Origin of the sequence: Stutzerimonas kunmingensis, from assembly GCF_900114065.1 — a bacterium.
In the GTDB taxonomy this organism is placed as follows: Bacteria; Pseudomonadota; Gammaproteobacteria; order Pseudomonadales; family Pseudomonadaceae; genus Stutzerimonas; species Stutzerimonas kunmingensis.
The window spans coordinates 1-50,954 of the sequence record NZ_FORS01000014.1 but is presented as its reverse complement, the minus strand read 5'-3'; the positions used below and the strand labels follow the sequence as shown (position 1 = coordinate 50,954).

Here is a 50,954-nt window from a genome sequence, read left to right as displayed (position 1 = left end):
AGCCCCTGCCTGGCCGCGCACCTTTTGGTACAAGCCTGTCAGCATCTTTGGCTTGGCTACTATGACGACGTTTATATGAGGTTCACTTGTGTTAGCCGTACCTGTTCATCCCTAGCGCCTCTCCGCCTTGATGCTGGCAGATTCAGTCTGGCCTCGCGGTTCGACCTACCGAAATATCGGCGGTTACATTGTCCCCAGAGCTTCAGACCCGGCTGTTACCGGCCACGCCTGTCTGGGTAGGGAACGAGTGGTGGAACAGTCGGTTCCGTCGGGCGTTAACCTGCGGAACAGAAACCCATGCGACTTTCAGGTCGCACTGCCGAAGTAGTACTGGTTACCCTTCTTGGCCTGGTGCATCTCCGGGTCGCGCTTGCCGTCTTTGTTCTTGGTCGAACTTGGCGCATTGATCAACGTGGCATCGACGATAGTGCCCTGACGCAGCGACAGACCGCGGTCACCGAGATAGCCATTGATCACAGCCAGGATGCCGGCAGCCAGTTCGTGTTTCTCCAGCAGCCGGCGGAAGTTGAGGATGGTGGTTTCGTCGGGAATGCGCTCCAAGCTCAACCCGGTGAACTGGCGCAGGATGGTCGTCTCGTACAGCGCTTCCTCCATCGCCGGATCGCTGTAGCCAAACCAGTTCTGCATCAAATGTACGCGCAGCATCGCCATCAGCGGATACGCCGGACGACCACCTTCACCCTTGGGATAGTGCGGCTCGATCAAGGCAATCAAACCCTTCCACGGCACCACCTGATCCATCTCGATCAGGAACAGCTCTTTGCGGGTCTGTTTGCGCTTGCCGGCGTACTCGGCGTCGGCAAAGGTCATCTGCTTCATCGGAAAACTCGGCGGGTGGAGTCCGGACATTTTGCCAAAATCAGGAGGTCTTCTTCAGAGTTTCCCTAGTAGTGGGCGGTAGCTGTTCTGTCGACGATTCATAGCGAAAGGCCTGCGGCAGCCGCGTCGTACAGCTGGGTTGACTGATCGGATTCATCTTCAATCAACGAACCGCTGTCCGCTCAGGACAAGGCTGTCTGCCTTGACGTTCATTCAATCTTCGTTATACAAAAATAATTGATTTTCCTGTTGCAATAGCTTTTGCTCATTAAGCATGCTGGTTATGTGCGAGATCGTTCGTACACATAAAAAGAAGAATCAGCATGAACACCGATACTCAAACTGCTTACCGCTCACTAGCTACCCACTTTTATACGACACGCTTTCCAGAAATCCCTGTCTCTGCGCTGGATGAGTTGGATGAGTTCCGCATCATCGGCGCGCTGCTGCGTGCTGCCCCCGAGTACCGGCCTGACTACTTCAGGCGGTTGCGTAATGCATTGGCCTTGGACCAGAAGCTCAGGGGGCATTTCTGGATTGCGCAGGAGATCAATCGGACGCTCAACCCGGTTACCGTTCTGGGCTTGCCTCGCAAGCGCAAGCAGGCGCGGCGGCAGAGAATTTCTGATGACGATTTCGCCAAATGGGTGAGGGCGCTTTTAGCCAAGGGACTGGGGGTTGAGGCTGGGGCGCTAATGCTGATCTGTATGACTGGGGCCCGTCCATGCGAGCTGAGTGACATCAGTATTGAAGGTACGAGGATCCACGTTCTTGGTGCCAAACATAGCCATGGTGGACTACGTGGCGCTGATCGGGTGCTGGAGGCTGATCAAGACTTCTGCCTGCTTGTGCGTAACGCGCTAGAGGCGTTTCGCTCTGACGTCCGGAGTCTGGACTCTATCCGAATGGCGATCCATGAAGCCGCAAAAGAGGTTTTCTCGCGGGGCAAACCTCCCAGCATGTACACGCTGCGCCACCAGTTTGGTGCGAATATGAAGGCCTCAGGTATGTCCAGAGTCGAGATGGCATATGTGATAGGGCACCAGGCAACGGACTCTATTGGACGCTACGGTGACAAGCGTTATGGGCGGGCCGAGGCCGTGAAGGTCAGGCCGGCAACGGACGCAGATCTATCGAAGATTCGAGCAACACATGCGGGTTATGTGAGATCTCGCTCAACGGCTCTGCATGCGGCCTGCTGATAAGTGAGTTTATCGGGCGCTAACCCTCAGCAGCTCTGCCCAGCGCGTGGTGTAGGCGGGTGACAGAAACTCTCTGCGCATTGACCACTCCGCAGGCTTGGCAGTTCTTCCTGGCTGCAATGTGCCCCGCCCCCAGCGGCTGTTGATCGCATCCAGGGTGCTCATCAGTCGCTCGGTTCTGATGGGCTGCTCTGGGGCGAGCAGATCCGGTGTGTACTCATTCTTTCGGCAGAGATCCAATAGCAGCACCTGCGTCTTGGTGTAGCTGAAACCTTCGCGGTACACCGGCTTCAGCCCAGTCTGAACGGCCTAGATGATCAGTCGTCTGTCATCGGTTGGGTATACGGGGTCTGCAGATCCAGCGATGCATCGAGCGACAGCTTGTGCTCCATGTGATCAAGCGCAGGGCTGGGAAAGTCGACCGGGATGCGTGCATCGAAGAGAGGGAGGGCGGTGCCGCTGCGCTGCACTGCAGTGGTCCGAGGATAAGGGCGTTACTCATAACGGTCTGACCGATAACTGTATTTGTGTACAGTTTTCGAGCCTCCGTCATTCCGGCAAGGCGCGCTCGTCGCCAGGGGGGGGGGACGGGGTCTGCACGGATTGTTTACAGGCGAAAAGTAGACAGATCGCCCCGGCGGGTGGTTCTCGCTAGGTTGGGGCAACCGACCAGGAGGACCTCCTATGATCTTGCTGCCCACCCTTAGCGATCTTTTACCCCTGGCGCTGGTGCTGCCCGCACTGCTCGGGCTTGCCCGGCTGGCCTATGGCGGTGCTGCGGATTAAGCGGTAGCGCCTCTTGGTGGCACTGGCTTCAGCCCCAGAAGTTGTTGCAGATCCGCTGCACCGCCGCGTTGGCGGCGCGTCGGTCAAACAGCTCGGGATCAAAGCTGCCACCTGAAGCCAAGAAGTCTAGGTAACCCGGCACGCCGCCCACATCTTCCGGCGGGCAGGCACGCGCACCATCGAGTACTTCACACCAGGTGCCAGTGAAGTCGCAGGGCTCGATGCTTTCCACGGCAATCACATGCTGCCAATTATCGCCGAAGTCGTAGAGATAGCGCAGACGGTCCGCCTCTTTGAATACTCGGCGCAGTTTGGTTTTGCGGTCATCCAGCACGTCGTCGTACTGGTACATCAGCTCGGCATCCAGTGGCATATAACAGTTCACGCCATTGCTGAACTCATGCAGGTGGCAGCTGTGCCAGCCGAAGGCCGCCTGGATGAAGTGATGCAGCTTGCGCAAGGTACAGTCGCCGCTCACCCGGATGCGCCGCCAGATCGGTGGATCGAGCTGCAGCGGCTCTAGCTGGATATGCAGGGTATAGAGCAGGGGTTGAGCGGCCATGCGGGCTCCTAAGGTCAGTGATACAGCCAGGGTTGCAGTTCATCGAGGTTGGCAACCACGATCTGCTGTGCCGTGGCTTTGGCGTGCACCTTGGTCGGGTCGATCTGATAGCGCTGCAACACGTACTGCACCAGAGCACCGCGGGTCTCGATCAGCAGTTGACCGTCCTGCATGCCGTAGTCGGCCTCGATAATGGCGCGCTGCTCGGGTTTCAATCGCGAGTCGGGCTCGATGACCACCGCGAGCTCGGTATTCCAGCCGCTATCCAGGTCCCGGCCGTGTTCAGACTGGTCATCCATCAGTCCCGGCTCACCGCGGAACCGGCTTAGCACGAAGTCTCGGTAATCTCCGTTCTTCTCGCAGTACGCGCGCACATGCCAGCGCATGCCGGTGTAGATCAGGGTATGTGGGGCAATCAACCGGGTCTCAACGTCCGGGGTGCTGAAGGACACATACTCGCACTCCAGTCGCAGCCCCTCGCGGCAAGCTTTGAGCAGGGGGCGCAAAACCTCCGGGCGGACTGATCGATCCGGTACGTCCAGCACTTCGGTGTGCGCGTAGGCCAAGGCCAGCCCGTCGATATGAGGCGCCCGCTCGTAGTTTTGATTCAGCAGATGCAGGTAGGCGCTGGCGCTGTCGTCAATGAACAGTGGCTTGAAGTAGCGGCTCGGCACATATCCCTTCAAATGCTTGTCGTATTCCAGGTTCTTCGGCGCGTAGTCGGAGATGTAGGAGTTGATGTCCTTCGACGCCTGCTGTCGGCTGATGCCGAAACTCTGCATCAAGTGGCCAGTGGTCAAGCGGCCTTCCCACCAGACCACCGTCTCGATCAGGCGGTAGCGCAACGCCAGGTCCCAGCGTGCCGATTCGATTGCTTGCTTGCGTTTCATGGCCTCTCCATCTGCTCGAAAACTTTACCTGTACGAGTAAACACCGTGGATGCGTCGCCTGAGGCTACATATCCTGTGGCTGTCATTCAAGTTGCATCACTGATGTACTCAGTGGAAGGAGAACACCATGAGCGATATCGGAATAGCCTGGGGAATGGTGGCGGCTGCCCTGGTGCTGGCCGCAGGTCTTGGCCTGGCGCTGTTCTGGCAGAGCATGCGGCGCAACGAGGCGCACACCAATCTGCAGGCCTGCAAAGACCAGCTGGAGCAGCTTCAGGCACTGAGCCAGTCGCGCGAACTGGAGTTGCGCGAGCTGACCGCCGCGGTGCGTGCCGAGAAGGCGCATGTCGAGCAACTGCAGCGCCAGCTGAGCTTTGCCCATGATGAGTCTGCCGGCTTGCGCGATGAGCAGAAGCAACTACTCACCCAGTTGGCCGATGCGCAAAGCCAGGCCAGCGCGGCGCGTGCTCAGCACGGCCAGCTGCTGCAGCAGCACGCCGAGCTCAAGCAGGCCCATGAGCGCCTGCAAAACAGCCACGAGGTGATGCAGGACAAGTTCGCCAACCTGTCCAAGGAGCACGCCACTCTCAGCAGCAGCCTGGAGCAAAAGCAGCAGCACTTTGCCGAGCAACAGCAGCTGCTCAAGGAGAGCCGTGACCAGCTCAAGCTGGAGTTCGAGCAGCTCGCCGGGCAGATCTTCGAAGCCAAGGGCCAGGCCTTCTCGCAGCACAGCCAGCAGTCGCTGGATGCGCTGCTCAAGCCCTTCCGCGAGCAGATCGACGGCTTCCGCGCCAAGGTCGAAGACATCCACCACAAGGATGTCCAGCAGCAGGCCGCGCTGACCCAGGAGCTGCTGCACCTCAAGGCGCTCAACCAGCAGATCACCCAGGAGGCCCATGACCTGGCCACCGCACTCAAGGGCCAGAAGAAGGCCCAGGGCAACTGGGGCGAGCTGGTGCTGGAAAACGTCCTGGAGCGCTCCGGTCTGGTCTACGGGCGCGACTTCAAGCGCGAGGTCAGCATCAATGGCGAGGAGAATCGCCAGCGCCCGGACGTGATCGTCTACCTGCCGCAGGGCAAGCACCTGATCATCGATGCCAAGGTCTCGCTCAATGCCTACACCCGCTACATCAATGCCGAGGATGATGCCGAGCGGCGCCTGGCTCTCAACGAGCACGTCACGGCCATCGGCCAGCGCATCAAGGAGCTGGCCAACCGGCACTACTTCGAGCTGCCTGGGCTGAATGCGCCGGAGATGGTGTTCATGTTTGTGCCCATCGAGTCGGCCTTCGTCGAGGCGCTCAAGGCGGACGAAACCCTGTTCCAGAAAGCCATCGAGCAGAACGTGCTGGTCGCTACCCCGACCACCTTGCTCACCAGCCTCAACATCGTCCGTCAGCTCTGGCGTTTCGAGGACCAGAACAAGCACACCGCCGAGCTGGCCGAGCGCGCTGGGAAGGTCTACGACAAGCTGCGCACCTTCCTCGGCAGCATGGACGCGATCGGCAACAGCCTGGACAAAGCCCAGGACGCCTACCGTAAGGCGCGTGATCAACTGGTCAGTGGCAAGGCCAACCTGGTCAAGCAGGTCAGCGACTTCCGCCAACTGGGGGTGGCCGTCAAAGGTGAGCTGGACGAAACCTGGGTAGACCGTGCCGAGCTTGAGCTGGGCCTGGTCGAACAGGAAGCCTTCGCGGCGCAGGAGCAAGCATGAACGCGTTCGTGCGACTGGCCATGGTGCTGCTGCTCGGCATGAGCAGCACGGCTTTCGCCCAGGACCGCGACCTGGACAACGATGGCCGCTGGGACTTCGGCGCAGGTGGCAGCGATCGCGACATGGATAACGACGGGCGTTGGGATTTCAATGCCGGCGGCTCGGATCGGGATATCGACAACGATGGTCGTTGGGACTACGACAAGGGCGGCAGCGACCGTGACCTGGACAACGACAAACGCCGCGATTGACGAACGGTCGCCTGCACACGCAGGCTCGGCCACGACTTTATTCCATCAACCACGCTCAGCAGGAAGCAACCTCCATGAATAAACCCACCACCGTGCAGGCACTGGAAGATCTGGGGCGTGTCAGGCTCTCCAAGAGCTTCTTCATGCGCGATTTTCTCTATTCGGAAATCAGCCAGATCGACGGCATCGCGAATATCCCCGACTTCCCCGACCGTGCCATCGAGGCAGGCCGCCAGCTCTGCGAGCAGTTGCTTGAGCCACTGCAAGAGCGCTTCGGCCGTATCGCCATTCGCTCGGCGTATCGCGCCCCGGCGGTGAATGCCAAGGGGGCAGAAGACGGCAACAACTGCGCGAAGAATGAAAGCAACTACGCCGCGCATATCTGGGACTACCCGGATGCCGACGGCCACCTGGGCGCCACCGCGTGCATCGTGGTGCCGGCCCTGCTGCCCTGGTACGACCAGACCGGCGACTGGACGCCGCTGGCCTGGTGGATGCACGACAACCTGCCCTACGCCAACCAGTACTGGTTCCCCAAGCTTGCAGCCTTCAACCTGCGTTGGAGCGCCAACCCGCAGGTGCTGCCGAGCATAAATACCTATGCCACCAACCCGCACACCGGTGACAAGAAGGCGCTGGTGCACAAGGGCGTGGCCACGCTGGGCGCTGAGGAGCGCAAGCACGTCGTCGAGCCCTGGCTGGCTAGCCTGGCGTGATGAGCTTCGCCTGTGCCGGGCATTGCGGCGGGTGCTGGCTGGTTGATGGGGGCTGACCAGTGAGCCAAGGAAACGTCCGGCTTTACCCATGCGCCGGCAGTGGATAAGGTGACTGCCATCGCAAAATGGCAGGTCACGGTATCCCAGGGACGGCTCTCCACATGCGCTTCGGCGTGCGCGGTACTCAGCTTCTCTCCGGTTTCCGTTGTTTCGTTGCCACCTGTGTCTGAATTGGGCTGGCCCGCGCTGCGGCGGGCGGCTGTGGAGAGTTGTGAATGAATGAATTGCAGCAGGCCCTGCTGGCCGCCGTACCTGCCGATGGATCGAGCATTGGCAATCAGTCGCTATTGGAGCGTCTGAAAGGGCAGTTTCCGCAGATCAGCGAAGACGCCTTCTGGGCGGCGCGTGATGGGCTGATCGAACAGGGCGTGCTGCAAAAGGGCCGTGGTCGCGGCGGCTCGGTGTTGCGGGCTCAAGCATCGGGCAGCAGCCTGGCCGATCAGGTGTTGAGCAAGGCGCGTGAGCGTTTCGAGCCGGCCGCAGTGGAAGAAGTCAGTGCCGCCTATGTGGCCGACGCCGCAGCGGCGCTGAGCAAGGGCAAGGCGGCCAAGCTGCAGCAAGCCACCAGTATCGAGGCCATGGAGAAAACCCTCTGGGCCACCGCCGACAAGCTGCGCGCCAATATGGACGCCGCCGAGTACAAGCACATCGTGCTCGGGCTGATCTTTCTCAAGTACATCTCCGACAGCTTCGCCGGCCGCCGCGCCGAGCTTACGCACAAGCTGCTGGATGAAAACGACGACTACTATCTGGGCGACGATGATCCGGAGGCGCTTAACGCCGAGCTGGAAGACCGCGACTACTACCGCGAGGTCAACGTCTTCTGGGTGCCGGAAGTAGCGCGCTGGGAGTCGATTCGCGCCGCCGCCAAACAGGTGGATATCGGCAAGCGCATCGACGATGCCCTGGCCGCCATCGAGGCGGAAAACCCTCGGCTGAAAAACATCCTCGACAAGCGCTACGCCCGCGCCCAGTTGCCGGACGGCAAGCTCGGTGAGCTGGTGGACCTGATCTCGACCATCGGCTTTGGTGACGACACCAACAAGGCCCGCGACCTACTCGGCCAGGTCTACGAATACTTCCTCGGCCAGTTCGCCAGCGCCGAAGGCAAGCGCGGCGGGCAGTTCTATACGCCGGCCAGCATCGTGAAAACCCTGGTAGCCGTGCTTAACCCGCACCATGGCAAGGTGTACGACCCGTGCTGTGGTTCGGGCGGCATGTTTGTGCAGTCCGAGAAATTTATCGAAGCCCACGGCGGCAAGCTGGGCGATGTGTCCATCTACGGCCAGGAAGCCAACCCCACCACCTGGCGCCTGGCGGCGATGAACCTGGCCATTCGCGGTATCGACTTCAACCTGGGCAAAGAGCCGGCCGACACCTTTGTCCGCAACCAGCACTCAGACCTGCGCGCTGACTTTGTGCTGGCCAACCCACCGTTCAATATCAGCGACTGGTGGCACGGCAGCCTGGAAGGCGACCCGCGCTGGGTGTATGGCACGCCGCCGCAGGGCAACGCCAACTACGCCTGGCTGCAACATATGCTTTACCACCTCAAGCCCAATGGTCGTGCCGGTATCGTGCTGGCCAACGGCTCGATGAGCTCCAGCCAGAACAGCGAAGGCGATATCCGCAAAGCCATGGTTGAGGCCGACGTGGTGGAAGTGATGATCGCGCTGCCCGGCCAGCTGTTCTTCAACACACAGATTCCCGCTTGCCTGTGGTTTCTCGCCAAACAGAAAACCGCCCGGCCCGGCGAAGTGCTGTTTATCGACGCACGCAAACTCGGCACCAGCGTCAGCCGCGTGCAGATCGAACTGACCGATGCCGATATCGAACGCATCGCACAAACCGTCGCCAACTGGCGCGGTGAGCCGCTGGATGTGGGTGGTGAGATTGCCGAATACCAGGATATCCCCGGCTTCTGCCGCAGCGTCAAACTGGCGGAAATTGCCGAACACGGCCATGTGCTCACGCCGGGCCGCTATGTCGGTGCCGAAGAGATGGAAGACAACGACGAAGCCTTTGCCGAGAAAATGCAGCGGCTGACCAAACAGCTCGGCGAGCAGATGCAGAAGGGCGCGGAACTCGATCAGTTGATCCGGCAGAAGCTGGGGGGGCTGGGGTATGAGTTCTAATGTGCGTCGAACCGTTACTTTGGCTGAGTGCGCAGCTTTCCAAGAAGGGTACGTTAATCCGTCTCAGCGCGATCTGAATCGCCCCGGGTTTCGTGGAGGCCTCAACTCTTGAGAAGATGAGGCCATGAGAAAGACTACGACCTACTCCCCCGAAGTCCGTGAACGTGCTGTGCGCATGGTTCTGGAACACCTGAACGACTATCCATCCGAGTGGGCGGCCATTGAGGCCATTGCTCCGAAGATTGGCTGTGTCCCGCAAACGCTGCATGGCTGGATTCGTCGCCAGCAGACCAACGCTGGACAGCACCCCGGCCAAACGACCGAAGAGCGCGACCGCATCAAGGCCCTGGAGCGCGAGAACCGCGAGCTGCGCAAAGCCAACGAGATTCTGCGCCTGGCCAGCGCATATTTTGCCCAGGCGGAGCTCGACCGCCGCACCAAGTCCTGAGGGGATTTGTCGATCAGCATCGTGACCGTCTCGGGGTCGAGTCGATCTGCCGTGTCTTGCAGATTGCCCCGTCCGGTTACCGCAGGCACGCGGCGCAGCAGCGCAACCCGGCACTGCGCTGTTGCCGTGCTCGGCGCGATGATGCGTTGATCCCGGAAATCCAGCGCGTGTGGGATGCCAACATGCAGTGCTATGGCGCGATGAAAGTCTGGAAGCAGCTCAGGCGAGAAGGCATCGCAGCGGCCAGATGCACGGTGGAGCGGTTGATGCGTCAGGTTGGGTTGCAGGGCATAAGGCGCGGCCAGATCGTGCGGACAACGGTGGCCGGTGATAAGGCCATCTGCCCGCTGGATCGTGTCCAGCGGCAGTTCCATGCCGAGCGTCCCAATCAGCTGTGGGTATCGGACTTCACGTACGTATCGACCTGGCAAGGCTGGCTGTACGTGGCCTTCGTGATCGACGTGTTTGCGCGGCGGATCGTCGGCTGGCGAGTCAGTACCAGCATGAAGACCGACTTCGTGCTGGATGCCCTGGAGCAGGCGCTGTATGCCCGTCAGCCATATCGTACGGGTGGTCTGATCCATCACAGCGACCGCGGCAGCCAGTACGTCTCGATTCGCTATACCGAGCGACTGGCAGAGGCCGGCATTGAGCCTTCGGTTGGCAGCAAGGGCGACAGCTACGACAACGCATTGGCCGAAACCATCAACGGTCTGTACAAGGCCGAACTGATTTACCGCCAGTCGTGGAAGAGCCGCGAAGCTGTTGAGATGGCGACCTTGAAATGGGTGCACTGGTACAACCACCAGCGGCTGTTGAGCTCAATCGGCTATATCCCGCCTGCGGAGGCTGAGGCAAACTTCTACCAGCAACAAGCAGGTCAGGCCATGGCTGCCTGACTTAAACGAAACGGCCTCCACAAAAGCCGGGGCGATTCAGTTTGCGAATGCTTGAATCTTAGCGGTCTCCATTGGGCATCTCGATTTGTCTGCAAAAACGGAAAGTTTAGTCCAGTGCCGAGCAACGGCGACGTGCGCTTCAATAGAGGAAAATGGTCGTTTTAGAGCTGTTGCATCAGCCTCGAACGCGGTACCGCCCGTCAGGCTTTGACCAGTTTTCCTGAACAACGCGCGTTGTATGGGAGACTAACCAAGGTAGGAGCGAAAGCGCAATCGGCGCTCCTTTGAACTGACTTGGAGAACCCAGATGAAAGCAATCGTCTACAACGGCCCGCGTGACGTCAGCGTCCAGAACGTCCCAGATGCGAAGATCGAGAGACCAACGGATGCTCTCGTTCGAGTCACATCCACGAATATTTGTGGTTCCGATCTGCACATGTACGAAGGCAGAACCACCTTCGAGACGGGTCGAGTCTTCGGTCACGAGAACCTCGGTGAGGTGGTCGAGGTAGGTGCAGGAGTTGAGCGCGTTAAGGTTGGAGACATGGTCTGCTTGCCCTTCAACATCGGCTGTGGTTTTTGTGAAAACTGCGAGAAAGGACTTACCGGCTATTGCTTGACCGCCAATCCAGGCAGCGCTGGTGCCGCCTACGGCTTTGCAGAGATGGGCACTTATGACGGTGGCCAGGCCGAGCTGCTGCGAGTTCCCTTCGCGGACTTCAACTGTCTCGTGCTGCCTGAGGATGCGAAGGAGCGCGAGGACGACTACGTCATGCTCTCCGACATTTTCCCCACGGGATGGCACGCAACAAGGCTGGCGGGGCTGCAACCAGGCGAGTCCATTGCCATCTACGGCGCAGGCCCGGTCGGCTTGATGGCGGCGCACTCCGCGCTTATCCAAGGCGCTTCGCAGGTCTTCGTAATAGACGATCAACCAGACCGCTTGAAACTGGCTGCCCAGATGGGGGCCACGCCAATCAATTCCGTCGAGCAGAAGGCTGTCGATGAAATCCTGAATTACACCGATGGTAAAGGCACGGATCGTGGGTGCGAATGCGTGGGCTACCAGTGCTGCGACAAACATGGCCACGAGGTGAATCACCTGACCATGAACAACCTCGTCGCCTCGACCAAGGCAACCGGTGGTATCGGAGTAGTCGGGCTATTCGTTCCCCAAGATCCGGGTGCCAAGAACGAGTTAGCCAAAGAAGGGAAGATGGCTTTCGACTTCGGTTCCTTCTGGTTCAAAGGGCAGAAAATCGGCACCGGGCAAGCCAACGTCAAGGCGTACAACCGCCAGTTGGCTGAGCTAATTCATCACGGGCGTGCCGCACCCTCGCAGATCGTTTCCCATCGATTGAAGCTGGATGATGGCCCAAGTGCTTATAAGCACTTCGATGCACGAGACAAGGGGTGGACGAAGGTTGTGATGAAGCCTGCGGCTTAGTGTTTTGAGTAGCCGTCTCCTGCTCGGGGCGGCTACTCGGATGCTGTATCGTTCGAATCCATGCGAGCATCAATGATGCTCAGGCAGGATCCAAGTTTCGCCGGTCATGAAACATCGTTCTGAGCGACTCATGGCGACTTTGGAAATCTGCCAATCGCCATGCTGTTCCTAAGCTTGAGTACCGACGGCTTGTGATCCTGATGAGAGAACGAATCGAATCTGCCAACCAGCAGCATCTTGTATTAGTCAGTTAGCAATGGATCTAAGGATTATTGCTGCGTGAGCTCCAGTCGCTGCCTTATGGTGAATCATCTCTATGGTATCGCGACTGACCGCTATTGGCCCAGAGTGTGTAAAAACGCTTCGTCAAAATTGAAGTACTCGCGTCTACGTGAAATCTGGAGTTTATCGGCACGTCAGCAAATGTGGATTTCTCCCAGATGCACGATTTCTAGCTTGTGTTTGAGTACCTGCCGCACTTGAAAACGTTTTTACACAGTCTCGGCCGGTACCTGCTTAACGCGACAGGCAGATACCGGCCGGGAGTCGCCAGTAGCATCGGGCTGGAGTTGGCCACTTTCACCTGCTGATACCGTCAGCTTCTGCGCCAGTTGATCCTCGGCACCGCAACACGGACAATCCTGTACAAGAATACAGTGATCACTACCATGTCCGTCTCGTTAGCCCCTGAGCTTTACTACCTCAGCAATTTCCGTACGGCACTCGCCTGGGTGGCTGAGCGCTATGCAGATCTACTGGCGGATGAAGAACGTGCCTTTCTCGACACCTTCAATACCCTGCCCTGGCCATCCCAGGCCTTGCTGGTGCGCATGATTAGCGCAAGGGCTGTCATTTTCGTCTGAGCAAGCTCGTTTACCCGGAAATCGGCGACTGCCTGGCTGCTGCCGATCCACTGCTTGAACAGGGATGGATCACCGAGCAGGCGCTGCTCACAGCCGATGAGATTGCCGAGCTGCTGCGCAAGGATGAGGTGCTGACTCATATGCCGCTCACAGACCGCCGCGCGGCGCAGAAAAAGGCCGAGCTGCTCGAACAACTGCGCGCAATGGAGCTACCTGCCCAGACCTTCACGGACTGGTGCCCTATGTTGGATGATCAGTTACTCAGCCTGATGGTGGGCGAGTTGTGTGATCGTTTGCGCCTGATGTTCTTTGGCAATCTGGCTCAGGACTGGTCCGAGTTCGTGCTGACGGATCTGGGCATCTACCGTTACGAATCGGTGGATATAGGCCCGGAGTCACGTGGTTTTCAGTGCCGCCAGGATCTTGAGGATTACCTGCACCTGCGCCAGTTACGCGTCAGCGTTGAGCAAGGCGCAGACCTGGCGGACATTGTACCGCCGTTGCTGGCGTTCAGTTCAAGCAACCCATACCTTTGCAGCCGCCAATCGTGCCTGCTGTTTCAGATCGCCCAGCAACTGGAGAGGAGCGGTGAGCTGGAGCAGGCCCTGCTGCTTTATCAGCAAAGCGCGCATGGCGAAGCCCGCTGGCGACAGATTCGCGTACTGGAACAACTGGGGCGCGATGCCGAGGCCTATGATCAGGCCCTGGCCTTTAGCCAAACCCCAGGCAGCGATGAAGAAAGCCAGCGCCTGGAACGAGCCCTCACCCGCCTGCAGCGCAAGCTCGGCCTGCAGATGGTGAAAAAGCCCAAGGCTGCGAGCGAAACCCGCATCGACTTGGTATTGCCGGCGCCGACACATGGCAGTGTGGAGATAGCTGTGCGTGATCACCTGCAGCAGGATGATGCTCCGGTGCACTATGTGGAAAATACCCTGCTCTGCAGCCTGTTCGGCTTGCTGTGCTGGGAGGCGATCTTCGCACCGCTGCCGGGGTCATTTTTTCACCCGTTCCACAGTGGCCCGGTGGACCTGCACAGCCCGGACTTTTATGCGCGCCGCCAACACCTGTTCAAACGCTGTCTACTGCAACTTGAACAACCCGACTACAGGCAATTGATCAAGGCTCGGTATCAGGAAAAGTTCGGCCTGCAATCACCCTTCGTCTTTTGGGGCATGCTCGATGAGGCGCGCCTGGAACTAGCCCTGCAGTGCATTCCCGCTGCACACCTGCACGCCTGTTTTACCCGCCTGCTGCGAGATCTGAAAGCCAACCGCGCCGGCATGCCCGATCTGATCCAGTTTTATCCGCAGGAACATCGCTACCGGATGATTGAGGTCAAAGGCCCCGGCGACCGCCTGCAGGACAACCAGAAACGCTGGCTCAGTTTCGCGGCTGAGCACGGTATCGCCGTTGTAGTTTGCTACGTGCGCTGGGCTGAGGCATGAGCTATCGGGTAGCGGTGCGGGCACTGTGCGAGTTCACCGCCAAGGAAGGTGACCTGGATCTGCGCTTCACCCCTTCCCCCACCGCTCAGGAAGGCATGGCTGGGCACCAGACAGTGGTTGATCGGCGGGGAGACGGCTATATCGCCGAGTTACCTCTAAGTGGCAGCTACCCCGGCCTGCTGGTCGGCGGCAGGGCCGACGGGTACGATCCGTAAGAGCGGCGCCTAGAAGAGATCAAAACCCACCGTGGCGATATCAGCCGCATTCCGGCCAACCACCGGCTGCTGCATTGGGCGCAGGTCAAGGTCTACGGCTGGCTGCTCTGCCAGCAGCTTGAGCTGGAAGAGTTGGAATTGGCTGTGGTGTATTTCGACGTGATGAGTCACGCCGAGCATGCCTTCAGCGACCACTTCACAGCCGCTGAACTGGAAGACTTCTTCAATCAGCAGTGCCAATTGTTTCTGAGCGGGGCTGAACAGGAAGAAGCACCGCATCAAGCGTGACGAGCATCTGCAGAGCATCAGTTTTCCCTACCACTCAGGAAGTCCCGTCCTGAGCGGGGCGAACTACAGGATAAGAACATGCCAAACAATACTTTCGGTGAATCCTCTTGTACCGCTGCGGCCAGCGGCCTCGTGCAGGTGCGTGGCGCGCGTGAGAACAACCTCAAAGAGGTGGACGTCTCTATCCCGCGGAATGCGCTGGTGGTGTTCTCGGGTGTCTCCGGCTCCGGGAAGTCCTCGCTGGCCTTCGGCACCATCTATGCCGAGGCGCAGCGACGCTACTTTGAGTCGGTGGCCCCCTATGCACGGCGCCTGATCGACCAGGCGGGCGTGCCGGACGTAGATGCGATCGACGGCCTGCCACCAGCGGTGGCGCTGCAGCAGCAGCGGGGGTCCAGCAATGCGCGTTCCTCCGTGGGCAGTGTGACCACCCTGTCCAGCCTGGTGCGGATGATGTATTCGCGCGCCGGCGCCTATCCCGCCAATCAGCCGATGCTGTACGCCGAGGATTTTTCGCCGAACACGCCGCAGGGGGCGTGCCCGACCTGCCACGGCTTGGGTCATGTGTACGAGGTGTCCGAGGCGATCATGGTGCCCGACCCCTCCCTGAGCATCCGTGAGCGGGCGATTGCTTCCTGGCCACCCGCCTGGCAGGGCCAGAACCTGCGCGACATCCTGGTCAGCATGGGCTACGACGTTGACCGGCCGTGGAAGGACCTGCCGAAAAAGGATCGCGACTGGATTCTGTTCACCGAGGAAACACCAACGGTGCCGGTGTACGCCGGTTTCACGCCTGCCGAAACCCGTACCGCGCTCAAACGCAAGATGGAGCCGAGCTACATGGGCACCTTCACCGGCGCCCGGCGGTATGTGTTGCACACCTTCGCCAATACCCAGAGCGCGCTGATGAGAAAGCGCGTATCCCGGTTCATGGAGGGCAAGCCGTGCCCCACCTGCCACGGCAAGAGGCTCAAGCCCGAAGCGCTGTCGGTCACCTTCGCTGGGGTGGACATCGGCGCGTTTATGCAGATGCCGCTGGACCACTTGGCGGCATTGCTCGAACCCATCGCACAGGGCGATTTCCGCGCCCATGCAGCGGGTGCGGCTACGGACAAGGAAGCGACCCGGCGCGAGCGTGCCGAACGCGCTGCCACCGGCCATGCGGTCCATGCGGTATCGCCCGACGTGCGCCGTACCTCCGCGCTGTCGGAAGAAAAGCGCCTCGCCGCACAGCGCCTGGCTGGAGGCGTGATGGCGCGCCTGCGCCAACTGCGCGAGCTAGGCCTGGGCTACCTGACGCTGGACCGGGCCACGCCGACGCTTTCGGCCGGCGAGTTGCAACGCTTGCGGTTGGCCACGCAATTAAGTTCCCTGCTGTTCGGCGTCGTGTACGTACTTGACGAACCCTCGGCGGGCCTGCATCCCTCCGACAGCCAGGCCCTGTACGATGCACTCGACCGGCTGCGCGACGCGGGCAACTCGGTGTTTGTGGTGGAGCACGACCTGGACCTGATGCGCCGCGCGCAATGGCTCGTGGATGTCGGGCCGGAGGCCGGGGAGCGTGGCGGCCGCGTGCTCTACAGCGGCGAGCCGGATGGCCTGCGCAAGATTGCCGAATCGCGTACTGCACGTTACCTGTTTGACGAAATTCCCGCACCCGGAAGCCGAGCACGCGAAGCGACCGGCTGGTTGGAGCTGCAGGGCATCCACCGCCATAACCTGCATGGCGTGGATGCGCGCATTCCGCTGGGCGTGCTGACAGCCGTTACCGGCATCTCTGGCTCCGGCAAATCCAGCCTCATCGCGCAGGCCCTGCCGGAATTGGTGCTGCTGCACCTGGGCCACGAGCCTGAAGACGATGCCGCCGAAAGCGCCACCAGCGAAGGGCCGGCAGTGGTCGAAGCGACCGGCGGCCATCTGGCGGGCGACGTGGACGCCATACAGCGCCTGGTGCAGGTGGACCAGAAGCCGATCGGGCGCACGCCGCGGTCGAACCTGGCTACCTACACGGGTCTGTTCGACCATGTGCGCAAGCTGTTCGCCGCCACGCCCGATGCTCGACGCCGCCGCTATGATGCCGGACGGTTCTCGTTCAACGTCGCCAAGGGGCGCTGCGAGACTTGCGAGGGCGAAGGTTTCGTTAGCGTGGAACTGCTGTTCATGCCTAGCGTGTACGCGCCGTGCCCGACCTGCCATGGCGCGCGCTACAACGAGGCCACGCTGAAGGTGCAGTGGAACGGGCGCAACATCGCCGAGGTGCTGCAGATGACCGTGGACGAGGCCAGCGAATTCTTCGCGGGTGAAGACGCGGTGGCAAGGCCCCTGCAACTGCTGCGCGACATCGGACTGGGCTATCTGCGCCTGGGGCAACCGGCCACTGAGCTTTCCGGTGGCGAGGCGCAGCGCATCAAGCTGGCGACCGAGCTTCAGCGCAGCCAGCGCGGCCGAAGCCTGTACGTGCTCGACGAGCCGACCACCGGGCTGCACGCGTCGGATGCCGACCGGCTGCTGGTGCAGTTGCAGCGCCTGGTCGATGCCGGCAATACCGTAGTGATGATCGAGCACGACATGCGTGCGGTGGCCCAAGCCGACTGGGTGATCGACGTAGGGCCAGGCGCGGGCGCTGCCGGCGGCAGCATCGTGGTGGCGGGTTCCCCTCAGCAGGTGGCCCGAAAGTCTGGCAGCCGAACCGCTCCGTTCCTTGCACGGGAGTTGGCGCGGGCCGAGTAGCTTAGTTCGCCAAATGTTGCCAGCTTCGCGGGGCATTGATCGTCGCCACACGGTGGTGACGGTCGCTGCCCGAGTCGCGTCATCCTTCCTGAGTCAGAGCAAGATAGGGATTGTTGGGCGGTATTTCGGCGAATACCAAGGACCCATTTTCGAGGAGGTAGCCATGCAGTCGGCGGGACTTCCTCGGGCCCGTGACTTCACAGGTCCAAATGTTCAGGCCATTTGGGTGCTTGCGGTATAGCTGCAGTTTCTAAAAGCGCTTTTGCACCCACTGCCAATCCGGTTGCTTGTCCTGCCTGACCAGCGCATCCACCTGGGATGTTCCTACGCATAGCGCTGGAACACGCTGGGACTGACCAGGTAGGCGGTGTCGCTCACCGTATGCACGAGCGCCTTGGCGTCGTTGATGATGAGTCGCCGCGCGGCGACTCCCTGTTGCAGCCACGTCATGAAATGCTCCCCGGATGGTATCGCGACTGTTGGAGTTGATGCAGGTCCAGGCGCAGGGGTAAGTGGCAAGGGAGACGCTGCGGCTGTGGTTGGGGCAGGGACTTTCTCCACTGGATCTTCACCCTTCCCCATGTCGGCCGTGCGATCCAATCCAACCATCGCCAGCATGTCCTCCATGACGTCAGGCACGGGCGGGGCCGCAGTCGGCAAGGCGGTATCGCTGCGAGGGCATTCCCAAGGGGGAGTCTCCAGACCTTCGGGGGTTGGCTGCCCCACGACCGCGGGCGGTGTGCCTGGTGCACTGCCGTTGGTTTCCGCTGGCGTCGTGTCGATCGCCACCGTGCCTGCGAAAAGCGCTGGCCGCTCGCCGGATTCCCAGATCAGCGCGGGCGCGAGGCGCAACAGGGTGAACGAGTAGGACCAGCCGGTCGCACTGGTCACGGTCGCGCGCCAGACCGCCTTGCCGTCTGAGGTGGGCTGGAGCATGCCGTGGTTCTGCAGCACTTTGAAGACGGCGGTGTTGTTCACAGGAATGCCGTCGATCCCCTGAGACAGCAGGTGCGCGCGCAGCTTGTCCGAGACAGTCTTGCTCACCAGCCACAGCCCATCCTCAGTGAGCCAGCCATCGGAGGCTTCCGGCTGATTCAGCTTCAACTGTTCCTTGAGCAGGAAGCGCAGCCCGTCCAGCAGCTTGCGTTGCAGCGCGTGCCTGGGCGCGGCCATGGCGCGCGCGGGATCGCCGCCCAGTTCCTGTGCCACAGAAGCGCGATCAGCCTGCACGACCAGTTCACTCAGCACGCCGGCGTGCTCGTACTGCCCGGCCAAGACGTAGAGCAATGGTGCCCACAGAGACGGATAGCCGCTGAGCCAGTCTAGGAGCGGACCATCGAGCAATTGGCGGTAGAGCAGCCCTGTTGCGGCGCTGTGCAACCGGTACTCGCGGTCTTCGCGGTAGCGGAAGCGGTACGACTGGTGCAGCGGGCCGTGCCTGGGATGCCACAGCGAGCCGTCTGCCAGCTCGACCAGCAGATCGACGGCCACCTTGCCGATGTCGTGCAGCAGCGCGGCGTAAGCAACGGCGGCGGTCCAGGCTTCCGACTGCGCCGCCTGGTCTTCGGGGCTGGCGCCGATGGGCAACAGATGGGACTGCCGCAGCTTGAGCGCATAGGCGACGATCTCCAACCCGTGATCCAGCATGCCGCCGGGGTAAGCGTGATGATGGCTCTCGGAAGCGGGGAATTGCTGGACCAGCTCGGCGTAGCGCTCCAGCGGCGTGCGGTACAGCGTGGCGAACTGCCGGCGCGACAGCGACGTGCGCTGCCAGATGTGTTCCAGCAGCTTCTGTCGGCGCGGTGTCGCCAGCAGCGATGCGGCCGATTCGGGCCGTAGCAGCCCTTTGGGGAGGTCGGTGGCGGGCGCTGGTGATGGGGCAGTGACCGGAGGCCGTTTTCGCTGGAACAGGGAGAGCATGTGGGTGTCCTCTGGGGGGGGCCGGCCGGGATGCCTTTTCGCCTTTTCGAGGTAGGGCCTTTCCCCTTGCACCCCCATTCCCTTGCCGTTTCGGCCCTTTGGCCTTTAACCGCTTCGGTATAGCGGGAAATGGGATGCGGCTCCAGCGTCAATGGGGAACCCGCTGGAATGGAATGGTCAGCGTCCTTCAGGTCACGCTCGATGCCGTAGAGCTTGTTGATCAGGCTCAGCGCCACGTCGGCACGCCCAGTCTTGCCCTTGGGCTGCACCTTTTGGGCTTCGACGAACTTGCGTCGCGCATGCGCCCAGCAGCCCAGGCGTTCGATGCCGTCGCGTGTAGCCACGGCGTTGTAACCGGCGTAGTCGTCGGTCATCAGGTAGCCGCGGTAGCCATCGAGCAGGCGTAGCGGCACCTCCTGCGCGCGGCTGGCTGTGTAGTCGAAAAGGATCACCGGCTTGTCCGGCGGCCCACCGCTTTGCACCCACATCCAGGATTGTGCCGAGGGGTCTCGTCCCGGTTCATGCAGCACCTGCAAGCGCGTTTCGTCGCAGTGCAACACGGGGTAGTCCAGCAGCTTGTCGCGCATCAGGTTGAGCAACGGTTGCAGTTGCTCGCCACTTTGGATCACCCAACGCGCCAGGGGCTGGCGTGGGATGTCGACGCCGTGGCGGCTGCCCCCTAAAGAAGGTTGGCCGTAGAAGAGCACTTGAAGGGCTTCGCGTCCCTCTCTGGAGTGTGCTGTCTTTTGCGTGTACAGCCCCTGGTTTCAGCGTTGTCAAGTGGCAGTTTTGCTATAGGAGCGTTTTTTCCGCGCACCGCATCACTGGTAATGCTGTTCGATCACTCGAAGCTTCGGATGATCTGATCGTTATTTGGTCAGATTGCTGTTTTTGACATCGGCAAAGACTGAAATCAGTCAGAAATACAAGGGTGTGCAGCCCTAGATTCTTTCTTGCAGCGCCTTGAAGAAGGCATCGATATTCTCATCGTGGCGTTTGTAGTAGGTCCAGGGGCCGATCCGCTGCGATGTCACCAATTGCGCGCGCTGTAGAGCTGCGAGATAAAGCGATGTCGTTGACTGCGAGAGGCCCGTGCGCTCTTGGATGATACTGACGCACACGCCTACCGTTTCTGGGTCGACTTCCTGCTCGGGAAAGACTGTCCTGGGATCCTTGAGCCAATTGAGGATGGCAAGGCGCATCGGGTTCGCCAATGCTTTCAGGGCTTCGTTGACGTCAATAGTCATGAATTTTTTGAGACCTGTTTTTTTCGATATCTAGATATCTTCCTGATTCGCGCATCAAATTGGAAGGCTTCGCCATGATCTCTGCGCGCCTGCCCGTCGCAATGACGGGCTGGTTTGGACTGGAATCCTATTGTCCTGTCAGGTAGGACTATCGGGCACCTGTGCGCCGAATTGCGGGACGATATGTTTGCCAAGTTCCTCGATAACCTCTGCTGCGGGGCGTTTACTATACTTGAGGTTCAGGATGACGTGATCTACACCGATTTCCTGAAGTGTATCCAGCAAGGCCCGCAGGTGGTTACGTCCCAGTCGGAATCCTAGATGGATAGGCGAGGGTGGCGTGGATGGGTGTTCGTCCAGGTCGATATACAGCGATTGCAAGAACGGCTTGTAGATAGTGCCACATTGTTTAGCCGTTTCCTGTCGCCAATCTTCCACGATGAGTCGCTGCATTTTTGGCGGACGTGGATAGTTGATCCATCCATGGCTTTCACGCGCGATCCAATCGAGCGGCTGGCGGCTGTGTCCGGTTACGAATAGCGGTATTTCCCGAGTCGTAGGTTTGGGAACGAGATCGGCCCCCAGTAACTCGCCGTGACTCCAGCGAATGGGCTCGAAGTGTGTTCGATGGGCTTGGCGTATCACATTGAGGTTTTCTTGAAAGGTCTCGCCACGCTGTTCTGGATCAACGCTGAATGCGGGAAACTCCACGGGACGATCGCCAGAGGCTACTCCCAGGAGCAAGCGACCTCCGCTCAATTGATCAATGCTCGCTGCGGCCTTTGCCGTGTGCAAGGGATTACGCAAAGTAAGGGCGATGGAGGCGGTGCCTAGTGCGATTTTTGTTGTATGGGCTGCGATGTAGCCCAGATACACCCAAGGGTCGAAAACCTGGCCGACATCACCGAAGCTTGGGTCCCTGAGCGGGACGTCGCGAAACCAGAGCGCCGAAAAACCAAGTGCCTCTGCACGTTTGGCCAGCGCGACCTGATCTAGCATGCTCGGTGTATCACCTTCGAAAGCCTCCAGGGGAAAGAACAGCCCAAGGCTTAGATGACCCTGCCTGAAGGTTCGTTTGAATCCCCTATGCTCTTGGTAGGGGATCGTGCTCGGTTGGTACATGCTTAACTTCCTCGGTCAGCAAACGCTGAGCCACGCCCCTGAGTTATGGGGCGTGGCTCTGAGCGTTTAGGATTTGTAAGTCGGGTAGTCGGTGTAGCCCTTATCGGTACCGCCGTACATGCTGCTTGGATCAACTGGGTTAAGCGGCCAGTTGTTGGCGATACGAGCGGGCAGGTCGGGGTTCGCAATGAAGGGGCGGCCAAAAGCGATCAGGTCGCCCCAGCCAGCTTTTATCACGCGATTTCCTCGTTCAGCGGTGTACTTGCCGGCATAGATAATCTTGCCGCTGAAGGTCTTACGAACAGCTTCCCGGAACGTCTCAGGCAGCTCGGGTGCGTTTTCCCAATCGGCTTCGGCGAGCGACAGGTAGGCAATGCCTACTTCCTCGAGGATCTTCACTGCCTCGATGTAGGTTTGGTGAGGATCTTCTTCGACCAGGCCAAGGTAGACGCGGTCTTCGTCTGTGGTCGCGAACAGCGGGGCGAAGCGAACGCCAACGCGCTCCTTGCCGACGACACCAGCAACGGCGAGGGTGATTTCGCGCAGGAAGCGAAGACGGTTCTGCAGCGAACCGCCATATTCATCATCACGCTGGTTGGTATGCGCCGAAATGAACTGGTTTACCAGGTACCCATTCGCGCAGTGAAGCTCCACCCCGTCAAAACCTGCGTCCAAAGCATTTCGGGCTGCTTGGGCGTAGAGCTCAACCAGTTCCTTTACCTCCTTGGTGGACAGGGCTCGTGGGGTCGAAGGGTCGGCCAGTGTACCCGTGCCGGGGCCAGTTTCGATGAACACCTTGACGTTGTCCGCGCGGATGGCTGATGGCGCGACGGGCGCTTCACCACCGGGTTGCAGCGACGTGTGCGACACGCGGCCCACATGCCAAAGTTGAGCAAAGATCACCCCCCCTTCGGCGTGAACAGCGTCGGTGACCTTACGCCAGCCTTGTATCTGTTCCGGGCTATGAATGCCAGGTGTCCAGGCATAACCCTGTCCTCGGGGTTCGATCTGTGTGCCCTCGGTCACCATGAAGCCAGCACCGCTGCGCTGACGGTAATATGTGGCCATTAGGTCGTTCGCAATATTGCCGGGTTGAGAGCTGCGTGAACGCGTCAGTGGCGGCAGAACGATACGGTTCTTGAGGGTGTATGGGCCCAGCTGAGTGGTTTTAAAAAGTTCTGAGTGTGTCATTTTGCTTACCTGCATATCTAAGATATTCGATGTTATAAGTCAAAAAAATATGGTTCAAGGAGGTCAGAAGAGCCCGAGCGGTGCTTCGTTGAGGCTGACGTAGATGTTCTTCTTCTGGCTGTAGGCTTCCAGCATTGACTTGTGAGTTTCCCGTCCTAGGCCAGATTTCTTATAGCCACCAAAGGGGGCATGGGCAGGGATCTCATGGTAGGTATTTACCCACATACGTCCGGTTTCCACCGCGCGTGCCACACGTAACGCCCGGTTGATGTCTTGGGTCCAGACTGCACCGGCTAGGCCGTACTCGGAGTCGTTGGCCATGGCGATGACCTCCGCTTCATCCTTGAAAGGAATGACGCACAGAACAGGGCCGAAAATTTCCTCGTAGGCGACGCGCATATCGTTGCGAACACCGACCAGAATCGTTGGCTGGATGAAGAAGCCGGCATCGTAATTGGCACCTGTGAGACGACCGCCGCCGATCAGTACCTCAGCGCCTTCCTGTTTGGCGATATCGACGTAGCCGAGGATCCGTTCCATCTGGGACTTGCTGACCTGTGCACCCATCATGGTGTCCGGGTTCAGTGGGTCACCCACACGTACAGCTTCGAACTTATGCTTGAGCTCAGCTAGGAATCGTTCGTAGATGGATTCGTGAACGAACAGCCGTGCGCCGGATTCGCAGACTTGGCCTTGGTTCCACAGGATGGCGAGGACTGCGCCTTCCACGGCCTTGTCCCAGTTCGCATCGGGGAAAACGATGTTGGCCGACTTGCCGCCCAGTTCAAGGGTGGCGGGAATGATTTTCTTCGCTGCCGCATTGGCGACGAGTTCGCCGACACGCGTCGAGCCGGTAAAGGCAAGCTTGCGCAGGTCCGGATGATCCAGTAACGCCTGCCCAACTGTGGTGCCTAAGCCTGTGACGATGTTGACCACGCCGGCTGGAAGTACCTTAGCGAAGATCTTCGCCAGTTCGAGGATGGTTACCGGGGTCAGCTCGGAAGGTTTGATGACTACGGTGTTACCCGCTGCGATGGCCGGAGCGATCTTCCAGGCGGCCATAAGCAGCGGGAAGTTCCACGGAATCACTTGGCCCACAACTCCGAGGGGTTCACTGAGAGCGATGCTGAGTGTTTGCTCATCCAGCATGACCGCCTCATCCGATTGGCTGCGGATTACGCCGGCGAAGTAGCGGAAGTGATCAATTGCCAGCGGGATGTCGACGGAGCGACTTTCACGAATGGGTTTACCTACATCAAGGGTTTCCAGAACGGCGAACCGATCGGCATCGGCTTCCAGCAGGTCGGCGATCTTCAACAACGCATTGGCGCGTTCCGCAGGTGAGGTGGTACGCCAGGTCATGAAGGCGCGCTGTGCGGCCTGCACCGCGCGGTCGACGTCGGCAGCTGTGGCGTTTGGGATGTTGGTGAGAATTTTTCCGTTGGCGGGGTTGATAATGTCGAGGGTTTCACCGTATTCGTCCGAAACCCACTGGTTGTCAATAAACAGGCCGTAGCTGCTGTCGGGAAGGTGATTCGGATGGGTATCGCTGGAATCTTTCATGGGGGGTGCCTCCTGAGGTTTCTAGCGCGGGTTACGAGTCCAGGCTATTCGCAATATTCATATATGTCAATATAACGCTATTGGTTCCGGCACGTGTGCATATTTCCACGCCCTTGCAGCTCACTTCTGGATCAGCTGGGAACGCGCCGTGCTTCGCGCCAGGGTTGCCTATGCAGCCAGCTCCCTTGAGCTTTTCATCATGGAGGCTGGCTGCATCAGGTATTGATGTTTGCGTTGATGTGCAGATGAAGTTAGAACGGCGCGTCAATATCGATGACGCTAATCAGCTTGTGATTGACGAATTCCTTGATGCCCAAGCCGATTAGCTCGCGCCCGTAGCCGGAGCGTTTGATTGCGGATTCCACGCTGACTCGGACACCCATTCCACGCACATCCGGACAGTGATTCCACGCTGACCCGGACACTCATTCCACGAGCATCCGGACACCGATTCCACGGCCATCCGGACACTTTTCAGGCAGGCAGACGGCTTGTATGGTCATTAGACATCCCGTTACGACAGGGTATCGAAGGCTGGCGCATTCAACCGACGTGCTTGATTGGCCCCGAATACTTCGCTATAGCATGATTATTGGTTACTAGGATGAAGCCTTCCGAAGCGGCTTGTCCGATGAGCATCCGATCAAATGGGCGCTGTGAAGGAGAGGCGAGGCCGCAGCCGTAATGGCGTGTCGGCTGGTCATGGACATCTCCTTGTAGTCGCCGTCCAGAAGAGACCTTCTTAGTACTCCTGTATCGAACTGAAAGCTGGCTTTGCCCATCGCGTTTTGGCCGATTTCCCAGATGCTAGCGGCGCTGATGAACAGCTCATTGGCGCGATCCTCGATCATCTCCACAGCCCCGAGTTAGCTAACCTACTTAGTCTATCCCCTCGTTGGAGGGGCAGCTGTCATGGTCAATTGCAGGCTGTAAATAATTGCGGTTTTTCCGTGACGCTGCGGTTATATGGAATTATGGCTCAGCCATAATTATTGCTGAGCCATAATTTCCATCATTTTGTGGCCCCGCCGTACAGCTCGACGCGTGACGCGCTTCGTGCGTGCACTAGATAGGCAGCTAGATGTTAGTGAGCAGATCTCAGCGTACGCAGACTTTCTCGAACCTGCCCCTCGCTACAAATTACTCAGGTCATCCGCTTTCGTTTGCAATTTAAGCAGTCGCGAGGAGTCGCGGTACCCTTCCGCGTCACAGACGCGCCTCGCTTGTGGTGATTACCAACGGTGCGAAATTTCAAAATTCGAAAAGACGACTCCGAGCCGGTTGGATCAGCCTCGCATCGTCCGTGGAGATATGTCTTGATCTCAAATAGTCATTGGCCGCGCCTAGGGTAAGTCCGATAAGGATTATCTTTCTTGCTCTTCTGGTGCGTGAGTTCTGGCAATCCTTGTCAATATATACGTATTACAAATACCGATGGTCAGTGGTTGGCTTTTTCTTTTCTAAAAGTGCTTGACGAGCAGTGGTTGGAGCTGGATTATTTTATTGCATTGGTTTCAGGTTGCTGTTTTTTGTCCAATACTGAGCGTAGTGGGGCGATGCCATAGGCTTGCATCGATGAATAAGGTACTTAGTTTAATAATGGAGGTTGATGGGGTTGCGCTGCTCGCCTTTTAGACTCAGGCCATATATTAATAGTCAGAACTGACGCTCATTGGGAAACAAGCTTTTCATACTTGGTAGGTTTGTCAAGGTAGGGACGTTTTGCCCAGATTCTGCCTCTAGACATCTATGGCTCAGATAGAGAGATGGTATGGACGATTTAAAGAAAGTATCTCATTTGTTATACGCCCCGGGTGAGGTAATGCCTGGTATCGAGATGTCGTTAGCAGAGGCGTGCGCGCGTGGTTCAGCGGCTGCGTTGCTTGACGAGGTGCCTTTCTGTGTTGTGCGTGACTGGATCTGGATCGATCTCATCGTGCCTGACGCGATACGAGAAACGTTACAGGCGGCCGGGCAACAGCCCGCGATGGTGTATGCCGGCCGCGTGTTGTACGACAGTGCCAACCGTTTCCAAGAGGGTGACTGGGTGCGTACAACACAACTGATTGAGTTTGCCGATGGGTGCATTTTCAGAACGCGCAATACGCGATATGTGCTTGCTGGCCCAGGGGCTCGCAAAAGCGCCGAGCTCACTACTGTGTTGAAGATTTTTTGATGCGTCGTCAGATATTGGCGGGCATGGACGTACCAGACAACCGACACCCCGATGTGCCTTGCGACGTCTGTGGTACCTCCATGCGAGTGCCTGGGTACGGCGAACAGTTCGGTGTGCTGCAAGCGCACTGGGGATACGGCGCGCGACATGACGGTGAGCGTTATCGCGTACGGATGTGTGAAACCTGCTTCTTCATGACCTTGGCGTACCTGCGACAGGAGCGACGCATACATCATTTGTTTGGCGACGCCCCGCAGCATGAAGACTACAAGTTTGGGCGTATTGCTCGAGACGATTATTGGTTGGACAGCTAGCCGTTAGTGGGGGGGCGCAACGAGTTTTGATCCGAATTTGGGTGCTGACGTGATGAGTTCAACTAAACGAAGTATCGACCAAACACGTGATGTATCTGACGCGTTGTCGCGAGCAATGGATATGTGTTTTGGTAGGGAAGTTACGGCGTATCTCACGGACGCTTATTTAATCGCAGGCTGTTGTATCGGCGTGGTTCATCGTCACGTACGGGCGGATGTGTATGGAAGGTTCCAGGACGGTCACCGGGTTCGGACCTCAGATGTACTGAAAGCTCATGAGCAAGGCGGTTTTTGGGCGCTGTTTACCGCCACGGGCAGCTTGTACGTTATTGTGACTTTCAAAGAAGACGGGCGCCTGTCACTGGATTGGCTGTTGGCACAGAGGGCAAAAGGCATACACGCAACCCCGGTAACGATTCAGTGATCCGTTTCTCGTGTCACTACTATAAAACTGAGCCCACGGTCCGTGCTGATGCTCGTAAGTTTATATCCTCTGAGGAAAAGAAGGGCGGGGTGTCATGCAGGTAAAGCGTTGGGGGCAGCTTGATGCGCTTCGTCAACAAATTGGAGAAAGTCGCTGGTTACTTTGCGTGGATCTGGAAGCGACTTGCGATGAATACCCTGCCGGCCTAAACGAGGCGGCCCGGAACGCTCACGTATTGAAGGTCCAGCGCGACGAGATGGAGACGATCGAAATTGGCATCGCGCTGTTGGATGTTCAGTTGGAGTACAGGATTGTCGATCATTTCGGACAGTTTGTCCGACCGCTACTTCGCCCCACGCTAACTGAGTTTTGCACGGGGCTGACCGGCATATCTCAATCTGACGTCGATACTGCAAAGCGTTTCGCGGAGGTACAAGATCAGCTTGGTGACTGGCTGAGGCCGCGAAATACAGAAGGCTGGCGCTGGTGCTCTTGGGGCGATTACGACCGAAACCAGCTGAAGGAGGACGCTTTCAGAGCAGGGGTAGATGTATTGCTGGATCCGGCGCGTCATATCAATCTAAAGAAGTGCTTTTGGAAGATTTTCGCTTGCCGTGCGCTAGGGCTGAAGTGTGCAGTGGAAAACATAGGCCTTTCCTGGGAGGGTGAGCATCACAGGGCCATCGACGATGCGCGTAATCTGGCACGGTTAGCGCAGTTACTGCTCAGCGCGAGGCAACCGACGTAGTAGGGCGGACGGCGCTGTGCCTGCTCATCAATTCTACCCCGTGGCCGCCCGGCTCGCATCGAGCCGCCATCTCACCAGTGCATACGGAACACATCTGGATAACATCATAAAGAGATTCAACATGTAGCTTGGCGTGAGGTATTGGCTGATGCACCCGAATTGCCGATACTGCTAAATGGCCAGCATGCTTGTATAGGGAGTCGAAGCGATGGCAGGGAAGCGTAAGCGCAGCAGCAAGTCTGGCGTATCTGGAGCGATGGTTCTGTGTGCCCTAGTGATTGGGGGGCTAGCTTCCGTTCCCAAGGGTGTTTGGGTTTTCTTGGGCGGAGCACTCATTGTCGGCATAGGCGGGTGGCTAGTAATAAAGGCCTTCAGCAAACCGTCAGTCATGTCTTCGGCAACAACTATGCGGCCACCTCAAGGGGGAACTCGTTCAAGTTCCTCGGACCTCGGCATAAGCACCGGCCTGACGTTTTCATTGGATGAGGTCTCGCCACTAAATGAGCCCTCTGCTCCTGCGCAAGTCTCGGCGTCGCCCCGGCAGGTTTCGGCAAAGCGAGACGACTCTGGCTTTTTTACCGTAACTTTGGAGGCCACTGAGCGGTCTTCCCACCGAATTCCGAGCGCGCCGGCGAACCTGAATAGTGCCAACGTGCGGTGGCTTTCTGCTGGCGAAAGCATCGAAGTGGCGGGCGAAAATATCCCAATTGGTCTGATCTACGTCGGCGAAGATAAAAACAGGCGCAATGGACCTTCGGAACCGTCACTGATCAACCCGAAACTGAAGGTCGCACGGGGCATCGTCGATATATCTGAGCGTCTCACCTCTTACTGGCCCAGTTACGACAGCATCTCTCCTGAGGCCCGCCGCGCATATTTGCAATGGCTATCCAGTGGTCGTAAGGCTCCGCATGCCAACATCGGCTACGTGTTCCTATTCTTCTACGGTCTTGAGCGTAGGGTTTTTGTCGACGCCAAGACGGATCAGGCTGCGGCGGGCGACATACCTATCATAATTGCCGAGGTAGAGCGGCTGCTCTCGATCTATGGCAAGAATAACTCCTTCAATAACTACGCCAGTCGCTTCGTAGACTTCCTCCGCCAAGGCCAAATACTCGCCAGGCGCTATCAAAAGGCGCCGCCGGCACCATTACCTTACGGCTACGAAATGCCTGTAGAGCTGCGTATTGGCCTGGGTCAGTTGGCGGCTGACAAGCAACCAATGCCGGCTGACTGGGCGTTGGCCTGGGTGCTGTCTGATCACAACGTCGGGAAGCGAACACCCGTAACCCGTTGTAAAGAAGCGTTCGCCCAGTTGTTCTGCATGCGCTACGAGGAACGTTATGGCGCCGGTATGGTGCTCCCTCAGAACAAGACCCGTCTGAGACTCCAATACAACACCGCTTCTGCGGGTCTACCACCCCAAGAACTGGATGGCCTATCCGGTATTCCTGACGTCACGGCGACTAGCGCAGCTCGGAAGAAGCTGCAGCAGTTGGTTGACGAATGCACGGTGCAGTTGGAGCCCTACAGTCGTTATCTCGGCCGCAACCCCGACACTCCTGATGCACTAGAAGGGCTGTTACAGCTGCCTGTAAACCTGTGGCCGCCAACAGCTCGAACAGCGCTCGCCGAGCTAAAGCAACGCATCGGCGACGGCATGGTGGTCATGAGCTTCGGTGAGCTGGCAGGACGACTGCAGAGTGCAGGTAGCCTGTCGCGAGAAAAGGTTCTGACGCTCGCCCGCGCGCTGGAGTCTTTACACATCGGTATCGAGCCGGATGTGCTGACAGGCAGCCGAACACCCAAGTCTGAGGACAATGTGGCGCTCTTTGCGACCCAGGCTGACGATGGTGATCTGCGGTCTTCGCCGGCTTATAGCGCCGCCTCTGTTACGTTGGACCTTGCTTGTGCTGTGGCTGCGGCCGATGGTGACACGTCGCCGCAGGAAATTATGCTGCTATCCCAGCATATAGACTCTTGGAGTCACCTGAGCGGTGCTCATCGGAAGCGCCTGAAGGCCCACCTGCGCCTGCAGCTTAACCAGCCACCAACCCTGCAGAGCCTGAAGAAGAAACTGGAGCCCCTGGCCGAGCCGGCGAAGAGGGTTGTGGCGGCTTTTCTCGCTCACTTGGCGCAGGTCGACGGCGAGGTCAGTCCCGCAGAGGTGAAGTTGCTGGAGCGCGTCTACAAGACCCTGCAGCTGGATCCGCAATCGCTGTACAGCGACCTTCATGTGGCCTCCAGTGGCAGCTCCGTTGGCTCATCGCAGACAACGCCTTCCATACCCGGAGCAAGTCCGTCCAAGCCCGTTGGCGGATTTGCTCTGGACCAGGAGCGCATCGCTCAGCTGCAGCGTGAAACGGAACAGGTATCTGCGCTGCTGGCTCAGGTTTTCGTTGACGACAAGCCTGCTGAGCCAGATGACGTAGTTGTGGAAGAGACTGTTGAGGATACTTCCTCCATTTGTGGCTTAGACGCCGATCACTCAGCCTTCCTGCGTGTACTCGTATCCCGTACCGAGTGGTCTCATGACGAGTTGGAGGCCGTTGCAAGCGATATGGAGCTCATGCTCGACGGAGCATTGGAGCAGATCAACGACATGGCATTTGAGCATTTCGATATGCCAGTCACCGAGGGGGAAGACCCCTTCGAAGTCAACCCTGACATTATGGACAAATTACCGCTATGAGCAGCATCAGAGCCAAGGACCGCGATGCGGTCATCCAGTCCCTGCGCGCCGGCGTCGTTCCCCGTGCAGGCCAGCACCTGATTCAAGTGGGGCGTGTCGGGGAGCTGGAAGCACTCATCCGTGATGTGGAGCGCCTCGCGGAAAGCGGTTCCGCGTTCCGCGTAGTGATCGGTGAGTATGGTGCAGGCAAGACATTCTTCCTCAACCTGGTTCGTTCTATCGCGATGGAGCGCAAGCTCGTCACCATGCATGCCGATCTGAACCCAGATCGTCGTCTCCATGCTACTGGTGGCCAGGCTCGCTCGCTGTATGCCGAATTGGCCAAGAATATGTCCACCCGAACTAAGCCTGATGGCGGCGCTCTGCAAGGAATAGTCGAGAAATTCGTGGCACAGGCCAAGACGGAAGCCAAAGCGTCCGGCAAAGACAGTGAGGCTGTGATTCGCGAGCACCTAGACCAACTGACAGAGATGGTCAACGGCTATGACTTTGCTGATGTAATCGCGGCCTATTGCAAAGGCTTCGAAGAGGGTAACGAGCAGCTCAAGGCCGATGCTATCCGCTGGTTGCGTGGCGAGTTCACTACCAAGACAGATGCCCGCACCGCACTGGGGGTGCGAACCATCGTCGACGATGCGTCGGTCTACGATCAGCTCAAGCTGCTTGCTCGATTTGTTCGGTTGGCCGGCTTTAGCGGGTTGATGGTATGTCTCGATGAGCTGGTGAACCTGTACAAACTTTCCAACACCCAAGCTCGTAACGCTAACTACGAGCAGATTCTTCGTATCCTCAATGACTCCCTGCAGGGCTCTGCTGAGGGGCTTGGTTTTGTGTTGGGCGGTACACCCGAATTTCTCATGGATACTCGCCGCGGCCTCTACAGCTATCCGGCGCTGCAGTCGCGTCTGGCTGAAAATAACTTCGCCAAGTCCGGGCTGGTAGATCTGTCCGGCCCTGTCATACGCCTCACTAGTCTGACACCTGAGGATTTCTACGTGCTGCTGCAGAAACTGCGTCATGTATACGCGGCAGGCGTGAACGAGCGCTATTTGCTACCCGACGAAGCATTGCCGCTGTTTATGGCCCACTGCAACCAGCGGATGGGTGAGGCCTACTTCCGTACCCCGCGGACGACCATTACCGCATTCATCAGCCTGCTAGCGGTGTTGGAGCAGAATCCTGACGCTGATTGGCGGACCCTGTTGGGTGCCGTGGAGATTGCACCGGATCGAGGCGGTGAGGCCGATATCCAAGTGGATGCGGACGATGAGCTTGCCACCTTCCAGCTCTGAATCGGTTGGCTTCGAACTCCTTGAACCGCGAATCCAGCGCTGGATATGGACCGAGGGCTGGACCTCCCTACGCGATGCCCAGGAGCGTGCTATCCCTGCGCTCTTGGGGGCCGACCAGGATGTCATCATCGCGGCGGCTACAGCTGCAGGCAAAACCGAAGCCGCGTTTCTGCCCATCCTTACCAATCTCCTGCAGGACACGGAAAAGCCTGGGGCGGTGCTTTACATCAGCCCGCTGAAGGCTCTCATCAATGACCAGTGGGATCGTTTGGCGAGGCTTTGCGATGAGCTTGAGCTTCCTGTCATTGCTTGGCATGGGGATATCTCAGCGAGCCGCAAACATCGCTTCCTCAAGTCCCCGGAAGGCATTCTGTTGATCACGCCGGAGTCGCTCGAAGCTCTGTTCGTGAACAAGGGAACCAGCCTAGCGGGATTGTTTGCCAACCTGCGGTACCTGGTGGTGGATGAGCTCCATGCCTTTATCGGCAGTGAGCGAGGCAAGCAGCTGCAGTCACTCATGCATCGTGTTGAAACAATCATTGATCGCCCCCTGCCCAGGGTTGGTCTTTCCGCCACGTTGGGCGACATGACGCTGGCTGCTGCCTTCTTGCGTCCCAATGCCCCTCATCATGTGTCGGTGATCGAATCCAAGGGTAGCGGCCAGATACTTAAGGCTCAGATCAGAGGGTATGTGGAGTCCAAGAAAGCGCTCCCGGTACAGCCTGAAGGTGACGATGTTTTTTCTCCGGACCATGCCATCGCAGAGCATCTCTTTCAGGTCCTACGCGGCAGCAATAACCTGATCTTCCCCAACAGTCGAACTCAGGTTGAGTGGTTCGCTGACAATCTGCGGCGCCGTTGCGAGCAGAATGGTGTACCGAACGAGTTCTGGCCGCATCACGGCAGTTTGGCGAAGGACATTCGAGAGGAAACCGAGAAAGCGCTGAAAGCCGGTGACCGGCCTGCCACCGCAGTCTGCACTACCACGCTGGAGCTTGGGGTCGATATCGGCAGCATCAAGACGGTAGTGCAGATCGGGGCTCCGCCATCGGTAGCTAGCTTGCGTCAACGCTTGGGGCGATCCGGACGCCGTCCGGGAGAGGCAGCCATTCTCCGAAGTTACTGTAAGGAGCGTCAGCTAGACGATGGCTCGCCCCTGTCGGATCGACTTCGCCAGGGTTTGCTGCAAAGCATCGCGATGATCCGGTTGTTGATGCAGGGCTGGTTCGAGCCTCCTCGTGTTCATGGTCTTCATTTATCGACGCTGGTACAGCAGTGCCTCTCGGTGATAGCCCAGCGGGGTGGAGCTACAGCTGCAGAGCTGTGGAGCACCTTGATACGCAGTGGTCCGTTCACTGGGGTGGAGCAGGGCAGCTTCCTCAGTTTGCTTCGTGCCCTCGGTGAGCGCGATTTGATAACCCAGGAAACATCGGGGCTCCTGCTGCCCGGCGTAGTGGGGGAACGCCTGATCAACCACTACGACTTCTACAGTGCATTTGTCAGTAATGAAGAGTTCCGCCTGGTATGCGATGGGAAACCACTTGGCGCATTGCCCGTCTCCAGGCCATTGACCGTCGATCAGCGGATCATCTTTGCTGGGCGCCGCTGGCGGGTGACGAGCGTGGACACTGAGGCCAAGGTCGTTGTCGTGAGATCCGATCCCGGTGGTGCTCCCCCGTCCTTTGACGGGCTTGGAGCCCGTGTACATGATCGGGTTCGGCAAGAGATGAGGAGCGTCTTGTTGGAGGCGGACGTCTACCCCTATCTTGATACTACGGCACAAGAGCTACTAGCTCAGGCACGTAGCGCTTTTTCGGACCTTGGACTGGCACATTCGAGCATGACCGAAAGCGGAGGTAAGACTTACCTTTTCAGCTGGCGAGGCGATTGGACAAACGATGCCCTAGCCATCTTGTTGACGCACACCGGACTAGCCAGTGAGAACAGCGGGTTTGTCATCGAGGTTGAGGGAGATCGGACGTCGCTTGAAAGCAAGCTGCGTGAGATCGCCGAGTGGGACGGTATTGATGAATCCGCTGTTCTGGCGGACGTACAGAACATGGCTCAAGAAAAATGGGATTGGGTGCTTCCGCCAGCATTACTCATGCAGTCTTACGCCACGATGCATTTGGACTTGGGTGGAGCAAAGGCCTTGGCATTGGCTCTAGTGAGCCAGCCTGCGGAGACGGCCTGAATCTAGCTTATTTGTGTGGTGCCTGCTTTGTTGAAAGCCGACTTTGGTTCATCTGCTGTAGATGAACCGTAATCCGATTGTTCGGGTACTTTAGTTGCGGGTAGTAGAGCGTCCTGCTGCTTGTAAAGTGATTCTGAACCGCCCCGGTTTCGTATACGCGTTCTAGGCTCAATATCGGGCCTCAGTTCACCTCCGCTTCTGGCCGAAAGCGGCCGTAGTCACGACAGCCAGTAACTGACGAATTCCTTGGCGCGGCCGGGCGGGGCCTTGTTGAACTGGCGGCTCAGCGGCGCCTTCAGTCTTCGCCTTAAGGCTAGTGCTCAACAAAAGTGACGCCTCAGAAATGAGAGCAAGGCTGGAAAATAAGCCACCGGCTCTTCATAAAATGGCATATGACTGCTATTGAGGAATACATGCACTTCCGCATGGGGCGCGGCCAGTTTCATGCGCAGGGCGCAGGCGGGGGTGAGTTCGTCGTGCTGGCCGGTGGTGATGAGGATGGGCATGCGGAACTCCCCCATTTCCTTCAGTCGGTTCCAGTCGCGCAGGTTGCCGATGTAAAGGAACTCGTTCGGTCCCTGCATGGTTTGGTAAGGTCCCATGTTCCAGTCGTCCAGCGAACGTTTCACCGGGGCCGGCCATTCCTCGAGGCGGCACACGTGACGGTAGTTCAGCAGGGTGACCGCGGCCTGGTACTCGGGGTGATCGGTGGTCCCCTTCGCTTCGTGGCGCTGCATCATCGCCACGGTTTCGCTGCCCAGTGCCGCGCGCAGCCGGCCGAGCTCCTGGGACAGGTGCGGAATGTCCGCCACGGTGTTTTCCAGAATCAGCGTCTTCACCGCCTGCGGGTAATGGATGCTGTATTCGATGGAGAGCCAGCCACCCCAGGAATGCCCGAGCAGGTGCACCCGGCCGAGGCCGAGGGCCTTGCGTACGGTTTCCACTTCCTCTACGTAGCGGGCAATGGTCCACAGCGCCGGGTCTTCCGGGCGGTCCGCCTTGCCGGTACCGAGCTGATCGAAGGCGACGATGCGCAGGCCCTCTTCCTTCAGCCAGGCGTGGGCGTCGCGCAGGTAGTCGCAGGGCAGGCCTGGCCCGCCGTTGAGGCACAGCAGGACCTCGTCGCCACTGCCGTAGCTGTAGGCCGCCACCTCGTGGCCATCCACCTGAACCCGCTGTACGAAGTCAGGTTGCAGTTCTGGTATCTCGAATTTCTCCAGCATGGTCGTCTCCGTACGGAGGCCGCGACTCATCGAGCACTTCCCCGGACGGGGGCTCGAGCGGCCTGCGAAGGGAGCAAAGCAAGTTCCGCACCCGCTTCCATGCCCCAGCGGCTAATGGCGTCGAACGATGACCTTGTGCTGGCTCAGGGCGCTGGCGAGCTTGCCGGTCGGCTGCTCGTCGGTGACCAGGTAATCCACCTGCTGCCAGCTGGCATAACGAGCCGGGAAGGTCGCGTCGAACTTCGAATGATCGGCCACCACCAGCGTGCTACCCGAGCGCTGCAGCATGGTGCTGTAGACCACCCCGCAGTCGATCAGCGCGTCGGTCGGACCTTCGGCGGACAGGCCGCTGGCGCCGAGCACGGCGAAATCGGCAGTCAGGCCGTTGAGAAAGGCCACCGTGTGGGCGCCGACCATGGCGCCTTCGGTTGCGTGATAGTCCCCTGGCACAACGATGACCCGAATGGTCGGGTTGATCGACAGTACCGTGGCAACCCCGAAGGAATGGGTGATCACGGTAATGTCCTTCATCGCCGTCGCGATGCGGCGAGCCACATGCAAGGTGGTTGAGCCGGAGCCGATCATCAGAATGCGCGCGTCCTTCATCAGCTCCACCGCCACCCGGGCGATCTGTTCGCGCTCGGGGCCGAACAGTCGGTGACGTTCAGTGACCGAGGGCTCACTGGTGATGGCTCGCACCGCGCCGCCATAGGTACGGTTCAGGTGGCCGCAACGGGTTAGCTCGTCGAGGTCTCGGCGTATGGTTTCACTGGATACGCCATGCAGCCTAGCCAGGTCGGCGATACGCAGGCTGGGGGTGTTGTTGAGCTCGGCGAGAATCTCAGCCTGGCGGGCGGTCTTGGCTCTGGACATTACGCGCGTGGTTCCTTGTCGACATCGGCCGGGATGTGGTGAATGCCACAAAATGGTGAAGCGGACATGGTAATGCAGTCTTTTGGCGCAGACCACGCTAACTCCTAAAGGGCTGGAGCAATTGAAGGTAGTGCGACATTTTAATGTGGTGACCGCTAAATTAAATTTGTGGTTATCTATTCAAAATGTTGTACTTCTCGCATCACTCCAAGGGGGCGACAATGCTTTATCAATCGGATTTTCTCGAAAGACTGGAGGCCGGGCTGCGCGTCCTGCTTCCTGAGTGGGAGATGGCACCGGACGCTGCGCTGAAGCTTCTGACCATTTCCGAGAATGCCACCTACCTTGCCGAGGATGTGGCCGGTCGGCGACTGGTACTGCGGGTGCAGCGCCCGGAGTACCACAGTCTCGCCGAAATCGAATCGGAATTGGCCTGGATCCGGGCGCTGCGGGAGTCGGGGCTGGTCAGCACATCGGCGCCGGTAGCCACGGTTGATGGACGGGCCCTGAGCTGTTTCGTCGATGGCCAGACCCTTCGGCATGTCACGGCCTTCGAGTGGGTGCCGGGCAGTGAGCCGGAGCCAGGATCGCGGCTGATCAGCTGGTACCGGGTCCTCGGCCAGACCAATGCGCGCCTGCACCAGCACAGCCTGAGCTGGCCTCAGCCCCAAGGCTTTACGCGCAAGGTCTGGAACTTCGACACCATCATTGGCGAGCAGGCGTACTGGGGCGATTGGCGCAATGCGTTGGGACTGACAGCGGAAGGGCGGGAGGTACTCGAGCGCACCCAGGCGCTGTTGCGCGAGCAGACTGAAGCTTATGGCATGGCGCCGGAGCGGTTTGGGCTGGTGCACTGCGACATGCGCCTGGCCAACCTGCTGGTGGATGGTGAGCGGCTCACGGTGATCGATTTCGACGACTGTGGCTTTAGCTGGTTTGTCTACGACTTTGCCGCCTGCCTCAGTTTTCTCGAGGAAGACCCGCGGGTAGGCGAGTTTCTCGCTGCCTGGCTCGAAGGCTATCGCAGCGTGACGCCTCTCTCCGAGGAGGACGAGCGAGCCATTCCGATGTTTCTCATGTTGCGCCGCATGCAGCTGACCGCCTGGGTCGCCAGCCATTCGGAAACGCCTACCGCGCAGTCCATGGGCGAGGACTACACCCGGGGCACGGTGGCCCTGGCTCAACGCTATCTTGACACCCACAGCGGGGACATCCCATGACCGAACCCAAACAGATCCTTGCCCTGAACCGCTTCGACGCTGGACGCGCCACCGCGCTGGGCGGCCGGCTGGGTACGCTGCTTGAGAAGCGCCGGCGTTGTTTTGGCGCCTCCTCGGTGCTGTTCTACGAGCAGCCTTTGGAGATCGCCCGGGCCGAGGGGGTGTTCATGTACGACACCGCCGGCAGGCCCTATCTGGATGTTTACAACAATGTCCCGGTGCTCGGGCATTGCCATCCGGCGGTGGTGGAGGCCATCAGCGAGCAGGCTGCCCGGCTGAATACCAACACGCGCTATCTCTACGAGAGCCTGACGGACTACGCCGAAACCCTGCTCGGCACCTTTCCCCCGGCGCTATCGAACCTGCTGCTGACCTGCACCGGCAGCGAGGCCAACGACATCGCCATGCGCATTGCCCGCTCTGCGACAGGCGGCAGTGGTTTCGTGGTGACCGAGACGGCCTACCACGGCAACACAAGCGCGGTGATGGAAATTTCCCCCTCGTCTTACCGCAAGGGGCGCGAGCTGCCCCCGCATATCCGCACAATTCCGGCACCAGACAGCTTCCGCCTGGCGCCGGGGGAGGAAGTTGGCGAGGTATTCGCTTCGCATCTGGAGCAGGCCATTGCCGACCTCCAGCGCAATGACATCCGCTTCGCCGGGTTGGTGGTCGACACCATCTTCTCCAGCGATGGCGTGTTTGCCGATCCACCGGGCTTTCTGGCCAAGGCGGTGGAGGCGGTGCATCGCGCCGGCGGGCTGTTTATCGCCGACGAGGTGCAGCCGGGCTTCGGCCGGACCGGCCAGGGGCACTGGTGCTTCCAGCGCCACGGCGTCGATCCGGATGTGGTGACCCTCGGCAAGCCTATGGGTAACGGCTTTCCCATGGGCGGCGTGGTGACCCGGCCGGAGCTGCTCGATGGCTTCTGCGCCGAGACCGGCTACTTCAACACCTTCGCCGGCAACCCGGTGGCGGCGGCGGCCGGCCAGGCGGTGCTGGACACCCTGGAACGGGAGGGGCTGATCGCCAATGCCGACAGGGTCGGTCGCTACCTGCGCGACGGCCTGAAGCGGATGGGGCAGAGCGATGCGCGGATTGGCGACGTGCGTGGAGCCGGGCTGTTCATCGGGCTGGAGTTCGTCAGCAAAAACGCCACGCCGGATGCCGCCCTGGCGGGGTTCGTCATCAATGCGATGAAGGAGCGGGGCGTGCTGATCGGTGCCGCCGGCGCCTATGGCAACGTACTGAAGATCCGCCCGGCGCTATGCTTCAGCGAGGCCAATGCCGATCAGTTCCTGACCACCCTGCAGGAGGTGCTGCGCCAGGGGTGACCCGCGCCGGCGCGCTCCTAGGGGACGGGCTTGGCCGTGAACCGGACTCCGGCTCCGACTGTGGAGTCCAGGGCATGAAAAAGGCGGACCGGGTCCGCCTTTTTCAGTTTCAGCTGCCTCGTTTCAGCCCAGCGCCTCGGAGGATTCCGGCAGGACTTGGCCGCCGTCGACGACAATGGTCTGCCCGGTGATAAAGCCGGCCTCGCGGCTGGCGAAAAAGAGCACGGCGTTGGCGATGTCCTCGACCTTGCCCAGCCGGCCGGAGGGGATCGAGGCGGCCATTTTTGCAGCGTATTCCTCGCCCATGCCTTCCAGCCCCTCGGTGGCGATGTTGCCCGGCATCACCGCGTTAACGGTGATGCTGGCGTGGGCCAGTTCGATCGCCGCGGTGCGCATGAAGCCCAGCTGGCCGGCCTTGCTGGCGCCGTAGTGGGACCAGCCTGGGAAGCCGGTGATCGGTCCGGTGATCGAGGAGGTGAGGATGATCCTGCCAAAGCCCTGCTTTTCCATCACCGGTGTGACCGCGCGGGTGCAGAGAAAGGCGCTGCGCAGGTTGGTGTGGATCACATGGTCGAAATCCTCCACCGTCATCTCGGCAATGCGGGCGGAGGGGAAGATCCCTGCGTTGGCGGCCAGCACGTCCACCGATCCGTAGCGCTCGACGGCCGCATCGACCATCGCCTGGCAGTCGGCCTGCTGGCTGACGTCAGCGGCGAAGCCCGAGGCCAGCGGGCCAATTTCCTCGGCCACCTTGCGGGCGTCTTCCAGCGAGCGTGACACCACCAGCACATTCAGTCCGGCCTCGCCGAAGCGACGGGCGATGCCGCGGCCGATGCCCCGGCTGGCGCCTGTGACGATTACCGTCTTTTTTTGTAGTGATTCAAACATTTCTATCTCCTGTTACGGACGGCCTGCAATGCCTCCTGTGGTCCAGTTAGCAATATGCGGACCAGGCATTCACCTTAGTAAAGATGGGTATTCCAGCCGGGTTTAGCCCAGCGGGAGGGCGCTAAGACCCCCATTTTGGGGCGCCTCGCGTCATGTTGGTGCTTGCCAAAAAAAATGTTGAACTCGCCTCGTATCTGGTTTTAACTCGCCCTCGTTGTCTTTCACTTCAAGACAGGCGAGGACGAATCATGAAGGGCGTATCGAGAAGGGAACTGTTGAAGCTGATGGGGATGGGCGCCGGTGCGGCAGCCCTCGGTGGCGGCTCGTTGCTGATGAGCTCCAGTGCCTTTGCTGCGCGGGAGAAGGAGCTGAACATCCTTTGCTGGGAGGGTTACAACTCGGCACAGGTGCTCGATCCGTTCCGCCGTTCGACCGGTGCCAATGTGCGCGCCGAGTCCCTGACCAACGACCCGACCATGATCAACCGGCTGCGCGCCGGTGAGACCAACGTCTGGGACCTGATCAACGTGAACAACCCCTGGGCGCGCAAGGTGATGTTGCCCGAGGGCCTGATCAAGCCGCTGCCGCGGGCCGAGTTCGAGCCCTATTTCGAGGACATGCTGCCCCAGTTCAAGTCGCCGTATCAGTGGGCGATGAGCGCCGACGGCAACGAGCTGCTGGGTATGGCACAGCGTTTCGGTCCGTTCAACTACGTGGTCAATACCGACCGGATCAGCCGCGCGACGGCCGAAGACACCGGCTGGGACCTGTTCAACGATAAGGCCCTGAGCGGCAAGTACGGCATCCAGGAGTCGGATGACTGGAACGTCTTCGATATATTCCTGGTGGCCGGGATCAACCCCTTCATCGAGCACACGCCGGCGCAGATGGCGAAGTTCCAGGAAACCGCCAATGCGGTGTTCAAGGGCGCGAAGATGATCGGCGACGCTTCCAGCCTCAATCAGGCAATGATCTCCGGCGAAATTGACCTGTACATGACCGGCGGCACCTACAGCTGCTCGCCGGCGCGGGCCGACGGCTTCCCGGAAATCCGCGGCATCACCCCGCTGCGCGGTCCGGTGGATGGCAAGGGGGGCGTGTCCTGGGTGGAGATCACCTCGCTGGTGAACAACCCCAACCTCTCGCCGCTGGCCAACGACTTCCTCAAGTACGTGCAGGACCCGGAGATCGCCCATCGCGTGGCTTTCGCCGAGGGCACCTTCAACCCGGTCAGCCAGATGGGCAATCCCGAGTGCTTCAAGCTGTTCACCAAGGACGAGCTCGCCGCCATCCAGTGGGACAGCCTGGGCGAGGAAATGAAGCGCTGCGTGGCCTACGACATCGTGCCGGAGTTCGACGAGGCTCTGGGAATGATCTCCGCGGCCAAGCGGATGCGTTGATATGGTTCAGTCAGGGCAGGCATCAATGAACAGCTCGACGATCGACAACGTCGCGAAACAGCCACTACCCGTGCTGCAACTGGTGGATGTGCAGAAGAAGTTCGGTGATTTCACGGCGGTGAAGAACATCTCGCTGGATGTACTGGAAGGTGAGTTCCTGACGATCGTCGGGCCGTCCGGTTCCGGCAAGACCACGATGCTGCGTATGCTGGCGGGCATGGAGGCCCCCAGCAGCGGCAACATCACCCTGCGCGGGGAGGCGATCAACAACCTGCCCGCCCAGCGCCGGCCAACCTGTCTGGTGTTCCAGTCCCTTGCGCTGTTTCCCCACAAGACGGTGGGGGAAAACATCGAGTTTCCATTGAAGGTGAAGAAGGTGCCGAAGGCTGAGCGCAGGGCCCGGGCGCTGGGACTGCTGCGGATGCTGCGGCTGCCGGAGAACTACTACGACAAGAACGTCACGAAGTGCTCCGGCGGCGAGCGTCAGCGGGTGGCGCTGGCCCGCGCCTTTGCCTACGACCCGGACGTACTGCTGTTCGACGAGCCGCTCTCGGCGCTGGACTACAAGCTGAAGAAGGTGCTGGAGAAGGAGCTGAAGGATCTGCACCGGGAAAGCGGTAAGACCTTCATCTACATTACCCACTCGCTGGAGGAGGCGATGGTGATGTCCGATCGCATCGCCGTGATGCGATCGGGGCAGATCATTCAGGTAGGGTCGCCGGAGGAGATCTACGCGCACCCGGCCGACGAGTTCGTCGCCGAATTCTTTGGCGAGGTCAACAAATTCCCGGTCAGCCTGGAAGCCGAGCGGGGCTGGTACAGCGCCGGCCTCGATCGTCCGCTCCGCCTCGATCTGCCGGCCGAACTGCAGGGCGCGACGGCCGCCACCGTGGTGGTGCGCCCGGAATACATGCAGTTCGCCGGTTCGGAGGACGAATTCGACAACGTAATCCGCGGCACGGTGTTTAACGAGTACTCGCTCGGCTCGCGCGTGCAATACCAGATCCGCTGCGGCGACCGCAGCGTGCTGCTGGAAAACCCGCGCACCTTTACCCGCGACCGGGCCCGTGACGAGCAGGTGCTCATCGGCTGGAACGCGGCGGACGCCATCGTTGCAGGAGCCTGACTATGGATGCTGTTTCGGGGCGCGGCCTCTCCATTGGCGCCCGCTACGCCAGTCCGCTGGTGATCTTTCTGCTGCTGGGCTTTCTCGCCCCGCTGGTGACGGTGGTGGCCTTCGCCTTCGCCGAGCCGAAAAGCTTCGAGGTGTTCCGCACCTTCACCTTGGAAAACTTCGCCGCCGTGCTGGATCCGTCCAACACGGTGTGGCGCTCGTTCGTCTGGTCGCTGGTGCTGGCCGCGCTCTGCGTGGCTGTGCTAGCGGTCATCGCCTATCCTATCGCCTACGGGCTCAACCGGGTGTTTGGCCGCTTCGCCCCGCTGATCAGCGTGCTATTCGTGTTCCCCCTGTTCGTCTCGGAGAACGTGCGGCTCTACGGCTGGGTGCAGTTCTTCATTAAGAACGGCGTGCTCGACGGCGTGCTTAAGGCGTTCGATCTGGGCCGCGCGCCCGATGTGCTCTACAGCCCGGGACTGACCCTGTTCGGCATGGTCTATGTGTATCTGCCCTTCATGCTGTTCCCCATCACCCTGGGGCTGGCCATGGTGCCGCGGGATCTGGTGGATGCGGCGAAGGATCTGGGCGCCGGCCGGCTGATGGTCTGGCGCGAGGTCGAGCTGCCGCTGGCGATGCCGGGCATCCTCATCGGCATGTTGCTGACCTTCGTGCTCGCCGTGGGCGCGGTGGCCGAGGCAAGAATTCTCGGCGGGCAGTCGGTGATCACTGTGGTTCACGACATCGAGGTGGCCTTCACCTACGCGCAGAACTGGCCGCTGGGCGCCGCGCTGGCGGTACTGCTGGTGCTGATTATCGGCAGTCTGACGCTCTTCGTGCTGACGCGCCTGGACCTTGATCGAGTGTTAGGGAAACGTTGAGATGAGAAATCAGGCACAAATCCGTTCCGACTTTCTGGTGTGCTGCTGGACGGGCTTCGTACTCGTGGCCATTTACCTGCCGATCATCTGCAGCGCGCTGGCCGGGCTGTCGACGAGTCGCTACTTCCTGTTCCCAGTACGGGAATACTCGCTGAGCTGGTGGCAGCGCACGGTCGATTCGTTTGAGGTACAGATCCTCGTGCAGAACTCGCTGAAGATCGCCCTGCTGGTGACGCTGATTTCGGTAGTGCTGGCCTTCTTCGGCGCGCTGGCCTTCGCCCGCTACGACTGGAAGGGCCGCAAGCTGTACCAGAAGCTGCTGCTACTGCCGATCTTCTTTCCGCAGACTGTGCTGGGCCTGGCCCTGCTGCTGTGGATGAACGCGCTGGGCCTCAGTCCGAGCTGGAAGACCGCGGTGATCGCCCATCTAGTGTGGATCGTGCCGGTGGTGACCTTGGTCATCGCCATCCAAGTCTACAACTATGACCCGAGCCTGGAGGAGGCCGCCAGCGATCTGGGCGCCGGCAAGCTGTTCATCTTCCGCGAAATCACCCTGCCGCTGCTGTGGCCGGGGATCTGGTCGGGGGCGTTGTTCGCCTTCCTGCTGTCCTGGGGTAACTTCCCGCTGTCGCTGTACACCTCCGGGGCCGACTCGACCGTGCCCAAGTGGTTGTACTCGAAGATGGTCGCCGGCTATACACCGATGGTGCCTGCGCTAGGCACTATGAGCACCCTGGCTGCGGCGGCGCTATTGCTGCTCGGCGGGGTAATCATCGCGACGCTTCGCCGACGCAAGTAGAGATCGCCTTAGCTTATCGGAGCAAATGGGCTGCGGAGCATTGGTGCAGTCTTGAACCTACCTCAAGCTTGCGCCGTTTTCACCGGGGCGCAGGCGCTGTTTTCTGACCGATGCGGCACGTTTATCGGCGCATCATTGGCCGCTCTCGGCTATATGAGAGCAAGCGCCAAGGAAAGGTTAATCTCCAAACTGCTGAGGATGCTGCTTTAGATCAAAAGCCGTCATTGTTGAATATCTACTTTGGTTGAGAGCTTTCCGGTCGGCAATGTCTGCTTTTTTGGCCGATATCGAACCGTGGTTTGTCCGATCTAGATGAACCCTAGTCATGGGTTGTTCGGCGCAAGCGGCCGGTCGTACCCCTTCCCGAGATAGTGCTTCCTTTGCTCCCGATCCTTGCATCGCCATACTAGGGCCCACTTGAAGGGCCCGCCATCTTCATTGACGGTCTCTGGAGCATTCAAACGTTTACCAAGGACGAATCGCATGTACGACCTGATCGGGGACATTCATGGTTACGCGTCGGCGCTCAAACGCCTCCTACGCAAATTGGGGTATCAGGAGCGGGAAGGCACCTGGCAGCATGTTGAGCGCAAGGTGATTTTCCTCGGCGACTTCGTTGATCGCGGCCCCGAGCAAGTTGAAACCGTCCAGATCGCTCGTCGCATGGTCGAGGCGGGCCACGCGCTGGCCGTCATGGGCAACCATGAATTCAATGCGGTTGCCTGGGCTACGCCTTGCGCTGAACGAACTGGGGAGTTCCTACGTGTTCACTCGGATAAGAACCGCGAGCAGCACGACGCCTTCCTTGTCCAGATCGGCGAGGGCTCCCATCAGCACCTGGACACGATCGAGTGGTTCAAAACGCTGCCCCTCTATTTGGATCTCGGCGGCCTGCGCGTCATTCATGCCTGCTGGCATCCCCGACAGATTGAGGCGCTGGCATCTCACCTGGATGTGCACGCACGGATTCGCTCAGGCTCCTGGTCGGCTGTATGCACCGAGGGCAGTGAAGCCTTTGATGCCGTGGAAATCCTCCTGAAGGGAATGGAGATTCCCTTACCGTCGGGTTTGCATTTCAAGGACAAGTACGGGCATCGGCGCTCCCGTACTCGCACGCGCTGGTGGCAGGAGGGTGAGCAGCTGACCTATCGTGATCTGGCGATGGTCCCGCCTTCCATTATCGATCAGATCCCCCACGAGCCGGTGCCTGCCGATCTGCAGCCCGGCTACGACGGCAGCAAGCCGCTGTTCATCGGCCATTACTGGATGACTGGCACGCCCACCCTGATAACCGATCAGATTGCTTGTCTGGATTACAGCATCGCAGGCGAAGATCCCGGCCGCGCCAAACTCTGTGCCTACCGCTGGAGTGGTGAAGGCAAACTGTCGGAGAAGAACTTCGTTTGGGTCGGACGCGAAACCTGACAAGGCCTCGTCTTGTTTCGCAGGGAGCACATCAGCGGCGGCTTAGCCTACCGTCGAGTTTTCCGTGGGCGGCCTCGCGTGAATGGTAAGCGTCTTTCTGGTCAGTGATAGATCAATCCGGGTCAGCTCGAACGGATTGCCGTCAAAAGTCATAACTGTAAGAAAGTCGCCCGTCGTGGGGTCAATTAGCGAGCTGATCTCCTGCGGCTGCATCCTTCGTTCGGCGATCCAGGGATCGCTCTGTTCAAACTTCACCCGAACCTTGATCGTGCCCGTCTCGGAAAAGGTGAGCAGATATTCTTTGCACCAATGAGCACCAATCTCGTTGTGGTATTGGTCCACAATCTCTGCGGCACGGTGATCGGTGGGAATCTCTACTAGGGCTAGGACGTGCGACAGATCGCGGCCGGCCGTCAGCTCTATGCCGAACCAGTCTTGCAACGCTTTATGCAGTGCCTGAGCAAGTGTGTATCCATTCTCCATATACGACACTGCACCCGCTGCGACCCGGCCATACTCGTCAAAGCAAGCGTTCTCCGCGCAACAGGTGTGCATTGGATCGGTTTCGAACAAAGCCCTTGAAATCGTATTAGGCGTAGGCAATGGGTGCATGAGCATTCCGTCCGGTGATGTCTGTCCGCCATTACAACCGAGCTGCCATAGAAGTGAAAACGCTTTTTCGCAGCATCATCGAACTCCCGTCAAGTTCATTGACGTGTTCAGAAGTGATTCAGATTGCAGCCGCCCCGGCTGCGGCGGAGAGTTGCTAACCACGTGCGATGGCACTCGGCTGAGCTTGGTTATGACGGAAACAGCTTACGATATCGAGGGAAGGCGGCGGATACAGCAATAGGTACCGGAAGCGACCATGCCAGCCGCAAAACGGATCCCGGATCACCCAATCGATACGAACCAAACCGTTGCCCATCCAACCTAGAGCAATCGCATCAATCTTGCCTGGGCATCCCATCTGTTGCGGAGTCTGGGCTAGGCTATCTTCAGCTTTTTCAATAACGCAATGGTCGCCCGCGTAGCCGCCGTTCCGTCGACTGCAGTATCTTGGACGCGGAGCACCATTTTCACTGGTGGTTTGTCATCGGTCTGTATTACGGCCATGGCCGCGAACCCGCACATACCGAGTGGATAGTGTGACCCTTTATCGCATCGCAACAGATCTATCGGTCCCTAAGATCGCGGCGATGGGCAAACGGTTATGTGCTGTCTGCGAAAAGCCGAAGGCTTTGGTCAAGAGCCTACAGCAGCGAATTGATTCAGGACGATGATGATAATGTCAGGGATGCCGTGTGCTCAGGGATAAGCCTGTTGAGCATCCGCCCGCACAGGCGCACTCAGTTAAATCATCGCGTAGCACCAGCAGAAAAAGCTGCAGCATTGGCCATCAGCCAATAGCCTCCTTGCCCTAAGCATCGGAGGCGTTCCGCTCAATGTAGACCGCATGAATGCTCGACCAAATAGTCGGTGAAAGTTTAAAACCACCGCAAGCGAGCCTACTTCGGTTCATCCTTGGCCAACGAACCAAAGTCCGGAATGCGATATAGAAAGAATAGAGTTTTTGCACCTTTGCAAAATTTGGCTTTGGGGTTATATAAAAATAATGTTCTGGTTGTTGTTTTTTTGTTTTCGTATTTGCAATAATTGATTGTGTGACATGTGTCGCGTAAATAATAAGAAGAAGAATAGCATGAATGCAGAGACTCAAAGAGCCTACATCAGTTTGGCCAGTAACTTCTATGCGACTCGAATGCAGGGCGTTGAGCTTGATGAGCTCAATATTATTGGTGCTTTGCTACGAGCTGCCCCCGATTACCGTCCCGATTATTACCGGCGCTTACGTAACGCTTTGGCGTTTGATCAAAAGCATCGAGGCAATTTCTGGGCTGCCCAAGAAATCAATCGGACGCTCAATCCGGTCACTGTGTTGAATCTGCCGCGAAAGAAAAAGCAGCGACGTCCGCAAAAGCTTTCTACCCCTGATTTTGAGGCCTGGCTGCGATGTCTAGCTGAACGAGATATGCCTGTCGAAGCGGGAGCTTTAATGGTGATATCTCTTACCGGAGCGCGCCCTTGCGAGCTTAATGGCATTTTTATCGATGGTCGGCGCATCCATATATCCGGTGCAAAGCTTAGTCACGACGGTTTACGCGGCGCTAGCCGAACGCTTGAGGCTGACGATGGCGTCTGTAAAATCTTGAGAAATGCTCTCGCTGCTTTTAAATGTCAGCCCCGCAGTATGGATTCAATACGCGTTGCACTTAATCAAGTGGCCACTGAGCTATTCGGTAGTCGAAAAGTGCCGAGCATGTACACGCTTCGTCATCAATTTGGAGCGAATTTGAAAGCCTCAGGTTTTTCTGAGATTGAGATGGCATACGTCATGGGGCACCAAGCTACCGATTCGATTAGCCGGTACGGAGATAAAAGACTTGGACGAGCAGAAGCGGTTAAGGTTAAGCCCGCAAGTGATGCTGATCTATCCAAGGTGAGAAAAACGGTGCCTGCGCGAATGCGTGGGGTCGCTCTAGCTCTCAGCGATAAGCGAGACTTGGGTCGTAGGTCTGAGGTCGCTGACGGCTGAGGTGATGTGATTCGTCTATTGGTTTGGTCATTTGTAAGCGCTCCATAAACCCCGCCTTCAACTGAGCTAGCCGTTTCCGGATGCTGGGCTCCCTGTTTTACCCAGTGGAGCTCATTCCATGATGCGTCCCGACGCCAAGGTGCAGAAGGTCTACCTCTATCCCAAGCCCGTCGGCTTTCGCAAATCCATCAACGGTCTGGCCGCCCTGGTCGAGCTGAATATCAAGGTGGAGCGCTTACGGTCATTTCAGCGGACAACCCGGCTAAAGTCCTCTAGCGCTCATGCAGCTCCAGAGCAGCCCGCGACCGCTGAGTGATCTCATCTCGCAGCCCTTGTGGCTTATGAACCTGAATAGCCCCTGCGTGAGATAACACCCACCACTTCAGCTCCCAGCTGTCATTCACCGTAGCGGTCAGTTTTGAGCCGTCATCCTCTGCAACCAGCAGCATGTCATGTGAAATGGGGGCTTCTTGCAGAAGGCGGGCAAGGCTTTCGCTCACCCAGGCTTCAAGCTGAATCTTCTCGTGTGTACCAAACTGCATGGCGCCGCTATCGACATAGTCCTGCAAATTAAATCCGTCGGGTTTGCAGCTGGCACTTGCGAGCAGGCGCGCTTCTTCGAAACGGTGAACAACGAATTGGCGGATGTCGTCGAAGGGTTCGGCGGTGGCAATGAGGTAGGTGGTGTGTGCTCGCTGTACAAGACCCAAGGGGTTAAGTGTGAAGTTGTGGAACTGATTTTTGTGGGCTGAGTAGTAGCGGCAGCTGAGCTGGATGTCGTTCATCAATGCTTGCTGAATAATTTCCAAGAGGTCGGCTTTGATATCGGGAGGGGTCTGGGAGAGTTCTGGCTGTACGCTTGCCACCTTGTCCAGCCAACGAGCTGAAGGATTTTCTTCGCTCATGGCTTCCAGCTTTTGCCGGGCCAGGTTGAAGCGCGGCTCTAGTGTTTTAAGCATAAAGGTCGGAATCAATGGCCTGATGCTGTCTTCCACCAGTCGCAAGGTAAGAGCTTCGCTAAGTGAGATGCCAGGAAGCTCGGCACTTTTGCCGGGCATCCAGTGCCAGCCGTAGGGCATGCCTTTGCTGTTGCATTGCAGTGGGAAAAGCCTGGAAAGCTCGACGAGGTCACGTTCGATGGTGCGCTTGGTGGTCGGGTGCCCTGCGTCACTGAGTAGGCTTTGCAACTCAAGCGTTGTGATACCCGGACCCTTGGGTGGCAGCAGCTTGAGCAGTTCCCATTGGCGGGTCAGTGTGCTGCGACTGGTGGCTGATGGCACGGCGTTCATCCATAAAATCGGCTGCATGCCAGCATCATGATGTGCCCAATCGCTTCAATCAACGTTGGGGCGGTGGGCCCACACAAAAATCAGCGCGATCTGGAGGGGTGTCACTGCGCAGCAAATCAGCCAGCTCTAATTTAGGTCGCGGCATCGTCTGCGGCTGTGAATCCGAGATGAGCTGCTGGCCGGCCCCTAGGAAAAATTCTGTTGAGGCCGTCAGCATCAAGCTGATGTCGTTTTGGTTTTCGTCGTTCTCGCCCAGCTCCCCGCTAAAAAACGCTTCACTAAATGCGCTGCAGATTTGCGTAGTTGTCGCCTCCAGCTCTTTTAAAATTTGATATACTTCCCCAGCAACCGCTCTGCAGCGCCTTCGAAATCATCGGCGTTATAGGCTTGGCATGTTCCCGCCGCTGCATCAACCATTTCGCACTCCTGCCTTGCCGCTTAACTGATCTGCTTTGTTGGGTGTTTGAAGATGACCTTGGGGCAACGTTCTACCACTCAGCAAAACCAATCGCTCTCATGGTCGTGGCGGTTTTTAAGCTGCTTTCGGCCAGTAACGCATCAACCACCTGATTGGCATTGGTGAATGGTTGGAAGCGTGCACGTCGTGCGACTAGTGCAAAGTCACCTGGGGTCAGGCAGCTTTGCCGAAGTAGTCTGGCGAGCTTAAGGCTATCTGGCTTTTTCAGTCCCATTTGCCGCAGGTACCGTCGAAGCAGGTTGGTGATTTGTTCAGCGCCGAGGTAGTCGAAATTGATTTTCAAATCGAAGCGTCGCAATGAGGCTTCGTCGAGGTTTTCCATCAGGTTCGTGGAGGCTATAAACAGTCCGCGATAGCTCTCCATCTGCGTCAGCATTTCGTTTACCGCGCTTACTTCCCAGCTGTGGCGTGCTTTTCGACGGTCTTGCAGAAAACTATCAACTTCGTCCAAGAGCAATACAGCATCATCATCAGTAGCTTGCTCAAATGCTCGGGCGAAGTTCTGTTCGGTCATGCCGACGTAGGGCGAGATGAGATCGGATGCCCGGCGAGTCAGAAGCGGCTTACCGAGTTGAATCGCCAGCCAATGACCAAAGGCGGTCTTGCCTGTGCCCGGTGGGCCGTAAAAGCACAGACGCGCCTCGCCATGATTGCGCAACCCGGTAAGCAGTTCGTCGAGAGGCATGTTGGTATTCGCCAGGTCTGGGCTGTAGAACTCAGGCAATGCCTGCAAACGATTTTGCCCTAGGTGTTGGCGCTGATGGAAAATTGACCCACCCTGCCGATTGAAATTTGACCCAGGGCGGATTGCTGATTTTGTTACCAGCAACTGTGGATAAGTCTACCAGCGCAGCTGCTGTTGCCCCCACTCCTTCGCTAGCCCAGTTCAGTTGTTTAAGACCTGCCACACGCAGCCATGTAGCAGGCCGTCGTCGCCATGAAATCAGAACGGCTCATCGTCCTCCGGTTCCTGGCTGCCCTTACGCTTTCGCTCCCGTGATTTGATCTTGGCCTGGGCCGCCAAGCTACTGTGTTGCAGGCGATAGGACTCGTTACCGGTTTC

General features: G+C 58.9%; 39 protein-coding genes, 6 pseudogenes and 1 other annotated feature. Of the genes and pseudogenes, 26 read left to right on the top strand and 19 right to left on the bottom strand.

Annotated features, from left to right (window positions below; translation table 11 throughout):
- Positions 1-318 precede the first annotated feature (318 nt).
- Positions 319-840: pseudogene (locus BM275_RS20740) on the bottom strand (IS5-like element ISPre1 family transposase); the annotation flags it as partial.
- Positions 841-1,163: 323 nt separating this feature from the next.
- Between BM275_RS20740 and BM275_RS20735 the strand changes: the two are divergent.
- Positions 1,164-2,042, top strand: a complete 879-nt coding sequence (locus BM275_RS20735) for a site-specific integrase (protein ID WP_090523311.1) — start codon at positions 1,164-1,166, stop codon at positions 2,040-2,042.
- A 9-nt stretch (positions 2,043-2,051) separates the two neighbouring features.
- Here BM275_RS20735 and BM275_RS22505 read toward each other — a convergent pair whose 3' ends face one another.
- The 3 genes from BM275_RS22505 to BM275_RS20720 all read right to left on the bottom strand — a co-directional run bounded on the left by BM275_RS22505 (position 2,052) and on the right by BM275_RS20720 (position 4,280).
- Positions 2,052-2,207, bottom strand: coding sequence for a DUF4113 domain-containing protein (locus tag BM275_RS22505; RefSeq protein WP_223696374.1), 156 nt, complete (start codon positions 2,205-2,207; stop codon positions 2,052-2,054).
- Positions 2,208-2,856: 649 nt separating this feature from the next.
- Entirely contained in the window at positions 2,857-3,390 is a 534-nt protein-coding gene (locus tag BM275_RS20725; RefSeq protein WP_090523308.1) for a plasmid pRiA4b ORF-3 family protein, read from the bottom strand.
- Positions 3,391-3,404: 14 nt separating this feature from the next.
- On the bottom strand, positions 3,405-4,280 hold the full coding sequence (locus BM275_RS20720; RefSeq protein WP_090523306.1) for a helix-turn-helix transcriptional regulator: 876 nt from the start codon (positions 4,278-4,280) through the stop codon (positions 3,405-3,407).
- Between the two features lie 127 nt (positions 4,281-4,407).
- Here BM275_RS20720 and BM275_RS20715 point away from each other — a divergent pair, with 127 nt between their 5' ends.
- The 10 genes and pseudogenes from BM275_RS20715 (at position 4,408) to BM275_RS20675 (ending at position 17,491) form a co-directional block, all read left to right on the top strand.
- Positions 4,408-5,994, top strand: a complete 1,587-nt coding sequence (locus tag BM275_RS20715; RefSeq protein WP_244153896.1) for a DNA recombination protein RmuC — start codon at positions 4,408-4,410, stop codon at positions 5,992-5,994.
- The gene (locus BM275_RS20710) at positions 5,991-6,245 is read left to right on the top strand and encodes a hypothetical protein (protein ID WP_090523300.1); all 255 of its coding nucleotides are present in this window, start codon (positions 5,991-5,993) and stop codon (positions 6,243-6,245) included. The genes BM275_RS20715 and BM275_RS20710 overlap by 4 nt, the downstream gene beginning before the upstream one ends.
- A 74-nt stretch (positions 6,246-6,319) precedes the next feature.
- Positions 6,320-6,961, top strand: a complete 642-nt coding sequence (locus tag BM275_RS20705) for a peptidase M15 (RefSeq protein ID WP_090523297.1) — start codon at positions 6,320-6,322, stop codon at positions 6,959-6,961.
- A gap of 275 nt (positions 6,962-7,236) precedes the next feature.
- Entirely contained in the window at positions 7,237-9,156 is a 1,920-nt protein-coding gene (locus BM275_RS20700) for a class I SAM-dependent DNA methyltransferase (RefSeq protein ID WP_090523294.1), read from the top strand.
- Positions 9,157-9,280: 124 nt separating this feature from the next.
- Positions 9,281-10,503, top strand: a protein-coding gene (locus tag BM275_RS20695; protein WP_085983834.1) for an IS3 family transposase whose coding sequence is annotated in 2 segments (ribosomal slippage) — positions 9,281-9,566 and positions 9,566-10,503 — 1,224 coding nt in all. Because the reading frame shifts where the segments join, the coding sequence is not laid out codon by codon here.
- Positions 9,559-9,675: a sequence feature (AL1L pseudoknot), on the top strand. Its footprint overlaps the gene before it by 117 nt.
- 307 nt (positions 10,504-10,810) lie before the next feature.
- Positions 10,811-11,950, top strand: coding sequence for a glutathione-independent formaldehyde dehydrogenase (locus tag BM275_RS20690; RefSeq protein ID WP_015275821.1), 1,140 nt, complete (start codon positions 10,811-10,813; stop codon positions 11,948-11,950).
- Between the two features lie 668 nt (positions 11,951-12,618).
- A pseudogene (locus BM275_RS22620) lies at positions 12,619-12,824 on the top strand (VRR-NUC domain-containing protein); the annotation flags it as partial.
- Positions 12,825-12,953: 129 nt separating this feature from the next.
- Entirely contained in the window at positions 12,954-14,258 is a 1,305-nt protein-coding gene (locus tag BM275_RS20685) for a VRR-NUC domain-containing protein (protein ID WP_374417594.1), read from the top strand.
- Positions 14,255-14,831 (top strand): annotated as a pseudogene (locus BM275_RS20680) (ATP-dependent DNA helicase); the annotation flags it as partial. The gene BM275_RS20685 and the pseudogene BM275_RS20680, both read left to right, overlap by 4 nt.
- An 8-nt stretch (positions 14,832-14,839) precedes the next feature.
- Positions 14,840-17,491: an excinuclease ABC subunit UvrA gene (locus BM275_RS20675; protein ID WP_019406651.1), complete on the top strand. Its 2,652-nt coding sequence runs from the start codon at positions 14,840-14,842 to the stop codon at positions 17,489-17,491.
- Positions 17,492-17,570: 79 nt separating this feature from the next.
- Here BM275_RS20675 and BM275_RS22655 read toward each other — a convergent pair whose 3' ends face one another.
- The 8 genes and pseudogenes from BM275_RS22655 to BM275_RS20640 all read right to left on the bottom strand — a co-directional run bounded on the left by BM275_RS22655 (position 17,571) and on the right by BM275_RS20640 (position 25,385).
- Entirely contained in the window at positions 17,571-17,702 is a 132-nt protein-coding gene (locus tag BM275_RS22655) for a conjugal transfer nickase/helicase domain-containing protein (RefSeq protein ID WP_419723467.1), read from the bottom strand.
- Between the two features lie 113 nt (positions 17,703-17,815).
- Positions 17,816-19,411: a MobH family relaxase gene (gene mobH / locus BM275_RS20670; protein ID WP_473828333.1), complete on the bottom strand. Its 1,596-nt coding sequence runs from the start codon at positions 19,409-19,411 to the stop codon at positions 17,816-17,818.
- A gap of 179 nt (positions 19,412-19,590) precedes the next feature.
- A pseudogene (locus BM275_RS20665) lies at positions 19,591-20,085 on the bottom strand (IS66 family transposase); the annotation flags it as partial.
- 267 nt (positions 20,086-20,352) lie between these two features.
- Positions 20,353-20,658: an ArsR/SmtB family transcription factor gene (locus tag BM275_RS20660; RefSeq protein WP_015275824.1), complete on the bottom strand. Its 306-nt coding sequence runs from the start codon at positions 20,656-20,658 to the stop codon at positions 20,353-20,355.
- A 138-nt stretch (positions 20,659-20,796) separates the two neighbouring features.
- Positions 20,797-21,780, bottom strand: a complete 984-nt coding sequence (locus BM275_RS20655; RefSeq protein ID WP_015275825.1) for an LLM class oxidoreductase — start codon at positions 21,778-21,780, stop codon at positions 20,797-20,799.
- A 66-nt stretch (positions 21,781-21,846) separates the two neighbouring features.
- On the bottom strand, positions 21,847-22,971 hold the full coding sequence (locus BM275_RS20650; RefSeq protein WP_015275826.1) for an alkene reductase: 1,125 nt from the start codon (positions 22,969-22,971) through the stop codon (positions 21,847-21,849).
- A 63-nt stretch (positions 22,972-23,034) separates the two neighbouring features.
- The gene (locus tag BM275_RS20645) at positions 23,035-24,534 is read right to left on the bottom strand and encodes an aldehyde dehydrogenase family protein (protein ID WP_003291466.1); all 1,500 of its coding nucleotides are present in this window, start codon (positions 24,532-24,534) and stop codon (positions 23,035-23,037) included.
- 599 nt (positions 24,535-25,133) lie between these two features.
- Positions 25,134-25,385, bottom strand: coding sequence for a PIN domain-containing protein (locus BM275_RS20640; protein WP_090523291.1), 252 nt, complete (start codon positions 25,383-25,385; stop codon positions 25,134-25,136).
- 920 nt (positions 25,386-26,305) lie between these two features.
- On the opposite strand from BM275_RS20640, the gene BM275_RS20635 reads away from it, so the two are divergent.
- From BM275_RS20635 to BM275_RS20605, 6 genes are all read left to right on the top strand, one after another.
- A complete protein-coding gene (locus BM275_RS20635; RefSeq protein ID WP_049326336.1) occupies positions 26,306-26,710 on the top strand; it encodes a DUF6957 family protein in 405 nt (134 codons plus the stop codon).
- Positions 26,710-27,024: a hypothetical protein gene (locus tag BM275_RS22500; protein WP_003291462.1), complete on the top strand. Its 315-nt coding sequence runs from the start codon at positions 26,710-26,712 to the stop codon at positions 27,022-27,024. Before BM275_RS20635 ends, BM275_RS22500 begins: the two co-directional genes overlap by 1 nt.
- Positions 27,025-27,542: 518 nt before the next feature.
- Complete coding sequence (locus BM275_RS20620) at positions 27,543-28,196, top strand: 3'-5' exonuclease (RefSeq protein ID WP_015275829.1); 654 nt, start codon at positions 27,543-27,545, stop codon at positions 28,194-28,196.
- Positions 28,197-28,404: 208 nt separating this feature from the next.
- Positions 28,405-30,888 (top strand): tellurite resistance TerB family protein, encoded by a 2,484-nt coding sequence (locus BM275_RS20615; RefSeq protein WP_036998076.1) that lies wholly within the window; start codon positions 28,405-28,407, stop codon positions 30,886-30,888.
- Positions 30,885-32,180: an ATP-binding protein gene (locus BM275_RS20610; RefSeq protein WP_003291459.1), complete on the top strand. Its 1,296-nt coding sequence runs from the start codon at positions 30,885-30,887 to the stop codon at positions 32,178-32,180. The genes BM275_RS20615 and BM275_RS20610 overlap by 4 nt, the downstream gene beginning before the upstream one ends.
- A complete protein-coding gene (locus BM275_RS20605) occupies positions 32,155-34,374 on the top strand; it encodes a DEAD/DEAH box helicase (RefSeq protein ID WP_015275831.1) in 2,220 nt (739 codons plus the stop codon). The genes BM275_RS20610 and BM275_RS20605 overlap by 26 nt, the downstream gene beginning before the upstream one ends.
- A gap of 320 nt (positions 34,375-34,694) precedes the next feature.
- Here the strand turns inward: BM275_RS20605 and BM275_RS20600 are convergent, their stop codons facing one another.
- Positions 34,695-35,597, bottom strand: coding sequence for a proline iminopeptidase-family hydrolase (locus tag BM275_RS20600; RefSeq protein WP_058147394.1), 903 nt, complete (start codon positions 35,595-35,597; stop codon positions 34,695-34,697).
- A gap of 111 nt (positions 35,598-35,708) precedes the next feature.
- Positions 35,709-36,470, bottom strand: a complete 762-nt coding sequence (locus BM275_RS20595) for a DeoR/GlpR family DNA-binding transcription regulator (RefSeq protein ID WP_042909940.1) — start codon at positions 36,468-36,470, stop codon at positions 35,709-35,711.
- A 221-nt stretch (positions 36,471-36,691) separates the two neighbouring features.
- Here BM275_RS20595 and BM275_RS20590 point away from each other — a divergent pair, with 221 nt between their 5' ends.
- Together BM275_RS20590 and BM275_RS20585 are read left to right on the top strand one after the other, a co-directional pair.
- Positions 36,692-37,690 (top strand): phosphotransferase enzyme family protein, encoded by a 999-nt coding sequence (locus tag BM275_RS20590; RefSeq protein WP_090523288.1) that lies wholly within the window; start codon positions 36,692-36,694, stop codon positions 37,688-37,690.
- Positions 37,687-39,021: an aspartate aminotransferase family protein gene (locus BM275_RS20585; RefSeq protein ID WP_042909941.1), complete on the top strand. Its 1,335-nt coding sequence runs from the start codon at positions 37,687-37,689 to the stop codon at positions 39,019-39,021. Before BM275_RS20590 ends, BM275_RS20585 begins: the two co-directional genes overlap by 4 nt.
- 123 nt (positions 39,022-39,144) lie before the next feature.
- Here the strand turns inward: BM275_RS20585 and fabG are convergent, their stop codons facing one another.
- The gene (fabG, locus tag BM275_RS20580) at positions 39,145-39,909 is read right to left on the bottom strand and encodes a 3-oxoacyl-ACP reductase FabG (RefSeq protein WP_042909943.1); all 765 of its coding nucleotides are present in this window, start codon (positions 39,907-39,909) and stop codon (positions 39,145-39,147) included.
- 248 nt (positions 39,910-40,157) lie between these two features.
- On the opposite strand from fabG, the gene BM275_RS20575 reads away from it, so the two are divergent.
- The 5 genes from BM275_RS20575 to BM275_RS20555 all read left to right on the top strand — a co-directional run bounded on the left by BM275_RS20575 (position 40,158) and on the right by BM275_RS20555 (position 45,528).
- Entirely contained in the window at positions 40,158-41,309 is a 1,152-nt protein-coding gene (locus BM275_RS20575; RefSeq protein ID WP_139229595.1) for an ABC transporter substrate-binding protein, read from the top strand.
- 70 nt (positions 41,310-41,379) lie between these two features.
- Positions 41,380-42,435: an ABC transporter ATP-binding protein gene (locus tag BM275_RS20570; RefSeq protein WP_208607491.1), complete on the top strand. Its 1,056-nt coding sequence runs from the start codon at positions 41,380-41,382 to the stop codon at positions 42,433-42,435.
- A 2-nt stretch (positions 42,436-42,437) separates the two neighbouring features.
- Complete coding sequence (locus BM275_RS20565; protein WP_042909948.1) at positions 42,438-43,304, top strand: ABC transporter permease; 867 nt, start codon at positions 42,438-42,440, stop codon at positions 43,302-43,304.
- A gap of 1 nt (position 43,305) precedes the next feature.
- Positions 43,306-44,103 carry an ABC transporter permease gene (locus BM275_RS20560; protein ID WP_042909949.1) on the top strand — a complete coding sequence of 266 codons (798 nt, stop codon included), beginning with the start codon at positions 43,306-43,308 and terminating at the stop codon, positions 44,101-44,103.
- Between the two features lie 483 nt (positions 44,104-44,586).
- On the top strand, positions 44,587-45,528 hold the full coding sequence (locus BM275_RS20555; RefSeq protein WP_042909950.1) for a metallophosphoesterase: 942 nt from the start codon (positions 44,587-44,589) through the stop codon (positions 45,526-45,528).
- Between the two features lie 42 nt (positions 45,529-45,570).
- Here the strand turns inward: BM275_RS20555 and BM275_RS20550 are convergent, their stop codons facing one another.
- The gene (locus BM275_RS20550; protein ID WP_128654865.1) at positions 45,571-46,140 is read right to left on the bottom strand and encodes a hypothetical protein; all 570 of its coding nucleotides are present in this window, start codon (positions 46,138-46,140) and stop codon (positions 45,571-45,573) included.
- A 1,090-nt stretch (positions 46,141-47,230) separates the two neighbouring features.
- Between BM275_RS20550 and BM275_RS20545 the strand changes: the two genes are divergently transcribed.
- Positions 47,231-48,124, top strand: a complete 894-nt coding sequence (locus tag BM275_RS20545) for a site-specific integrase (protein WP_090523285.1) — start codon at positions 47,231-47,233, stop codon at positions 48,122-48,124.
- 118 nt (positions 48,125-48,242) lie between these two features.
- Positions 48,243-48,440, top strand: coding sequence for a hypothetical protein (locus tag BM275_RS22495; RefSeq protein WP_011914486.1), 198 nt, complete (start codon positions 48,243-48,245; stop codon positions 48,438-48,440).
- Here the strand turns inward: BM275_RS22495 and BM275_RS20535 are convergent.
- The 3 genes and pseudogenes from BM275_RS20535 to BM275_RS22165 form a co-directional block, all read right to left on the bottom strand.
- On the bottom strand, positions 48,397-49,431 hold the full coding sequence (locus tag BM275_RS20535) for a helix-turn-helix transcriptional regulator (RefSeq protein WP_090523282.1): 1,035 nt from the start codon (positions 49,429-49,431) through the stop codon (positions 48,397-48,399). The genes BM275_RS22495 and BM275_RS20535 overlap by 44 nt on opposite strands.
- A 470-nt stretch (positions 49,432-49,901) precedes the next feature.
- Positions 49,902-50,639, bottom strand: a pseudogene (locus tag BM275_RS20525) (ATP-binding protein); the annotation flags it as partial.
- A gap of 195 nt (positions 50,640-50,834) precedes the next feature.
- Positions 50,835-50,954 (bottom strand): annotated as a pseudogene (locus BM275_RS22165) (AAA family ATPase); the annotation flags it as partial.

Excerpts from the sequence above, each read along its gene's own strand:
- BM275_RS20735 (WP_090523311.1), top strand. The coding sequence starts at position 1,164 with ATGAACACCGATACTCAAACTGCTTACCGCTCACTAGCTACCCACTTT.
- BM275_RS22505 (WP_223696374.1), bottom strand. The coding sequence starts at position 2,207 with ATGAGCACCCTGGATGCGATCAACAGCCGCTGGGGGCGGGGCACATTG.
- BM275_RS20725 (WP_090523308.1), bottom strand. The coding sequence starts at position 3,390 with ATGGCCGCTCAACCCCTGCTCTATACCCTGCATATCCAGCTAGAGCCG.
- BM275_RS20720 (WP_090523306.1), bottom strand. The coding sequence starts at position 4,280 with ATGAAACGCAAGCAAGCAATCGAATCGGCACGCTGGGACCTGGCGTTG.
- BM275_RS20715 (WP_244153896.1), top strand. The coding sequence starts at position 4,408 with ATGAGCGATATCGGAATAGCCTGGGGAATGGTGGCGGCTGCCCTGGTG.
- BM275_RS20710 (WP_090523300.1), top strand. The coding sequence starts at position 5,991 with ATGAACGCGTTCGTGCGACTGGCCATGGTGCTGCTGCTCGGCATGAGC.
- BM275_RS20705 (WP_090523297.1), top strand. The coding sequence starts at position 6,320 with ATGAATAAACCCACCACCGTGCAGGCACTGGAAGATCTGGGGCGTGTC.
- BM275_RS20700 (WP_090523294.1), top strand. The coding sequence starts at position 7,237 with ATGAATGAATTGCAGCAGGCCCTGCTGGCCGCCGTACCTGCCGATGGA.
- BM275_RS20690 (WP_015275821.1), top strand. The coding sequence starts at position 10,811 with ATGAAAGCAATCGTCTACAACGGCCCGCGTGACGTCAGCGTCCAGAAC.
- BM275_RS20685 (WP_374417594.1), top strand. The coding sequence starts at position 12,954 with ATGCCGCTCACAGACCGCCGCGCGGCGCAGAAAAAGGCCGAGCTGCTC.
- BM275_RS20675 (WP_019406651.1), top strand. The coding sequence starts at position 14,840 with ATGCCAAACAATACTTTCGGTGAATCCTCTTGTACCGCTGCGGCCAGC.
- mobH (WP_473828333.1), bottom strand. The coding sequence starts at position 19,411 with ATGCTCTCCCTGTTCCAGCGAAAACGGCCTCCGGTCACTGCCCCATCA.
- BM275_RS20660 (WP_015275824.1), bottom strand. The coding sequence starts at position 20,658 with ATGACTATTGACGTCAACGAAGCCCTGAAAGCATTGGCGAACCCGATG.
- BM275_RS20655 (WP_015275825.1), bottom strand. The coding sequence starts at position 21,780 with ATGTACCAACCGAGCACGATCCCCTACCAAGAGCATAGGGGATTCAAA.
- BM275_RS20650 (WP_015275826.1), bottom strand. The coding sequence starts at position 22,971 with ATGACACACTCAGAACTTTTTAAAACCACTCAGCTGGGCCCATACACC.
- BM275_RS20645 (WP_003291466.1), bottom strand. The coding sequence starts at position 24,534 with ATGAAAGATTCCAGCGATACCCATCCGAATCACCTTCCCGACAGCAGC.
- BM275_RS20640 (WP_090523291.1), bottom strand. The coding sequence starts at position 25,385 with ATGATCGAGGATCGCGCCAATGAGCTGTTCATCAGCGCCGCTAGCATC.
- BM275_RS20635 (WP_049326336.1), top strand. The coding sequence starts at position 26,306 with ATGGACGATTTAAAGAAAGTATCTCATTTGTTATACGCCCCGGGTGAG.
- BM275_RS22500 (WP_003291462.1), top strand. The coding sequence starts at position 26,710 with ATGCGTCGTCAGATATTGGCGGGCATGGACGTACCAGACAACCGACAC.
- BM275_RS20620 (WP_015275829.1), top strand. The coding sequence starts at position 27,543 with ATGCAGGTAAAGCGTTGGGGGCAGCTTGATGCGCTTCGTCAACAAATT.
- BM275_RS20615 (WP_036998076.1), top strand. The coding sequence starts at position 28,405 with ATGGCAGGGAAGCGTAAGCGCAGCAGCAAGTCTGGCGTATCTGGAGCG.
- BM275_RS20610 (WP_003291459.1), top strand. The coding sequence starts at position 30,885 with ATGAGCAGCATCAGAGCCAAGGACCGCGATGCGGTCATCCAGTCCCTG.
- BM275_RS20605 (WP_015275831.1), top strand. The coding sequence starts at position 32,155 with ATGAGCTTGCCACCTTCCAGCTCTGAATCGGTTGGCTTCGAACTCCTT.
- BM275_RS20600 (WP_058147394.1), bottom strand. The coding sequence starts at position 35,597 with ATGCTGGAGAAATTCGAGATACCAGAACTGCAACCTGACTTCGTACAG.
- BM275_RS20595 (WP_042909940.1), bottom strand. The coding sequence starts at position 36,470 with ATGTCCAGAGCCAAGACCGCCCGCCAGGCTGAGATTCTCGCCGAGCTC.
- BM275_RS20590 (WP_090523288.1), top strand. The coding sequence starts at position 36,692 with ATGCTTTATCAATCGGATTTTCTCGAAAGACTGGAGGCCGGGCTGCGC.
- BM275_RS20585 (WP_042909941.1), top strand. The coding sequence starts at position 37,687 with ATGACCGAACCCAAACAGATCCTTGCCCTGAACCGCTTCGACGCTGGA.
- fabG (WP_042909943.1), bottom strand. The coding sequence starts at position 39,909 with ATGTTTGAATCACTACAAAAAAAGACGGTAATCGTCACAGGCGCCAGC.
- BM275_RS20575 (WP_139229595.1), top strand. The coding sequence starts at position 40,158 with ATGAAGGGCGTATCGAGAAGGGAACTGTTGAAGCTGATGGGGATGGGC.
- BM275_RS20565 (WP_042909948.1), top strand. The coding sequence starts at position 42,438 with ATGGATGCTGTTTCGGGGCGCGGCCTCTCCATTGGCGCCCGCTACGCC.
- BM275_RS20560 (WP_042909949.1), top strand. The coding sequence starts at position 43,306 with ATGAGAAATCAGGCACAAATCCGTTCCGACTTTCTGGTGTGCTGCTGG.
- BM275_RS20555 (WP_042909950.1), top strand. The coding sequence starts at position 44,587 with ATGTACGACCTGATCGGGGACATTCATGGTTACGCGTCGGCGCTCAAA.
- BM275_RS20550 (WP_128654865.1), bottom strand. The coding sequence starts at position 46,140 with ATGCACCCATTGCCTACGCCTAATACGATTTCAAGGGCTTTGTTCGAA.
- BM275_RS20545 (WP_090523285.1), top strand. The coding sequence starts at position 47,231 with ATGAATGCAGAGACTCAAAGAGCCTACATCAGTTTGGCCAGTAACTTC.
- BM275_RS22495 (WP_011914486.1), top strand. The coding sequence starts at position 48,243 with ATGATGCGTCCCGACGCCAAGGTGCAGAAGGTCTACCTCTATCCCAAG.
- BM275_RS20535 (WP_090523282.1), bottom strand. The coding sequence starts at position 49,431 with ATGCAGCCGATTTTATGGATGAACGCCGTGCCATCAGCCACCAGTCGC.